Raw genomic sequence first — 56480 nt, 5'->3', positions numbered from 1 at the left:
GCTGGTCGCGGGGCTGTTCACGCCGCCCCTGGAGGGCGGGCTGCGGGCGTTGTGGCCGGGGGTGCTGAAGCGGGCGGACCGTGTCCACGCCGCGTACGCCCTGGACGCCGCCGCGCAGGAGGTCATGTTCGCCGTCGGGCCGCTGCTGGTGACCCTGCTGGTGGCCGCGTTCTCCGAGGCGGCGGCACTGCTGTGCATCGCGGCGGTCGGGGTGGCCGGCGCGCTGTCGGTGGTGACCTCGCCGCCGTCCCGCGCCTGGCGGGCGGCGCCCCGGGTGGCGGACTGGCTCGGCCCGCTCCGCGCGCCCGGCCTGGTGGCGCTGATCGGCTCGTTCTTCTTCGTCGGGCTCGCGCTCGGCTCGATAGCGGTCGCCTCGGTGTCGTACGCCGACGTCCACGGCGGCGGCATGGTGTCCAGCTACCTGCTGTCCGCGCTCGGCTTCGGCGCGCTTGTGGGCGGCGTGGTCTACGGCGCGCGGCACTGGCCCGGGATCCCCGAGCGGCGGCTGCGGCTGCTCATGGTGGGCCTGGCGGTCTGCTACCTGCCGCTGGCGCTGGTGCCCGGCGTCGCCGCGATGACGGTCCTGGCGGGCCTGTCCGGTTTGTTCCTGGCGCCGGTGCTGGCCTGTGCCTTTGTGGTCGTCGACCGGCACGCACCCGCCGGCACCGTCACCGAGGCCTTCTCCTGGATCGTCACCGCCTTCGGCGTCGGCGCGGCCGTCGGTACGGCCGCCGCGGGGCCCGCCGCGCAGTACGGGGGCGCCACCGCGGCGTTCGCCGTAGCGGGGGCCGGAGGCCTGGTGGCGCTGGTGGTCCTGCTGGCCTGTGGCCGTTTCCTGGTGCTCTCAAACCTGGCGAGCCGGATCGAAAAAGATCGAATCGCCGCGCCTGAACCCGGTTTCAGCACCACGCATCAGGCGTAATGTTCAGTCATGGACCGCCGCATTTTCGGGCTGGAGAACGAGTACGGCGTCACATGTACGTTTCGAGGGCAGCGGCGTCTGTCCCCGGACGAGGTGGCGCGGTACCTCTTCCGCCGTGTCGTGTCATGGGGCCGCAGCAGCAATGTCTTCCTCCGCAACGGCGCCCGCCTCTACCTCGATGTCGGCTCACACCCGGAGTACGCCACTCCGGAGTGTGACAATGTGACGGAGCTGGTCACTCACGACAAAGCCGGCGAGCGCATCCTCGAAGGCCTTCTCGTCGACGCCGAACGGCGGCTGCACGAAGAGGGCATCGCGGGTGACGTCTACCTGTTCAAGAACAACACCGACTCCGCCGGAAACTCGTACGGCTGCCACGAGAACTATCTGGTCGCCCGCCACGGGGAGTTCTCACGCCTCGCGGACATCCTCATCCCCTTCCTGGTCACCCGGCAGCTGCTCTGCGGCGCGGGCAAGGTGCTGCAGACCCCCAGAGGCGCGGTCTACTGCGTCAGCCAGCGGGCCGAGCACATCTGGGAGGGCGTCAGCTCCGCGACCACCCGTTCCCGCCCGATCATCAACACCCGCGACGAGCCGCACGCCGACGCCGAGCGCTACCGGCGCCTGCACGTCATCGTCGGCGACTCCAACATGTCCGAGACGACCATGCTGCTCAAGGTCGGCGCCACCGACCTCGTCCTGCGCATGATCGAGGCGGGCACCGTCATGCGCGACCTCACGTTGGAGAACCCGATCCGGGCCATCCGCGAGGTGAGCCACGACATCACCGGTTCGCGCAAGGTCCGCCTGGCCTCCGGCCGCGAGGCCTCCGCCCTGGAAATCCAGGAGGAGTACTACTCCAAGGCGGTGGACTTTTGCGAGCGTCGCGGCATCCGCAGCGGCGTCATCGAGCAGGTCCTCGAACTGTGGGGCCGCACCCTCGAATCCATCGGCAGCGGTGACCTCGCCCGGATCGGCACCGAGATCGACTGGGTCATGAAGTACCAGCTGATCGAGCGTTACCGGGCCCGTGACAACCTCACCATGTCGCACCCGCGTATCGCGCAGATAGACCTCGCCTACCACGACATCCACCGTCGCCGAGGTCTGTACTACCTGCTCGAGAAGCGCGGCCAGGCCAAGCGGATCTGCAACGACCTCAAGATCTTCGAGGCCAAGTCGGTGCCCCCGCAGACCACCCGGGCCCGGCTGCGCGGCGACTTCATCCGCCGTGCGCAGGAGCAGCGCAGGGACTTCACCGTCGACTGGGTGCACCTCAAGCTCAACGACCAGGCGCAGCGCACCGTGCTGTGCAAGGACCCCTTCCGGTCGGTGGACGACCGGGTGGAGAAGCTCATCGCCGGCATGTGACACGAGATGTAGCAGTTGGCGTCAATGCGACGCAGGGCCCCGTACGTTACTCGTACGGGGCCCTGCGCGCGTCGTAGAGTGGCGCGCACTGAACTGACCGTCAAGATCCATCGATGAGCTGAGGCATTAATCGTGCGCCGACAACTGGCCGCCCTTCTGATCGTCCCCGCCTTGCTGCTGACGGCGGCCTGCGGCAGCGACAGCAAGGGCTCTTCCGACTCCGCCAGCGGGGGAGTGCCCAAGATCACCGCCGGTACGAAGTTCGGCGAGAAGCCGACCGTCGCCAAGGGAACGGGTAGCAAGCCGACGAAGCTGGTCACCGCGACCCCGATCCAGGGCAACGGGGCCACCGTCAAAAAGGGTGACTTCATCAAGGCGAACTACCTGGGCCAGATCTGGGGGACCGGAAAGGTCTTCGACAACAGCTACGACCAGAAGAAGCCGATCACCACCGCGATCGGCACCGGCTCGGTCATCAAGGGCTGGGACCAGGCCCTGGTCGGCAAGAAGGCCGGCAGCCGGGTCGAGATGGTCATCCCGCCGTCCCTGGGCTACGGCAGCCAGGCGGCCGGCACCATCCCGGCCAACTCCACCCTCGTCTTCGTCGTGGACATCATCTCCACCACCACCGTCCCGACCACGGTCACGGGCGGCACGGTCGTCCCGCAGACCGACGCGAACCTGCCCAAGGTCGGCGTCAACACCGACGGCAAGGCCCCGTCCGTCACCGTCCCGACCTCGAAGCCCGCGCCGACGAAGCTGGTCTCGAACTACGTCATCGAGGGCAACGGCCCGACGCTCAAGGGCACCGACACCGTCGTCGTCCAGTACAACGGTGTCCTCTGGAAGACCGGCAAGCAGTTCCAGAGCAGCTGGGCCACCTCGCCGACCTCGCTGACCCTCGACCAGGTCATCAAGGGCTGGTCGCAGGGCCTGACCGGCAAGAAGGTCGGCAGCCGGCTGCTGCTGGTCATCCCGCCGTCCCTGGGCTACGGATCCACCGCGCAGTCCAGCATCCCGGCCAACTCGACGCTGGTCTTCTCGGTGGACATTCTCGCGGTCGTGTAGGCGGCCCGACAGCCGACGACTGCAAGAATGATCAGGTTGCCCGCAATCCAACGAGGAGCAAGCACGTGAGCATCGAAAAGCCCGAGATCGACTTCCCCGGTGGCAACCCCCCGGCGGAGCTCGAGATCAAGGACATCTGGGAGGGCGACGGCCCCGAGGCCAAGGCGGGCCAGAACGTCACCGTCCACTACGTCGGCGTCTCCTTCAGCACCGGCGAGGAGTTCGACGCCAGCTGGAACCGCAACTCCCCCTTCAAGTTCCCGCTCGGCGGCGGCCGCGTCATCAAGGGCTGGGACCAGGGCGTGCAGGGCATGAAGGTCGGCGGGCGGCGCCAGCTGACCATCCCCGCGCACCTCGCCTACGGCAACCAGAGCCCCACCCCGGCCATCAAGCCCGGCGAGACCCTGATCTTCGTCGTGGACCTGCTGTCCGTCTGACGACCGGCTGACCGCGAGCCCCCGCCGGGCCAGGCCATCGGCCGGCCCGGCGGGGGCTTCGCTTTTGCCGCGCGGCGTCATGGCGGTACGGTCTGCAACGAGAGCTGAAGAAGGAAGGTTGCGCGAGTGGCCATTGCCAAGGCCGAGCGGCTGATGAACCTGGCGCTGTGCCTGATGAACACCCGGCGCCCGGTCAGCAAGCGCGAGTTGCGCACCTCCATCGAGGCCTACCACGAGGGCTCCGACGACGCCTTCAACCGGATGTTCGAGCGGGACAAGGACGATCTCCGCGAGCTCGGCATGGTCATCGACACCATCGAGAGCCTGGACGGCGAGATCGGCTACCTCGCCCGCCGCGACCGCAACCGCCTCCCCGAGATCGCCCTCGACGCCGAAGAGGCCGCCGCCCTCACCCTGGCCGCCAAGGTCTGGCAGCAGGCCCGCTTCGCCGAGGCCGCCAGCGGAGCCCTGCAGAAGCTGCGCGCCGCCGGCGTCCCCTTCGACGACACGGACGACCTCCCGGCCGGCGCCCACAGCGCCCTCGAGCCCCGCATCCCCGCACCCGAGCCCGCCTTCGAGCCGCTGATGACCGCCGCCCGCGAGCGCCGCGCGGTCGCCTTCGACTACCGCAAGGCCAACGCCGTGCGCCCCGAGTCCCGCCAGGTCGAGCCCTGGGCCCTGGAATGCTGGCGCGGCCACTGGTACCTCGCAGGGCTGGACCGCGACCGCTCCGACGTCCGCGTCTTCCGGCTCTCCCGCATCACCGGCCGGGTCCGGCTGCGCGGCGGCGGCTTCACCGCACCGGTCCCCGACCACGTCGACGTACGCGCCACCGTGGCGAGCTGGGCCGGCGACGGCTCCACCGGCAGCACCGCCCGCATCAGGCTGCGCCGCGACTCCGGGTATCCGCTGCGCGCCCGGGCGGTGGAGATACTGCCCGTCGACGCCGACTGGGACGAGCTGGAGATCCCGTACGGGCACGGGCTGGACGCCTGGCTCGCGGAGTTCGGGCCCGATGTGGTGGTCCTGGAACCCGCCGAGCTGCGGGCCGACGTCATCGACCGGCTGCGCGCCGTCGCCAAGGGCTGAGGGGGGTCACGGACACATGGCCAACGCGATCGACCAGACCCGCCGGATGCTGTCCCTGGTGACATATCTGCGCGAGCGCCCCGGCGCCCGGGTCACCGACGTCGCCCGGGCCTTCGGGGTGACCGAGGCCGAGCTGATCGGCGACCTCAATGTGCTGCCGCTGTGCGGCACCAGCTTCCGGGGCGGCGACCTGCTCGACATCGACACCGACGGCGAGCGGATCTGGTGGCACAACGAAGGCGCCCTCGCGGAAGCCGCCCACCCGCTGCGGCTGGCCGCCGACGAGGCCGCCGCCCTGCTGGTCGCCGCACGGGCCGTGGCCAATCTGCCGGGGCTGCGCGACAGCGACCGGCAGGCACTGCTGCGCGCCACCGCCAAGGTGGAGGCGGCGGCCGGCGAGGCGGCCGGGGCCAGCGCCGGGCTGTCGGTGACCTTCGAGTCCGAGGGCAGTGTCTTCGCCGACGTCGACCGGGCGATCACCGAGGGCCGGCGGCTGTGGATCCGCTACTACTCGCCGTCCCGTGACGCCCTCACCGAGCGCGAGGTCGACCCGATCCGGCTGTTCGCCGTCGGCCACACCTACTTCGAGGGCTGGTGCTACCTGTCGGAGGACCGGCGCACCTTCCGGCTCGACCGGGTCGCCGAGATCAAGCTCCTCGACACGCCCTCCGACCCGCCGCGCATCGAGCCCCGGGACCTGTCCCAGGGCCTGGTCCAGCCGGCCGGCGACGACCCCGAGGTCGTCGTCGAGGTCGGCCCCGGCGGCCGCTGGGTCGCCGAGTACTACCCGCACGACATCGCCGAGGAGCTCCCCGACGGCGCCCTGCGGATCACCCTGCGCACCCCCGACCCGGGCTCCCTGCGCAGGCTCGCCCTGCGGCTGGGCCGCGACGGCCGGATCGTCTCCCCCCGGGATCTCGCGGACAGCGCCCAGAAGGCCGCCGCCGAGGCCCTGGCGGCGTACGGGGAGTAAGGGGAGAATCCGGTGATGGTCCCGAGCGTCGTGTTCAAGGCGGCCTGCCCCGACTGCCGGGGCTGCTTCGAGCTGTCCGCCAGCGCCCTGCGGCTGGCCATAGGCGGCAGCCGAAGGACCACCTTCTACTCCTTCACCTGCCCCGACTGCGGCACTTTCGTACGCAAACCGGCCGGCGACCGCATCATCGAGCTGCTCACCGGCGGCGGGGTCAACACGATGCGCCTGCACGTCGGCTGATCCACACCGGCCGACCCACTAGGCTCATCCGTCATGTGGCTGCTCTACTTCTACGTGGGCCTGGCGACCGCCGGCATCCTCGTCCTCGGCGTTCTCGGCATCCGGGTCTTCGCCGAGGTCCAGGGGCTGGCCCGGCAGCTCGGCCGCAGCACCGACGAGATCTCGCGTGCCTCGGACGACCTGCGGCGGGCCGCGGAGCCCCTGGCGCGCAGGACCGGGGACGCCGTCCGGCGCTGAGCCGGCCCGGATCGCGGCGAGCTCGTAGAAAGCGCTGTCACGCCAGACCCTCGTTCTTCACAAGCTCGGGGGGTACGCTGGCCAACGCGGCCCCGAAGGAGTGCGGCGGGGGCAGCGGAGCCAGGTGGATGCCGGGGGATTGCCAGACGTTTACCCCTGCAGGTTACGATCGCTGGCAGAACGAAGGTCGGACGTCCGTCCGAAGGCTTCGGCAGACATGGACCCACGCCGCCTCGGTGAGAAGGTATTCGCTTATGTTCGGCAAGCTCGGCGCCCCTGAGATCATCCTCATCCTTGTCGTCGTCCTGTTGCTGTTCGGGGCGAAGCGGCTCCCGGACATGGCACGCGGCCTCGGCAAGTCGATGCGCATCCTCAAGAGCGAGGCCAAGGCGATGAAGAACGACGATGCGTCGGCCCCGGCCGGCCCGCCCGCCGACAACACCACCGCTGAGCAGCAGGCCGCGCCCAAGACCATCCAGGCCTCTCCCGGTGATGTGACCAGCGCCCGCCCGGTCAACGAGACCCCGCAGCCGCAGCAGACCACCCAGAGCTGACCGGCTCTTCCCAGGCCCCCAGGCCCAGGCCCCCAGGACAGACACACCAAGCCGACGGCGACGACGGCTGCCGCACGAGATGAGGACGTGGGTTGCTCAAGTCTGCCCGCCAGCAGGAGAAGGACCCGGAGGGGCGCATGCCCCTCGCGGAGCACCTGCGTGAGCTGCGCAACCGGCTCGGCAAAGCGCTGCTCGCGATCATCGCGATCACGATCGTCGCCGCCTTCTTCTACAACGACCTGATCGCCTTCCTGGTGAAGCCGGTCCTGACGTCGATCGGCTGCAAGGCGTCGCTCTCCGACATCGCCAACCAGTCCACCTCCGTCAAGTCGGACACCCACTGCGCGCACCTGGTCATGGACGGCCTGCTGACGCCGTTCACCCTCGCGCTGAAGGTCTCCCTCATGGCGGGCGTGGTGCTGTCCACCCCGGTCTGGCTGTACCAGCTGTGGGCCTTCCTCGCCCCCGGCCTGCACAAGAACGAGAAGCGGTACGCGCTCAGCTTCGTCGGCGTCGGCTTCCCGCTCTTCCTGGCCGGCGCCTTCTTCGCGTACAAGATCCTGCCGACCACCGCCACGGTCCTCATCGACTTCACCCCCAAGGGCGTCGACAACCTCCTGCATCTCGACGACTACCTCGACCTCGTCACGCGCATGGTCGTGGTCTTCGGTCTCTCCTTCGAGATGCCCCTGCTGCTGGTCCTGCTGAACTTCGCCGGAATCCTCTCCGGCAAGCGGATGCTCGGCTGGTGGCGCGGCATGATCATGGGCATCACCGTCTTCGCCGCCGTCGCGACCCCGAGCACCGACCCGCTCAGCATGCTCGCGCTGGCCGGACCCATCTGGGTCCTGTACTTCATCGCCGTCGCGGTCTCGCTGCTCAACGACAAGCGCCGCCGCCGGTCGAACCCCGATTCCGATCTGGACGACGACGAGGCCTCCGACCTCGACCTCACCCCCGAGCCGGTCGGCGCGGCCCTGCCCGAGCAGCCCAGCGGGCGCGAGCAGATCGAGCACAGCGGCTCCGGCGACGGCTTCGACGACGCCACCTGACGCCGCCCGGCGGCGCCGACAACGCTGCTCAGAAGGTATGCGAAAAGAAAAGATCACGTCCTCTGTCAGTGGCTGCCGGTACTCTCGGTGTCAAGATGAGTGACGAGATGTCCCCCGCAGAGCGCTACGCCGCCGCCAAGCTCCGGGCGGTCGAGCAGGCCACCGCCCTCGCGCCTTTCCGCGAGCTGTACGACTTCGAGCTGGATCCGTTCCAGATCGAGGCATGCCAGGCCCTGGAAGCCGGAAAGGGCGTCCTGGTCGCCGCGCCCACCGGGTCCGGCAAGACGATCGTCGGTGAGTTCGCCGTCCACCTGGCCCTCGCCGAGGGCCGCAAATGCTTCTACACCACGCCGATCAAGGCGCTGTCCAACCAGAAGTTCACCGACCTCGTCAAGCGCTACGGCGCCGAGAAGGTCGGCCTGCTCACCGGCGACAACAGCGTCAACGGCGACGCCCCGGTGATCGTCATGACCACCGAGGTCCTGCGCAACATGCTCTACGCGGGATCCCAGGCCCTCGACGGCCTCGGGTACGTGGTGATGGACGAGGTGCACTACCTCTCCGACCGCTTCCGCGGCGCGGTCTGGGAAGAGGTCATCATCCACCTCCCGCAGTCCGTGACCCTCGTGTCACTGTCCGCGACCGTCTCCAACGCCGAGGAGTTCGGCGACTGGCTCGACACCGTCCGCGGCGACACCGAGGTCATCGTCTCCGAGCACCGCCCGGTCCCGCTCTGGCAGCACGTCCTGGCCGGCCGAAAGATGTACGACCTGTACGAGGAGAAGAGCGGCGCCCCCGGATCCGCCGACCGCACCCGGCGCGAGGTCAACCCCGACCTCGTACGCCTGGCCCGGATGGAGAGCCAGGCCGGCTTCGGACGCGGCCGCGGCAAGGTCCGCGAGGCCGACCGCGAGCGCGACCGGCGGCAGCGCAGCCGGGTCTGGACCCCCAGCCGCGTCGAGGTCATCGACCGGCTGGACGCGGAGGGGCTGCTGCCCGCCATCACCTTCATCTTCAGCCGGGCCGGCTGCGAGTCCGCCGTCCAGCAGTGCCTCGCCGCCGGGCTGCGCCTCAACAACGAGGAGGCCCGCATCAAGGTCCGGGCCATCGTCGAGGAGCGGACCAAGTCCATCCCCGACGAAGACCTGCACGTCCTGGGCTACTTCGAGTGGCTGGAAGGCCTGGAGCGCGGCGTCGCCGCCCACCACGCCGGCATGCTCCCGACCTTCAAGGAGGTCGTCGAGGAGCTGTTCGTACGCGGCCTGGTCAAGGCGGTGTTCGCCACGGAGACGCTGGCGCTCGGTATCAACATGCCGGCCCGGTCCGTCGTCCTGGAAAAGCTCGTCAAGTGGAACGGCGAGACCCACGCCGACATCACGCCAGGGGAGTTCACCCAGCTCACCGGCCGCGCCGGGCGCCGCGGCATCGACGTCGAGGGCCACGCGGTGGTGCTCTGGCAGCGCGGCTTCGACCCGGCCGCACTGGCGGGTCTGGCCGGTACGCGGACGTATCCGCTGCGGTCCTCCTTCAAGCCGTCCTACAACATGGCGGTCAACCTGGTCGGGCAGTTCGGCCGGCACCGGTCGAGGGAGCTGCTGGAGACCTCCTTCGCCCAGTTCCAGGCCGACCGGTCGGTGGTCGGCATCTCGCGGCAGGTGCAGCGCAACGAGGAGGGCCTGGACGGCTACAAGGAGTCCATGACCTGCCACCTCGGCGACTTCGACCAGTACATGAGCCTGCGACGGCAGTTGAAGGACCGCGAGGCCGAACTCTCCCGCGAGGGCACGGCGCAGCGGCGGGCCGCCGCCGCTGACGCGCTGGAGAAGCTCAAGCCGGGCGACATCATCCATGTCCCGGCCGGCAAGTTCGCCGGCCTCGCGCTCGTTCTGGACCCCGGCGTCCCGGCGGGCCGGTCAACCGGATACCACCCCCGGCACGAGCAGTTCCAGCACGACGGGCCGCGCCCGCTCGTCCTCACCGCCGAGCGGCAGGTCAAGCGGCTCGCGCCGATCGACTTCCCGGTGCCGGTCGAAGCCCTTGACCGTATGCGCATCCCCAAGTCGTTCAACCCGCGCAGCCCGCAGTCCCGGCGCGACCTCGCGACCGCGATGCGGTCCAAGGCCGGCACCGCCGGGGTCGTCGCGCCGCCGCGCCACCGCAAGGAGCGGGCGGCCGCCGCCGACGACCGCGAGATCTCCCGCCTGCGCACCGAGATCCGCGCCCACCCCTGCCACGGCTGCGACGAGCGGGAGGACCACGCCCGCTGGTCCGAGCGCTACCACCGACTGCTCCGCGACACCCGGCAGTTGGAGCGCCGCATCGAAGGCCGTACGAACACCATCGCCCGCACCTTCGACCGCATCTGCGCGCTCCTGACCGACCTCGACTACCTGGAGGCCGACAAGGTCACCCCGGAGGGCCGCCGCCTCGCCCGGCTCTACGGCGAACTCGACCTGCTGGCCAGCGAGTGCCTCCGCGAAGGCGTCTGGGATGCCCTCGGCCCCGCCGAACTCGCCGCCTGCGCCTCGGCTCTCGTCTACGAGGCCCGCTCGGCGGACGACGCGATGCCGCCGCGCCTGCCCAGCGGCAACGCACGCGACGCGCTCGCCGAGATGGTCCGCATCTGGGGCCGCCTCGACGCGCTCGAAGAACAGCACCGCATCAACCAGGCCGAAGGCGTCGGCCAGCGCGAGCCCGACCTCGGCTTCGCCTGGCCCGCGTACCGCTGGGCGTCCGGCCACGGCCTCGACGCGGTGCTGCGCGACGCGGACATGCCGGCCGGCGACTTCGTCCGCTGGACGAAGCAGCTGATCGATGTGCTCGGCCAGATCGCGGCTGCGGCGCCCGACGCCAGCCCGGTGCGGCGCAATGCCCGCAAGGCGGTCGATGCGCTGCTCCGGGGCGTGGTGGCGTACTCGTCTGTCGGCTGACCCTCCGGCTCCGCCGGGTTGGGGGTAGGCCGTCCTCCCCCAGCTAGACGCTGGGAGGTGCCCCCAAGGCGAGCGAAGCGAGATGGGGGCACCTCCCAGACGGAGTCTGGGGGAGGGCTGGCCCAACCCGGCCACGGGCGGTCGGCCGCCGACGCACCCCGGCCACGCTCCGTCGTGGTGCGCGCCCGTTGCCGGGTGCGCCCGGGTTGGGCCAGCCCGCTCCGCCTCAGGCGGGCGGCCTACCCCCAACCCGGTCAGGCCCGCGCGGCTGAGCGCTCCGCGTCTCGCTTGGCTACTTCCTCGCGCACGATCGGGATGACGTACCGCCCGAAGTCGATGGCGTCGTCGAGCAGGTCGTAGCCGCGGGCCGAGAGGATGTCGACGCCGAGGTCGTAGTAGTCCAGGAGGGCCTGGGCGACGGTTTCGGGAGTGCCGACGAGGGCGTTGGAGTTGCCGGCGCCGCCGGTGGCGACGGCGGTGGGGGTCCAGAGGGCGCGGTCGTGGAGCTCGCCCTTGGCGGCGACGGCAAGGAGGCGCTGGGAGCCGGTGTTCTCGGGGTTCTTGAGGGGGTGCCGGCGGCTGAGCGGCCCCGCCGCCTTGCGGGCGTGGATGCGGTCGAGGGTGCGGTGGGCCTTTTCCCAGGCCAGTTCCTCGGTCGGGGCGATGATGGGCCGGAAGGCGGCCTGGATCTTCGGAACGTCCGTCCGTCCTGCGGCCTTCGCGGCGGCCTTGACGGACTCGATCTGCTGCGCGGTCTCGGCCAGCGGCTCGCCCCACAGGCAGTAGATGTCCGCCTCGGCGCCCCCGGCCTCGTACGCCGCCGCCGAGGAGCCGCCGAAGGAGACGCGGGGGCGGGGCTGCTGGACGGGGAAGGTGTCGGAGACGAAGTCGTTGAAGCGGTAGTGGACGCCCTCGTGGTCGAAGGGCTCGTGCGTGGTCCAGATCTTCTTGACGATCCGGATGTACTCGCGGGTGCGCGCGTACCGCTCGTCCTTGGTGAGGAAGTCGCCCTCGCGCTGCTGCTCGTGGTCGTTCCCGCCGGTGATGAAGTGCACCGCCAGGCGCCCGTCGCTGATCCGGTCCAGGGTCGCGAAGGTCTTCGCGGCGAAGGTCGGGTACGAGACGTTGGGCCGGTGGGCCAGCAGGATCTGGATGCGCTCGGTCTTCGCGGCGATGTACGCGGCCGCAGGTGCCGGGTCGGGGGACCCGGAACCGTACGCGAAGAGGATCCGGTCCCAGCCGTTGTCCTCGTGGGCGCGGGCGAGGCGGAGGGTGTAGTCCTTGTCGAAGGACGCGCCGGAACGCGGGGTGACTTCGGAGCCTTCGTTGGTCGCGGCGATGCCGAGGAACTCTACGGGCATGGGTGTGAGGCCTCTTCTTGTCGTCTGGTCGTCGATGCGTCGGGATCGTGACTACGGCAGGCGCGGACACGACGCCGACCACACGCGACCGAAGTCGATGTAGTCGCGCGTGACGAGCCGCTGCGAAGAAGGCATGCACCTAGTGGAACAGCCAGGTCCATGCACAGTCAACCAATTCGGTCGGTGAATCGCCGCACCACGAGCGCCGCGTTGAAGCCGCCGTACCCCCGCGCGACCACCAGCGCGTTACGCAGCCGGGCCTCCCTCGGCTGCCCGGTGACCAGGTCGACCGGGCAGTCGGGCGCGGCCCGGGCGACCCCGGTGGTCGGCGGGATGACCTGGTCGCGCAGGGCGAGCAGGGCGGTGGCGGTGTCGAGGGCGGCGCCGCCCGCGTAGAGGCGGCCGGTCATGGACTTGGGCGCGGTGACGGGCACGCCGTACGGGCCGAAGACCTCGGCCAGGGCCTCCGCCTCGGCCCGGTCATCCGTACGGGTGCCGGCCGCGTCGGCGAAGACCACGTCGACCTCGCCGGGGTCCAGGCCCGCGTCGTCGAGGGCGAGGTGGATGGCCCGGCGCAGGGTGGGAGGCCGCCCGAGTCCCTGCACCGGGTCGAAGGTGGCCGCGTGCCCGGCGATGGTGCCGTGCACGCGGGCGCCGCGCTCGTACGCGGCCTGTCCGTTCTCGACGACCAGGATGGCGCCGCCCTCGCCGGGGACGTGGCCTGCCGCGGTCGCGGCGAAGGGCGCGTACGCCGTCTCCGGGTCGTCGCCCAGGTTCAGCCGGCCGTTCGGCAACTGCCCGACCAGCGCGCCCGGATCGAGCGGCGCCTCGGTCCCCCCGGTGATGGCCGCCCGCGCCCCGCCGCGCAGGGCGCGCCGCGCCTGGGCGATCGCCTCCAGCCCGCCCGCCTGCTCGGCGGCATGAACGCTGCCGGGGCCCTTCATGTCGTGCAGGATCGCGATCTGGCCGGTCGTCGCCGCGTAGAACCACGCGATGGCCTGAAACGCCCCGATCTTGCGCGGCCCCTCGCTCCACAGCCGCTCGATCGCCCGGTGCCCGAACTCCGCCCCGCCGATGGAGCTGGCGGTGGCCACCGCGAAGCCGTACTCCGGGACGTCGGCCGGCTCGAGCCCGGCGTCCTCCAGGGCCATCGCGGTGGCGGCCACGGCGAAATGGGTCATCCGGTCGGTCTGGCTGACGCGGTACTGGCGCAGGTAGTCCGTCGCCGTGAAGCCGTCGATCTCGCCGACCAGGCGCAGCGGGAAGCCGTCGGTGTCGAAGCGGCTGATCGGCCCGATGCCGCTCCGTCCGGCCAGTGTGGCCTGCCAGTACGCCTCCGTGCCCAGGCCGTTGGGGGCGACGACGCCGATGCCGGTGACGACGGCGGTCATGCGGCCTCCGCCTTCGTCAGCACCATGGCGCACTGGAAGCCGCCGAAGCCACTGGCGACCGTGAGGACGGTGTCGGTACGCCGCTCGCGGGCGGTGAGCGGGATATAGTCGAGGTCGCAGTCCGGGTCCGGCGTGTGGAGGTTGGCGGTGGGCGGCAGCACGCCCTCCTCGATCGCCATCGCGCAGGCGGCGATCTCCATCGAGCCGATGGCACCCAGCGGATGACCGATCACCGACTTGACGGAGCTGATCGGCGTGACCCGGGCATGCTCTCCCAGGGCGGCCTTGAAGGCATTCGTCTCATGCCGGTCGTTCTGCGGGGTGCTGGAGCCGTGGGCGTTGATGTAGTCCAGGTCCTGCGGGGCGACCCGGGCCCGGTCGAGGGCCACCCGGATCGCCTCGGCCAGGTCCAGGCCGTCGTCCTTGAGGGCGGCCATGTGGAAGGCGTTGCTGCGGGCCGCGTAGCCGGAGATCTCGCAGTAGATGTGCGCGCCCCTGCGCAGGGCGTGGCCCAGCTCCTCGACGATGACGGTGGCGGCGCCCTCGGCCAGCACGAATCCGTCCCGTTCGAGGTCGAAGGGGCGGGAGGCGCGGGCCGGGTCGTCGTTGTTGGGCGAGGTGGCCTTGATGACGTCGAAGGCGGCCACGGCGGTCGGCGTGATCGGGGCGTCCGAGGACCCGGCGACGACGACATCGGCCGAGCCCTCCTCGATCAGCGCGGCCGCGTGACCTATCGCGTCCAGGCCCGTCGTGCAGCCGTTGGACACCACCCCGACCGGCCCCTCCGCCCCGGCCAGCCGGGCCGCCTCGACGGCGAGGCTGCTGGGCACCAGCGACTCGTACGCGTACGGCATGACGTAGGTGTGGTCGACCACCCACAGCCTGCCGCGGTCGCTGAGCACCACGTACTCGCTCTCCATGCGGGAGGCCGGGCCGATGGCCGTGCCCATGCTCACCGCGACGCGCTCCGGGTTCTCCTTGCCGGTCAGTGTGTCGAGGCCGCTGTCCTCCAGGGCCTCGCGGGTGGCGGCGACCCCCAGCTGCACGCAGCGGTCCATGCGGCGGAGGTCGCGCGGGCCGAGGCCGTGGGCCTCGGGGTTGAAGTCGCATTCGCCGGCGATACGGGAGCGCAGTCCGGTCGGATCGAAAAGGGTGATGCCGCGGATGGCGCTCACGCCCGAAGTGACGCGTTCCCAGAAGGCCTTGCGGCCGTTTCCGCCCGGCGCGATGACGCCGAGTCCGGTCACGACGGCGCGGCGGTGTATTGCCGTTGCCATGATGTGCCCCCCTGTGTTGGCTAAAGCCGCCTGAACGGTGACAGGGACACGCGGAAACGGTCAAGGGTGGTCGCCCGCGCGGTGACACGGGATGGACCCGAGGGAAATTCGTGACCCACGACGGCAATGGAGGGCGTCCGGAATTCCCCTGTCGGAGTGGGGGCGTGCGGGGCCCCGGGAAATGCGCCGGTGGCAGACCGGCACCACGTTCCCTGACCCCCGGGCATTTAGCTCGAACTCCAGTCCAGGAATGCCCGGCAGGCCACTCGATTCATTAACGATGCGGAAATGCGGCGTTCGAAAGGATCACGCCGACTCACGAATGGGCGAGAAATGCCCGCCATCCGCCGTACGTCGTGATGTCCACGGCCTTGCCGACCGCCTCCGGCTCGCACAGGAATCCGGGGGCCGTCGTGCCGTCCGCGAGCCCGACCCGGCCCAGCGCCATGGGGCGCGGCAGCGCGGCCAGCAACGCCCCCAGCCCTTCGGTCGGCAGCTCCCAGACCTCGGCCTCGACGGCGGCACCGCCGTCCGCGACCCGGACCAGGCCCGGCTTCGGCGGCTCCGTGTCGAGCGCGTACAGCCGGTACTCGGGCGCGGTGGTGGTCGTCGCCACCAGCCGGGCACCCAGGGCGAGCAGCTGGTGGTTGAGGGGCTGCCCCGACAGGTGGGCGCCGACGACCACGAGTTTCGCGGTCGGCCTGAGCAGCCGGGCGATCGCCGCCGTACGGTCGTCCGTGAAGCCCCGGCCGAGCACCATCACCCCGAAGGGCAGCCCGTCCACCTCACCGGCCGGGACGGCGATCCCGCACATGCCCAGCAGATTGGTGGAGTTGGTGAACCTGCCGAGGCGTGCGTTCGCACCCAGCGGGTCGGCCGCCACCTCGGCCAGCGTGGGGTGGCCGGGGGTCGTGGGCAGCAGCAGCGCGTCCGCGTCGCCCAGCTCCGCCATGGCCTGGGTGCGCAGTGCGGCCAGCTTGTCCATGTCGGCGAACAGACGGTGCGCCGGGAGATCCCGGGCGGCCGTGATGATGCGGGCGACGGTGGGGTCGAGGGCCGGGTCGTCGGCATGCTTGTCGATAAAGCCACCAACAGCGGTGTACCGCTCCGCCACGAACGCGCCCTCATACAGCAGTTCGGCCGCCGCCGTGAACGCCGTGAGCTCAACACTCCGCAACTCCGCGCCCGCCTCGGCCAGTCGCTGCGCAGCTCCTTCGAAAGCTTCCGCCCACCCCTTGTCCAGCTCGCCGAGCTGATCCGTGGACGGCACCGCGACCCGCCACGGCCCGGGCCGGCGGGCCGGCGGCTCCCCGGTTCGCCCGGGGGGCGAGGCGAGAACGCCGAAGGCGCGTTCCGCCTCCCGGATCGTACGGGCGAACACCGTCACGCAGTCCACACTCGCGCAGGCCGGCACCACCCCGGTCGTCGGTACCAGCCCGTACGTCGGCTTGATGCCGACGATCCCGTTGAACGCCGCCGGCACGCGCCCCGAGCCCGCGGTGTCCGTCCCCAGCGCGATATCGGCGATCCCGAGCGCCACGGCAACGGCCGACCCGCTGCTGCTGCCCCCGCTCACCCGCGCCGGGTCGTACGCGTTGCGCACGGCACCGTAGGGGCTCCGCGTGCCGACCAGCCCCGTGGCGAACTGGTCCAGGTTCGTGCTCCCGAGGACGACCGCGCCCGCCTGTTTCAGCCGCGCCACGGCCGGGGCGTCCCGCTCCGGCTCGTACGCGTACGCAGGGCACCCGGCGGTCGTCGGCAGCCCGGCGATGTCGATGTTCCCCTTCACCGCCGCGACGGTCCCGGCCAGCGGGAGGTGTTCCCCCGCCGCCAGGCGCGCGTCGATCGCCCGGGCCTCGGTCTCCACCTCGGCCTGCGGCCTGAGCCCGATCCAGATGTCGGGCCGGTCCACCTCGGCGATCCGTGTGTACGCGGCGCGTACGCGGCTGAGTGCGGGTCCGGTCATCGCGTGCGACTCCTTGTCGTTGTGGGGGCTGCCGGTCGGTGCCGGTCCGGGGCCTCCGGGGCTGGGGGTCCTGGATCGACATATTTACGTGCGTGACGGGCCCTTCGCTGCCTCACCCCGCGCGATGCACACAAATATGCGGAGCATCCAGGACCCCCACCCCTACGACCCCGGCCCTCCCCGCCGTAGTTGGTTCTCGGGCCTCCATGATCAGGTCCACCGGCTCGCAGCGCGTACGAGACGGGAGGTGCGGGATCGCAGGGGTGGGGTCCTGGACGCCTGCGTATATTTGTGTGGGTTCTCCGGGGTATCGGGACAAAGTGCCCGTCACGTACGTAAATATGTCGGTCCAGGACCCCGCCCCGGAGGCCTCGGACCGGCACCGACTCCCCGGGCACTCCCACCGGGGGAGCCGCTCACGCCGGCCCCAGCGTGAGCAACGCCGTTCCGGCGGACACCTGATCGCCGGGGGCGACAAGAACCTCGGCGACGACACCGTCAGCGGGGGCGGATACGGCGGACTCCATCTTCATGGCCTCGAGGGCGAGCAGCTTCTGCCCGGCCCGCACCCGCTCACCCGGACGCACGGCGACCTGCCACACGCTGGCGGCGAATTCGGCCTCCACGGCGCACCCACCCTCCGGCACAGCCACGTCGACCGTGGCCGGCGCGGGAGCAACCGCCGCCTCGGCGCGGGCGAACTCGCCCGCCGCCTCCCACGCGTCGCGCTCGGCGCCGAACGCGGCACCCTGCCTGGCCCGAAACGCGGCAATCGAGTCCGCGTTGTCGGTAAGGAAGCGCTGGTGCTCGGCGAGCGAGAACTCGCCGTCCTCGACCCGCAGACGCAGCCGGCCCGCAGCCATGTCGGCCCGCATGTCGAGGAGTTCGTCGGCCTCCACGGGATACCACTTGATGCGGTCGAAGAACCGCAGCAGCCACGGCTGGTCGCCCGGGAAGCCCTTACGGCTCGACCAGACCTGCACCGTGCGGCCCACGAACTGGTAGCCCCCGGGACCCTCCATCCCGTAAATGCAGAGGTAGGCACCCCCGATGCCCACTGAGTTCTCGGCGGTCCAGGTCCGCGCCGGGTTGTACTTGGTCGTGACGAGCCGGTGCCGGGGATCGAGCGGCGTCGCGACCGGCGCGCCCAAATACACGTCACCGAGCCCCAGCACCAGATACTCCGCGTCGAAGACCGTCCGGTAGACGTCGTCCACGGACTCGAGACCGTTGACGCGGCGGATGAACTCGATGTTCCACGGGCACCACGGCGCGTCGTCCCGCACACCCGCCATGTACCGGGCGATGGCCTCGCGCGTGGCGGGGTCGTCCCAGGAGAGCGGCAGGTGGACGGTGCGGCTGGGCACGCGGAGCGCATCGGTGGGCGGGAGTTGGGCTTCGGCCTCCTGGACGAGGGCGAGGAGCTTGGCGGTGGGGAGGATGTCGGGGTCGGCGTGGACCTGCAGGGAGCGTATGCCGGGGGTGAGGTCGACGACGCCGGGGAGGGCGTCGGCGGTGAGGCGTTCGGCGAGGGCGTGCACCCGCATGCGCAGGGCGAGGTCGAGCTGCATGGGGCCGTACTCGATGAGGAGGTTGTCGTCGCCGCTGCGGCGATACGTGACCGCGGGGCGGCCGTCGGTCTCGGGGAGGCGCCCGAGGACGCCGCCGTCCCGGAGAGCCGGGCGCGAGGGCACCGGCCGCACGGCGGGCGCGAGGCGGAGCGCCGCCGCAGCGTCCTCCGTGACAGGGACGAAGCGCACTGTGTCGCCGGGCCGGAACTGGCCGAGCTTCCAGCGCTGGCCGGTGACGATCGTCGCCGGACAGACGAAACCGCCGAGCGAGGGCCCGTCCGGCCCGAGCAGCACCGGCATGTCGCCGGTGTAGTCGACGGCGCCCACCGAATACGGCGTGTCGTGGATGTTGGAGGGGTGAAGTCCCGCCTCCCCGCCGTCCGTTCGCGCCCAGCGCGGCTTGGGGCCGACGAGCCGCACCCCCGTCCGGGCCGAGTTGAAGTGGACCTTCCATTCGGCGGCGTAGAAGTCGTGGATGTCGTCCTCGGTGAAGAACTCCGGTGCGGCGTGCGGCCCTTCGACCGCCCCGACCAGCCACTCGGCGCCGAAGGAGGGCCGCCGGCCCTCGGGCACCGGCGTGCCCACCACCGCGGAGCCGCCGTGCAGCACGTCCCCCGCCCGCAGCGTCCGCCCGCCGTGCCCCCCGAAGCGCCCCAGCGTGAACGTGGCGGCGCTGCCGAGGAAGTCCGGCACATCCAGGCCGCCGCCCCCGAAGAGGACGTACGTACGCAGGCCGTGGCCGCCGGGCGCCGGAACGTCGAGCACCGCGCCCGCCGGGACGGTGAACGGCTCCCACTGGGGGACCGGTACTCCGTCGACCGTGACGGCGACGGGGGCGCCGGTGACGCAGACCGTCGTCGCATGGCTGAAGCGCAACTGCGGGCCCTGGAGGGTGCATTCGAGCCCGGGGGCGCCCTCGTCGTTGCCCAGGGCCTCGTTGCCGAGGCGGAAGGACAGGTCGTCCATCGGGCCGCAGGGCGGCACGCCGACGTGCCAGAGGCCGGTGCGGCCGGGCCAGTCCTGGACGGTGGTCAGGGTGCCCGCGCGGACGACCTCGATGCGCGGGGTGGGGTCGGTGATCGTGTCGAGGGACGCGGTGGTGTGGCCGGCGGCACGGAGCGCGGGCGAGGCGGCGGCCGCGCGCAGCAGGCCGAGGTTGGTCTCGATGCCGTCGACGCGGGTCTCGGTCAGGGCCCGGGCCAGCCGGTCGAGGGCGTCGGCGCGGTCGGCGCCGTGCGCGATGATCTTGGCCAGCATCGGGTCGTACGAGGTCGTCACCTCCGTGCCGCTCTCGATCCAGGCGTCGACGCGTACGTCCTCCGGGAAGCTGACTCGCGTCAGCAGCCCCGCGCTGGGCCGGTGGCCCCGGCTGGGGTCCTCGGCGTAGACGCGGGCCTCGACGGCGTGGCCGTGCGGGGTGCCCGGTGTCATGTCGAAGTCCTCGCCGCGCGCGAGCCGCAGCATCCACTCGACCAGGTCGACGCCGTACGTCTCCTCCGTGACCGGATGCTCCACCTGGAGGCGGGTGTTGACCTCCAGGAAGTACGCCTCGCCGCGCGCGGCGTCGTAGACGTACTCGACCGTGCCCGCCGAGCGGTAGCCGACCGAGGCGCACAACGAGCGGGCGGTGTCTGCCAGTTGGCGGCGTACGGAGTCGGGGAGGCCGGGGGCGGGTGCTTCCTCCAGGACCTTCTGGTTGCGGCGCTGGAGGGAGCAGTCGCGGTCGCCGAGGGTGACGACGCGGCCGTGGCCGTCGCCGAAGACCTGGACCTCGACATGACGGGCGTGTTCCACCAGCCGTTCCAGGAACACCCCGGCGGAGGAGAACGAGGCGGCGGCGACCCGCTGCACCCGGTCCCAGGCCTCGGCGAGGTCGGCGGGGGAGTGGCAGGCCTGCATGCCGATGCCGCCGCCACCGCCGGTGGCCTTGAGCATGACGGGGTAGCCGAGCGCGTCCGCTGCCGCGCGCGCCGCCTCGAGGCCGTCCAGCAGCCCGGTGCCGGGCAGCAGCGGCACCCCGGCGGCCTCGGCGGCGGCGCGGGCGGTGTGCTTGGCGCCGAAGAGTTCGAGCTGCTGCGGGGTCGGGCCGACGAAGACCAGCCCCGCGGCCTCGCAGCGGCGCGCGAAGTCCGCGTCCTCGGACAGGAATCCGTACCCCGGGTGGATGGCGCCGGCGCCGCTGCGGCGGGCGGCCTCCAGTACGGCGTCGACGTCCAGGTAGCTGGCCTTGGCCGGGGCCGGACCGAGCCGTACGGCCTCGTCGGCGAGGCGGACGTGCGGCGCGGAGCGGTCCGGGTCGGAGTAGACCGCGACGGTACGCAGGCCGAGGTGGCGGGCGGTGCGGATGATGCGGGCGGCGATCTCGCCGCGGTTGGCGACCAGGAGGGTGTCGAAGGGCTGAGCGTCCAGGGCCGTGCTCATGCGGCGCCCTCGGTGATCGTCATCTCCACGGGTGTGGGGTCGAAGCCGTTGCAGGGGTTGTTGATCTGCGGGCAGTTGGAGACCAGGACGAGGACGTCGGTCTCGGCGCGCAGCACGACCTTCAGGCCGGGGGAGGAGATGCCGTCGACGATGCCGAGGGTGCCGTCCTCCTCAATGGGGACGTTCATGTACCAGTTGATGTTGCTGACCAGGTCGCGCTTGCCGAGGCCGTGCTTGGCGCCCTCGGCGAGGAAGTTCTCCACGCAGGCGTGCTGGGACCAGGTGTGGTGGCCGTAGCGCAGGGTGTTGGACTCCTTGGAGCAGGCGCCGCCGACCGTGTCGTGGCGTCCGCAGGTGTCCTCGACGACGGTCATGAGCGGGGTGTGCTCGTTGGAGAGCAGGACGCTGCCGGTGGTGAGGAAGATGTTGCCCTGTGCGTGGATGGTGTCCGGCGCGCTGTAGCGGACGGCGGTGTCGTGGGCGTCGTACAGCAGGCAGTCCACGGCCTGGTTGCCGCCGAGGTCGGTGATGGTGAGGTGCTCACCCTTGCTGACGACCGCGGACCACGGCGCGCGGGCCGGAACGACGGTGCTGGTCACCTTCACTGGATCCCCCTGGCGGCGAGGTGGTCAATGGTGTTCAGGTAGGCGCGGCGGCCCTCGGGGGTGGCGTCCCAGAGCCGGTCGCCGGGCGCGGTGGGCGCGGCCCGCCAGGCCAGGACCTCCAGCGGCGTGCACACGTAGTCGGGGCGCGGGTCCACCGGGTGCGGGACGTTGGCGATCAGTACGGTCAGCGGCTGTTCGGCCCGCAGGGTCACCGAGGCCCCCGGCCCGGCGGAGCCGGTGAACTCGAGCTTGCCGTCGGCCACGACCCGTACGCCCTGGAAGAAGGACAGGGACGGCGGCAGATCGCGAGGCTCCAGCCCGTTCTTCAGCGCGGCCAGTTTCAGCAGCTCGCGCCCGGCGGGGGAGGGGCCCTGCGGCGAACCGTCGCCGTAGCGCTGGGTGTTGCGTACGGCCGTGGAGGTGCCGCACAGCGCGTCGTGGCGGGAGCTGGTGTCGGCGACGACGGAGGCGAGGACGCGGCCCTGGTCGGACAGGAGCAGGTGGCCTTCGCCGACGTACGCGTTCCAGAGGACCTTGACGGTGTCGGCGGCGTTGAGCCGCTCCCAGGGACGGCCGTCCGCGTAGAGCAACACGTGGGCGCAGGCGTCTCCGGCCAGGTCGGTGAGGCGCAGCTCGGTACCCCGGGCGATGACCTTGTGCGTGTAGTCGCCGCCGGCCACGGTCTCCGCCCAGACGATGCGGTCCGGCGCGACGCCGGCCGGGGGGTTGGGCCAGGCGCCGGCGGGGAGGGTGGGCATGGTGTCGACCCGTGTGCCCTCCTGGGCGCGGGCATGGTCGCGGGCCCCATACGTCGAGCCAGTGCCTGTCCCTGTCGCCACGGCTTCCACCTCCGGTTCGGCCGTCAATTTCTGTCGCACGACAGAAATTAAGCGGGCGTGGCTTCGGCCCGATTGCCCGGCTGTTTCGGGGGAGTTACCGACCGCTCACGCCGAGGCCGCCCGCGCGCGTGTGCGACGATCGTCCGGTGAGCACCTCGGGACGGCGCGTCGGACGGCCGCGCGCGCAGACGCGACCGGACAGCGGCCTGTCGGCCCGCGACGAACTCCTCGCCGCCGCGGCCGAACTCTTCACCGAGCGCGGATACGCCGCCACCACGACCCGCGCCGTCGCCGAGCGGGCAGGCATGCGCCAGGCCTCGATGTACCACTACTTCGGCGGCAAGGAAGACCTCCTGGCCGCCCTCCTCGAAAGCACCGTACGGCCCTCCCTCGACCTCGCCCTCGGCCTCGCCGCCCGCCACGAGGTCCCCGCCGAGGCCCGCCTCTGGGCCCTCTGCCGCGCCGACGCCGCCCTCCTGTGCGGCGGCCCCCACAACCTCGGTGCGCTCTATCTGCTCCCCGAGGTCCGCGCCGACCGCTTCGCCGCCTTCCGCGCCGTCCGCGACGACCTCAAGGCCGCCTACGCAGGCCTCCTCGCCGCCACCACCGCGGGCGCCGACCTCCCGCCCGCGGATCTGGCACTGCGCGCCGACCTCGTCTTCGGCCTCATCGAGAGCGTCATCCTCATCCGGCGCGCCTCCCCGGACCACGACCACGGCCACGCCGCCTTCGCCTCCGCCACAGCCGACGCCGCCCTCCGGGTCGCCGGCTGCGCCGAGCACGTACTCCCCAAGCTCCGCCGCGAGGGCGAGGCCCTGCTGGCCTCGCCCTGACGGTGGTCGGCTTCCGGCGTTCGCCCGCGGGTCACTCCTTCCCGTTGAACCGGTGGTCGACCGCCGAGGACGAGTCGGCGTGCCCACCGGGGCCGTCGGAGACGCCGTTCTCCGGAGCGTCGCCCTTGTTCTCCTGCTCCCGACCGGGCTGCTGGTATCGGACACGACGGACGCCGGTGCGACGTCGGCCGGACGGTTGGACGTGGGCGCGGCGGGGGACTGCGCCATCGCGGCACCGGTCCCGGCGCCGACCCCGGCCTCGCCTTAGACCCGGCCGCTGCGGATGACGGACCGCCCCGCCGTGCGCGGACCGATGGGCGGGTCGAGACTGGAGGAGACGGACATCCCGGGATTCCCGGATCCGGGGCCCGGCAGCAGTCCGTCCGTGGAGGAGCCATGACGGCGACCACGCGTGACGACGCTCCCGTGGTGATAGAAGGCGGCGGCATCGAGTTGCGCCTGCAGGAGGTCGGGGGAGACATGAGCGCGGCGTTCGTACGCTTCCCCAAGGGCACCGACATGGGCCCGGCGCTCAAGGGACTGCCCGGTGACTTGTGCCAGGCCCCCACTGGGGATACCTGTTCAAGGGCCGGCTGAGGATGCGGACCGAGGACGGCGAAGAGGTCTACGAGGCGGGGCAGGCCTTCTACTGGCCCCCGGGGCATGCCCCGGAGGCGATCGAGGACTGCGAGTACGTGGACTTCTCACCGACCAAGGAGTTCGGCGAGGTGATCGACCACCTCCGGTCACAAGCCGGTTGACCCCCTAGGCCACCGACTTCGCCGGCTCGGCGGCGGGCGACGGCCTGCGCCCGTACGCCCGGTACGCGGCACCGGCTGCCACCGTGACGGCGACGAAGAGCACCGTGAACCACTGGAAAAGTGTGCGCATCGCTGCAACTTGACTTGCGCTGGGCCTCGCTAACGGCCTGTCATCCTGTGGTGCCGACCGATCAGCGGTCGGCACTTTGCCCTTGTTCGGTGGCCAGTAGCCGCGCCAGGCCGGGAGTGCTGAAGATGTCCCTGGTGGCGAGTGCGATACCGCCGTGGATGCCGGCGCTCGTGCCGAGCTGGGTGGTGGTGATGGTGAGTTTGCGGGTGGCCAGCGGCAGCGCGCGCTGGTAGACCACGGCGCGGACCCCGGAGAGCAGGTCGTCCCGCAGCTCGCTGAGCGGGCCGCCGAGCACAAGGGTGCGGGGGTTGAACATGTGGACCAGCATCGCCACCACCTCACCGATCTCGGTTGCGGCCTGGCGCAGGGCGTGCAGCGCGCGCGGATCGCTGTTGGCGACAAGCTGCGCGAGAGAGTGGGCGCCGTGCAGCGCGTCCTCGGCTGTCGCCTCCGGAATGCCGAGGCTGCGCAGGAGCGCCCGGTGGGAGGCGACCGCTCCCACACAGCCGACATTGCCGCAGCTGCACAACACCTCGCCGCCCCCGATCGCCCGGATGTGGCCGATGTCGCCGGCCGCTCCGTCGGCCCCCCGGTAGACGTCGCCGTCGGCGGTGATTATCCCGGCCCCGATGCCGCTGGCGATCTTGATGCACAGCAGCGGCGTGTCGACGGTGTCCTGGCTGGCCTCTCCGAGCGCCATGAGGTTCACGTCGTTGTCCACCACGACCGGGGCCAGGAACCGCTCCCGCAGGCGCTCGGCCACCGGGTAGCCGTCCCAGCCGGGCATACCCGTGGGACGTACCGCGCAGCCCTGCTGGAAATCGACCGGCCCGGGGAGGCCGACCACCACTTCCCGTATCCGGGCCGGATCGCGGCCGTGTTCCGCCAGCAGCTCCAGCAGCCGCTCGGTCACCGCGTCCAGTACCGCCTCGGGCCCGGAGTCGACCTGGATGTCCAGGGTCTCGTGGGCGAGCACACGGTGTGTGAGGTCGGCGATCGCGACCTCGGTCGACAGGGTGTCGATATCGGCGACGGCGATGGTTCCGGCCCGGGGGCTGATCGTCAGGATCCGGGGCGGGCGTCCCCGGACCGACTCCCTGGCCTCGAGCTCCTGGAGGATGCCGCGGTGGAGAAGATGGTCCACCTGCTGCCCCACGGTCGAGCGCGCGAGGCCGCTGCGCCGGGCGATCTCCGCGCGGCTGGTCGCCTCGCCGGAGACGACGAGGTCCAGCACCTTGCGCAACGCCACGGGCACCGCTGGGGATGGCGCAGTTCCCCCGGCAACATATCCAGCACTTTTATGCATTCCAAAGACCCTAATGCTGCGCTCTTCTGTCCGTCAACCATCCCATAGGTCGATCGCCCCAGCGGGTCCGAGAGCTATGAGTTGTCCGTGGTCAGCGGTCTTCCCATGGGGGAAGCCGGTTCTCGCAGTGGTTGCGGACCGGGTGAGGAACCCAAGATTCCGTCGGTTTTATGCCGGAAAGAAAACTAAATTTGTCCTCTTGTGCCATTTGCTCGAACTAAACGATGGTGGTTCGTAACGCGGCGTTCAGGCCGTAGCCGGACTGATGAGGCGGAGGTGTGCTCGTGAGTCGCTCGCCACAAGCGGTGGTGGTCGGGGCCGGAATGATCGGTGCCGTACACGCCGCAGCGGTCCGTGCCGCCGGAGGGACGCTGTGCGGGGTGGTGGCCTCGACCCCGGAGCGCAGCGCTCGGGTGGCCAAGGAGTGGGACGTTCCCACCCGCTATCCGGACTTCGAGGCGGTCCTCGCCGACGACACCGTCGAGGTGGTGCACATCTGCACGCCCAACGCGCACCACGTCCGGCAGACCGAGGCCGCGCTGGCAGCCGGCAAGCACGTGATCTGTGAGAAGCCGCTGGCCACGTCCGCGGCCGACGCCGAACGGCTGCACCGGCTGGCCGACCGGGCCGGACTGCTGCTGGCGGTCCCGTTCGTCTACCGCTACCACCCGCTGGTGCGCGAGATCCGCGACCGCCGCCTCAACGGCGAGTTCGGAGCCTGGCAGCTCATCCACGGCAGCTACCTCCAGGACTGGATGCTCTCCGAGAGCACCGTCTCGTGGCGGGTGGACCCGGATGCGGGCGGACCTTCGCGGGCCTTCGCGGACATCGGGTCGCACTGGTGCGATCTGGTCGAATGGGTCGCCGGAGTCCGGTTCACCGAAGTGACGGCCCGGGTCGGTACCACCATCGCGACCCGGCCCGCAGGCACCGGGGCCAGCTTCGGGGCGGCCGGCCAGGGCGCCCCCGACGGTGAGGGCCCGGTGCCGCGCGTTCCGGTCCGGACCGAGGACGTGGCCACGGTGCTGCTGCGCACCGCCGACGGCGTACTCGGCACCCTGACCGTCTCGCAGGTGTCCGCGGGCCGGAAGAACCGGCTGTGGTTCGAACTCGACGGTGCCTCCGGCAGCGCGGTGTTCGACCAGGAGAACCCCGAGACCGCGTGGCTGGGCGCCCAGGACGGAGCACGCGTGCTCGTACGCGATCCGAATCACGGCTCGCCCGAGCAACGGCGGCTGTCCCGGCTGCCCGCCGGGCACGCCCAGGGCTACGCCGACTGCTTCAACGCCTTCGTCGCCGACACCTATGCCGCCATCGACGGCGGTGCTCCGGAGGGACTGCCCACGGGCGCCGACGGTGCCCGCTCGGCCGGGCTCGTCGAAGCGGTACTGCGGTCGGCCGCATCGCTCACATGGACGAACGTGGAAACTGCCACCTCTCAGGAGACCATCGTATGAAGCTGGGAATGCTCACCGCCTGCCTGCCGGATCTCTCCCTGGAGCAGATCGCCGCATGGGCCGGCGACGCGGGCTACGAGGCCCTGGAGGTCGCGGCCTGGCCGAGGACCGGAGGCCGTGACTTCGAGGCCGCGCACCTTCCGATCGGCGAGTTCAACGGCCAGGTGGCCGACGAGACCAGAGCCCTGTTCGAGCGCCACCGCCTCGAGCTCTCGGCGCTGGCGTACTACGAGAACAACCTGCACCCCGACCCCCGGCGCCGGGCGGAGATCCACGCGCACCTCAGGGCGGTCATCGACGCCGCCGCCGCACTGGACGTCCGCTATGTCGGCACCTTTGTCGGCCGGGACTGGAACCGCACGGTGGCCGACAATCTCGCCGAGGGCGAGAAGGTGTTTCCCGAGATCGTCGAGTACGCCGGAGAGCGCGGCGTGTCCGTCATCATCGAGAACTGCGTGATGGAGGGCTGGCACCCGGACGGCTACCCCGGCAACCTCGCCTACTCGCCCGAGCTGTGGGAGTGGATGTTCTCGCTCGGGCTCTACCTCAACTGGGACCCCTCCCACCTCACCTGGATCGGCATCGACCCGGTCAAGACCATCGCGCCGTACGCCGACCGCATCGTGCACGCCCAGGCCAAGGACATGGAGATCCAGTCCGGCGCGATCGACCGGTACGGCTTCTTCGGCAAGGCGGCACGGCGGACCGACCCGTGGGACATGGGCTGGTGGCGCTACCGCGTACCCGGCCGCGGCCAGGTCGACTGGAACGCGGTCGTGGACGCGCTCTACGAGAACGGCTTCACCGGAACGCTCTCCGTCGAGCACGAGGACCCGGTGTGGAGCGGCACCGAACAGAAGGTCAAGACGGGTCTGGAGATCGCTCACCGGACGCTGCGACCGCTGATCGTGGCCTGACGTCCGTCGCCTGACGTCCGAGCAGAGACGTCCGAGCAGAGACGTCCAAGCAAACAAGCAAGAGAGTGCAGGAGATCAATGGGTCAGGACCAAACGCGGCACCGCATCGGAATCCTTGGGGCGGGCAACATCTTCGGCCGCTACGTCGAGGGCCTTCGCAACTTCCCCGAACTGGAACTGGTCCGGGTCGCCGACGTGGACCCGGCCAGGGCCAAGCAGGCGGCGGCCGACCACTCCATCCCGGCCTGGGGGGACGACACCGAACTGCTCGGCGACGACAGCGTCGAGGTGATCATCAACATCACCCCCCCGCAGTTCCACGCGCCGACGATCATCGCCGCGCTGGAGGCCGGCAAGCACGTGTACGCGGAGAAGCCGCTCGCGACCACCATCGAGGACGGCAAGGCCGTCCTGGAAGCCGCGCGGCGTACCGGGCGCCTGCTGGGATCGGCTCCTGACACCTTCCTGGGAAGCGCCATCCAGACCGCGCGGCACGCGCTCGACGCCGGGCTGATCGGGGTACCCGTCGGCGCTTCGGCGTTCGTCCGGCACACCCGGGCCGAGACCTGGCACCCGGACCCCCGGGCCCTCTTCCAGCCGGGCGCCGGACCGGTGCTGGACATGGGCCCCTACTACGTGGCCGCACTCGTCAACTGCCTCGGTCCGGTCCGCAGCGTCGCCGCCGCCACCAGCATCGGCGCCCCCAAGCGCACGGTCACCAGCCCGAACCGCGTGGTGGACGAGATCGACGTCGAGGTCTCCACCCATGCCTCGGCGGTGCTGACCTTCGCCTCCGGTGCGATCGGCACCGTCCTCATGAGCGCCGAAGTGTGGGACACCGAGCTGCCCCGGATCGAGATCTACGGCACGGAAGGCACGCTCGCCCTGCCGAACCCGAACTTCTTCGACGGGAACGTGCGGGTCAAGCGCCACAACGACAGCGAGTGGGAGGTGCTCTCCCCGGTGGTCGGCCTGTTCGGCGCCGTGGACTCGCCGGAGCAGCACCGCCGGGGCCTGGGAGTGCAGGACCTCGTCGGCGCGATCGGCGGCGGCCCGCACCGCGCCAATCCCGAGTTCGCCTTCCACACCCTCGAGGTGCTGACCAGCTTCGACACCTCCCAGGAGGAAGGCCGTTTCATCCAGCTGGAGAGCACCTGTGAACGCCCCCAGCCGCGCAACTCCCTCTGACTTCCCCGGAAAGGACCAGACGTGAAGATCAGGCAGGACCGCGTCGCCATCAACCCCCTCCAGTGGGTCGCGAGTGCCGAGGGGTGGATCGATCCCTCCCTCGCCCCGCCCCTGGCGCAGCAGTTCGCCGCCATCCGTGCCGCAGGTATCGGCGCTGTGCACAGCGCCGTCCCGGCCGGCATGGCGGCGCAGGACTACGCCGCGCTGCTGACCGAGCATGACCTGCGCCCCGCACCGGGCTACATGCCCGTTCGGCTCACCGCCGACGAGGCCGAGAACCGGCAGTTCAGGGAGGTCGCGGCCCGCATCGCCGAGGAGCACGCGGTGCTCGGGGTGCCCACTGCCTTCCTCGCCATGGGCATGGCCAAGGACGCGACCCGCGTGACCCACCCCGGAGTCGGCCACGACGCCCGGCCGGACCGGCTGGAGCAGGTACGCGACCTGCTGGCGGAGATCGCCGGGATCTTCCGGGCCGGAGGCATCACCCCCGCGTTCCACCCGCATGTGGGCACCTGGGCCGAGACGGAGGAGGAGACCCGCTTCGTCCTGGACACCGTCGACGCCTCGGTCCTCGGCTTCGGACCGGACATGGGACACCTGGCCTGGGCCGGCGCCGACGCCGTACAGCTCGTCCGCGACTACGCCGACCGGGTGGCCGGCGTCCACATCAAGGACCTCGACCTCGGGATCGCCGCACAGGCCAAGCGCGAGGACTGGGACTACCGCAAGACCGTCCGGGCCGGACTGTGGGCGGAGCCGGGCCACGGAAACGCCGACGTCGATGCCTTCGTCGGGGCGCTTCCGGACGATTTCGACGGCTGGTTGATCATAGAGGTGGACCGGGGAGCGCAGGAGACACCGGAAGAGAGCGTACGACAGTGCGGGGAGTGGGCCGCCAAGTATGCGTAGAAACGGCCGTATGCGGCCGTAGTGGGACAACAGGGGGATGCAGAAGGAGAAACGGCGAATTGAACATTTGGAGACATAATGCGCAAGACGGTGGCGCTCGTGGGCGCCGGAATTATGACGCTCGGTATTGCGGGCTGCGGCGGCGGGGGGACATCGACCGGGGCCAGTAACAAGACCCTGACCCTCGGGACATCGGTCGTGTCCCTGCCGTGGGACCTCTCGAAGCTCGGCATAGGAAACGAGGCGACGTACGACCAGCCGGTGTACGACACCCTTGTACGGGTGAACCCACAGGGCAAGGTCACCCCGAACCTGGCGACGTCGTGGAAGTACGACTCCGCCCAGACCACGTTGACCCTGAAGCTCCGCACCGGAGTGAAGTTCACCGACGGCACCCCGGTCGACGCGGCGGCGGTCAAGGCGAGCCTGCTGCGCGTCAAGGGTGGCTCCAACACGGCGGCCACCGAACTCGTCGACGTCAAGAGCGTCGAGGCCGTGGACACCAGCACGGTCGCGCTCAAGCTCGACGGCCCCAGTTCGTCCCTGCTCCCGGCACTGGGCCAGGCCTCCGGCATGATCGCCAGCCTCAAGGCGCTGAACAACCCGAAGACGCCGGTGGGCTCGGGCCCGTACAAGCTCGACACCGCGGGCACCACAGCGGGCACGCAGTACACCTACACCCGCAACGCCGACTACTGGAATTCCAAGGCCTTCCCGTACGACAAGATCGTCATCAAGTACCTGCCCGATCCCACGGCACGCACCAACGCCCTGCTCTCGGGGCAGATCAACGGCTCGACGGTGGACGCCTCGCGGATGAGCACGGTCAAGTCGCGTGGCATGAACGTCATCACCTACCAGCCCGGTGACATCGAGGGTCTCTACATCTGGGACCGCGGCGGCACCAAGGTCCCCGCGCTGGGGAAGCTCAAGGTCCGTCAAGCGCTCAACTACGCCATCGACCGGCAGGCGATCATCAAGACGGCGAAGCTCGGGCTCGGCGGCGCGACGACCCAGCTCTTCGGCACCAGCGACGAGGGCTATGACAAGTCGCTCGACAGCAAGTACCCCTACGACCCCGCGAAGGCCAAGCAGTTGCTGGCCGAGGCCGGCTACCCGAACGGCTTCTCGGTCACCATGCCGGACTTCTCCTCGCTCTTCCCGAAGGAACAGGCCGCCATCGACCAGTCACTGGCGGACATCGGGATCAAGGTCAAGCTCCAGAACCTCCCCAGCGACCAGATCTTCACCAGCCTGCTGGCCGGCAAGTACGCCATGTCCTACTTCAAGCTGGGAGCGCCCTCGGGCTGGGACAAGGTCTCGATCGAGATGCTCAAGAACTCGACGTGGAATCCCTTCAAGTACGACGATCCCAAGGTCGACTCCCTGGTCTCGCAGATCAAGTCGGCGAGCGTGTCCAAGCAGCCCGCGCTGCTCAAGCAGCTCAACACCTACATCGTCGACCAGGCCTGGAACGCCCCGCTGAACCTCATCGCGAACGCCTACGCGTCCAGCAGTGACGTCAAGGTGACGGCGCAGCCCGGCTTCGGATACCCGCCGATCTACAACTACAAGCCGGCGCAGTAGCGACCGGAGGTGGGGCCGGCCCGCCCGCCACCGGGCCGGCCCCACCCCGTGACCGCGTTAGGACGCGGCGAAGGAGGAACCAATGGTTGTGTTCTTGTTGCGGCGCCTCGTCGCCGGTGTCGTGCTGGTCTTCGTGGTGGCCACCGGTGTGTTCGGGCTACTGAGCCTGACCGGCACCGACGTGGCACGGAACATCGTCGGACAAACCGCCACCCAGGCGCAGGTGGCCGCCAAGACGCACGAGCTCGGACTCGATGAGCCTGCCGCGGTGAGATACGGGCACTGGCTCGGCCACGCTGTGCAGGGCGACTTCGGGCAGTCCTGGTTCACCGGCAATTCGGTGGGCCAGTCCCTGTCGCAGACCCTTCCGGTCACGCTGTCCGTCGTACTCGCCGGGCTGGTGATCTCCGTGATCCTCAGCGTCGCGCTCGGCGCCGCCGCCGCGCTGCGGGGCGGCTGGCTCGACCGCGTCGTCCAGTTCGCCGCGGTGCTCGGCACCGCGGTCCCCAGCTTCCTGATCGCCCTGCTGCTCGCGGTGACCCTGGCGGTGCAACTGCGGCTGCTGCCCGCGACCGGGTACGTCGCGCTCGGTGACTCCGGCACCGGATGGCTGCGCTCGATCATCCTGCCCGCGGCGTCGCTGGCGATCGCGGCCACCGCGGCGACGACCATGCAGGTTCGGGGCGCGCTGATCGACGTGCTCCGGGCCGACTTCGTCCGCACGCTGCGCAGCAGGGGCCTCAGCCGGCGCAGTGTGGTCTTCAAGCACGCGCTGCGCAACGCCGCGCCGCCCGCTCTGACCGTGCTCGCCCTGCAGTTCATCGGACTGATCGGCGGGGCCGTGATCGTGGAGAAGGTGTTCGGGCTGCCGGGCATCGGCACACTCGCGAACTCGGCGGCCGTCCAGGGTGACGAGCCCGTCCTGCTCGGCACGGTCGTCGTGACGGTCGTTGTCGTCGTAACAGTCAATCTCCTGCTGGACATCGCGTACGGCTGGCTCAACCCGAAGGTGCGTGTCTCATGACCGAGACGCTTCCCAGCGACCCCGCCGCCGGGGCGGCCGCATCCGCGCTGCCGCACAAGCGTGAACATCTCCTGCGCCGGACGCTGCACGATCCGGTCGCCCTCGGATGTCTCGTGGCCCTGGCACTGGTGATCGTCGCGAGCCTGGCCGCGCCGCTGCTCACCAGCTACTCGCCGGGCAGGAGCTCGCTGAACGACACCCTGGCGCCCATGTCGTCGGCCCATCCCCTCGGCGGCGACGGGGTGGGACGTGACGTACTGTCCCGGCTGCTGTACGGCGGCCGGACCAGCCTGCTCGGCGGGACGATCGCGATGCTGGTCGCCTTGGCGGTCGGCGGCCCCCTCGGGCTGATCAGCGGCTTCTACCGCGGCTGGTTCGACTCGGTGGCCGGCTGGGTGATCGACGTGATCATGGCCGTTCCCGCCATCCTCGTGATGCTGGTCGTCATGGCCGTCGTCTCCCAGGACCTCAATGTCGCCATGGCGGTGCTCGGCGTCGTCATGGCGCCCATGGTGTTCCGCCTCATCCGCGCGTCGGTGCTGGCGGTGCGCGAGGAACTCTACGTCGACGCGGCACGGGTCTCCGGGCTCGGTGACCCGCGCATCATGCGCAGGCACGTCCTGCCCGTGGTCGTCGCGCCGTCGATCATCCAGGCCACCCAGATGTTCGCGGTGGCGATCGGCATCCAGGCCGGTCTCGCGTTCCTGGGCCTCGGGAAGTCCTCCCAGGCCAGCTGGGGCGCGATGCTCAACGATGCCTTCGCCAACGTCTACACGGCGCCGAGCCTGCTGGTGTGGCCGGGGCTCGCGATGATCGTGACGATCCTGGCGTCGAGCCTGCTCGGCAACTCGCTGCGTGACGCACTGGGCCCGAACGACACGCGCCGGCCGGCACGTAAGAAGCGGCAGGTCCGCCCGCTCGCCACAAGCCCGCTCGCCACAAGCCCGGCCGCCACCGCCCTGGACGCGGAGGACGGACAGTTCCTGCTGGTGCTGGAGGACCTCAGGGTCTCCTACCCCCGGCCCGAAGGCGACCGTACCGTGGTGGACGGAGTCAACCTCGGTGTGCGGCGCGGTGAGGTGCTCGGCCTGGTCGGCGAGTCCGGGTCCGGCAAGAGCCAGACGGCGTTCTCCCTCCTCGGGCTGCTCCCGGCGGACGCCAACGTCGGCGCCCGCAGGCTGGTCTTCGACGGACGGGACCTGACGGAGATGAACCAGGACGCCTGGAACAAACTCCGTGGCAGGCGGATCGGTTACATCCCGCAGGAACCCCTGTCCAACCTGGACCCCTGCTTCCTCATCGGCTCCCAGCTCGTGGAGCCCATGCGCCGCTGTCTGGGGCTGTCGAAGGCGGAGGCCAAAGCGAAAGCGCTCGGGCTGCTGGAGCGGGTGGGCATCCCCGACCCGGAACGGGTCTTCCGGTCGTACCCCCACCAGATCTCGGGCGGTATGGCGCAGCGCGTCCTCATCGCCGGCGCCGTCTCGTGCGACCCGCAACTGCTGATCGCCGACGAGCCGACCACCGCCCTGGACGTCACGGTCCAGGCCGAGGTGCTCGACCTGATGCGCTCGCTCCAGCAGGAGCGCGAGATGGGAATGATCCTGGTGACCCACAACTTCGGCGTCGTCGCGGACATCTGCGACCGGGTCGCGGTCATGCAGACCGGACGCATAGTGGAGGTGGCGCCCGTGCGGCAGATCTTCACCGCCCCCGAACACCCCTACACCCGGATGCTGCTGGGCTCGACGCTCGAGGGCGGGAAGGCACGTGGCCCGCTGAAGACGGCCTGCGCGATGACCCCCGCCGGGACTGCCCTCAGGGAGGGAATGTGATGACCCCGCCGACCCGACCTCTGCTCGAACTTGACGAAGTCGTCGTGGAGTATCCCGGCAAGGGCCGAGGTAAGAAGCCCTTCCGGGTACTGCACGGAGTGTCGCTGTCCATCGCCCCCGGAGAGACGCTGGGACTGGTGGGGGAGTCCGGCTCCGGCAAGACGACCCTCGGACGTGCTGTCCTCGGCCTCGCCCCGGTCACCGGCGGCGAGATCCGCTACCAGGGCAGGACCGTCTCCGGACTCGGCAAGCGGGAGCGGCGTGCCCTCAGCAAGGACATCCAGGTCGTCTTCCAGGACCCCTTCACCTCACTGAACCCGGCCATGACGGTCATGGACATCCTGACCGAGCCGCTGCTGGTCACCGGAGTCTCCCGCGCGGACGCCGAGCGCCGGGTCCAGGGCCTGCTCGACCAGGTGTACCTCCCGCTCGACGCGGCGCGACGGCTGCCGAGGGAGTTCTCCGGCGGCCAGCGGCAGCGCATCGCCATCGCCCGAGCCCTGTGCCGTGACCCCAAGGTCATCGTCTGCGACGAGCCGGTGAGCGCCCTCGACCTGTCCACCCAGGCCCGCGTGCTCGACCTGTTCGTGGAGATCCAGGAAGCGACCGGAGTGGCGTATCTGTTCGTCACCCACGACCTTTCCGTCGTACGGCACATCAGCCACCGCGTCGCGGTGCTCTACCGGGGCGAGATCGTGGAGACGGGCGACGCCGCCAAGGTCACCGAGAACCCCGATCACCCCTACACCAAGCGGCTGCTCCTCGCGGCGCCGGTGCCCGACCCCGACCGCCAGGCGGAGCGCCGGGCGGAGCGCCGGGCACTCCAGCGCGCCCAGGCCGAGGCAGGATGACCACAGTGCCGGATTCAACGGATTCACGCCGCCGCGCCGAGCAGACCCTGACCCGCTATCTGCGCCTGTGCGACGTCCCGGTGCCCCCGGACGTGCAGGGCGCGGTGGCCGATGTGTTCACCGAGGACGCGGTCTGGGAAGGGCTCGGCCAGGACTACACCGCGAAGTTCGGCCGTACCGAGGGGCGGGCGGCGATCGCCGGGATGCTGGCGGAGTACCTGCCGCCGAACCCCCACTTCCGGACCAACGTTCACCTGCTCTTCCCCGGAACGGTCGACGTCACGGACGGCACCGCGCAGGGCAGTTGGCTGATGCAGCAGCTGTCGCGGTACGAGTCGGGCGCCGAGGAGATCATGGTGGCCCGACTGGACGTCACCTTCCGGCTCGGACCGGAGGAAGCACGGATATCGACATTCCGCACGCAGCGGCTGTTCTGCGCGCCGCTCGGGCCGGCCGCGATGGGAGAGCGATGAGCGACACGGACGGTAGGACGATGTTCCTCACCTGCTACGCCGACACCCACAACTACGGCTGGCACCATGTGGACCTCTTCGTTCACGACAGTGGCGGAAAAGAAGTCAACTGGGTCCACTGGCAGGTGGCGGAGGACGGTCCGGACGGCGCCGACGCGGCGACAGCGCAGGCCGAACCGAAGCTGCGGCGGACAGGTACGTGGCAACACGGGATCAGCGCCGACGGCAGCGAGTACTGGACCGCCGACGCTGCCTGGGACGGCTGAGATGGAGAGCGGCACCGTCGTCTATATCCTGGACGACGACCGGGAGCTGTGCGAATCCCTCGCCTGGCTGCTGGAGTCGGTGAACATCCGCTCGCGCTGCTTCTCCGACGCCACATCCTTTCTGGAGTCCTACGACCAGTCGCAGCCCGCCTGCCTCGTGCTGGACGTGCGGATGGCCGAGATCAGCGGCTTCGGTGTGCAGGAGAAGCTGAACCGGGCCGGATCGGCCATGCCGGTCGTGTTCGTCTCCGCCCATGGCGACATCCGGATGTCGGTACGGGCCCTGCAGAACGGGGCCGTGGACTTCCTGGAGAAGCCGTACGACCCCCAACACATGCTCGACGTCGTCCAGGCGGCGATGCTGACCGCGCGGGAACGATTCGCCCTGGCAGGCCGGCAGCGCGAGCTGCTCGCCCGTCTGGACAGCCTGACCTCCCGCGAGTTGGAGGTCCTGCGCCTGGTCCTGGACGGTGTGCCCAGCAAACAGATCGCCGGCCGGCTCGGCATCAGCGTGAAGACCGTCGACGTACACCGCACCCGCATCCGGGAGAAGACCGGGGCGGACAGCATCGCCACCCTGGTCCGCGACGTACTCCAACTGGGCCTGCGGCTGCCGGCTGCCCGATGAGAGCGGAGGAACTCCGTTGGCGGATCTCGAATTGACGGACTACAAGGCGCTGGTGCAGGCCCTGAAATACTGTGTCCTGCTGCACGACGCCAAAACCTACGACATCATCTGGGCCAACAGAGCGGCCTGCGAAGTGCTGGAGTGGACGGTCGACGAGCTGAAACCGCTCAAGGCGCCGGACATGAGCAAGAACGCCCAGCAGTACAGCCGTGAATTCGGCCAGCGTTGGCTGCGGCGGGCAGTGGATCACGGAGTGAATGCCACCGAATGGTGCTACCGGTCGAAAAGTGGTGAGGAGATCCTGACCGAGGCCATCGCGATCCGGGTGGATCTGCCCTCCCGCCCGATCATCATGGTCCAGTTCCGGGATATCGCGGAGGAGAAGGCCGTCCAGCGCGACCTCGTCCGCACCGAGGGCAGACTGAGCACCTTCCTGAGTAATCTGGCCGAGGGCATCGTCGTCCTGGATGAGCAGGGCGGGGTGGACTTCGCCAGCGAGTCCGCCGCCAAGCTGCTCGGCGTTCCCGTGTCCGAACTGCAGGGAGCCGACTTCGCGGACTACTGCGGTGACGCGGTCATCCCCGCCGAGGAGGGCAGATACCGGCTGGGCGCGCCCGGCAACGTACCCCGCTGGTACGCCCTCACCTGCCAGTACATCGAGATCGAGAGCGACCTGCGCGGCCATCTGCTGCTGTTCTACGACATCACCGACCGGGTGCGTGCCGAGGAGGAGCACCGCAGGGACACCGAGCACCTCAACCACCTGGCGAGATACAACGCCATGGGGGACATGGCGATGGCCATCGCGCACGAGGTCAGCCAGCCGCTGGCCGCCGCCAACAACTTCGTCGAGGGCGCACGGAGCCGGCTCGGAACCGGCACGGCCGACAGCGAGTCGGTGGCCTGGGGACTGGACAACGCCAAGCGCCAGATCGACCGGGCGGCCCGGATTCTCACGAGCCTGCGGCAGTACGTGGGGCGGCTCGAGCACTCCGAGCAGCTGACCGACCTCAACACCATCGTCGCGGACTGCGCGTACTTCGTCGAACTTCGGGCCAACCAGCTCTCCGTGGGCCTGTCGTTCGCACTGTCCGGCGAGGCGCTGCCGGTGCGCTGCGAGAATGTCCTCATCGGCCAGGTCGTCATGAATCTCGCCTTCAACGCGATCGACGAGATGTCCCGCTGGCCGCAGCCGCAGCGCAGGATCGAGCTGATCACGCGGCGGTCGGAGGACGGATATGCCGAACTCACCGTCCGCGACCACGGCCAGGGCCTGAGCGCGATGCCCGGCGACCGGATCTTCGACGGTGTGTTCACCTCGAAGGAGAACGGCAGCGGTATCGGCCTGGCGCTCAGTCACCGCATCATCACCCGGCACCAGGGCCGCATCAGCGCAGCCGAGAACGAACCGCAGGGTGCCGTCTTCTCCTTCGCCCTCCCGATCGTCTCCGACGACGAACCGAGGCCGTAAAGGATTCCTTACGCCGGTAGGTATTTACCGGAGAGGAGTTCCCCTGAATCCCAATTGCGGGTGGTTCGGAACGAAGAATAGCGTTGACGTGGAGTAACCAACAAGGAGATGCCCCATGACGCGAACGCTCGAACCATCTGCGGACACTGAGGGATCGTTCGAGGACGTGCTCGCGAACGTGGCCCGGCGGCGCGCGGAATTCACCGCGAAACGCCATGTGCCGCGCGACATGATCGATGAATTCCGGCAGATCGGCGTCTACCGCGCCACGACCCCGAAGCGGTTCGGCGGGGACGCCCTTCCGCCCGGCGCCTTCCTGCGGATGATCGAGCGGATCTCCGAAGTCGACGGGTCCGCCGGCTGGGTCGCCAGCTTCGGCTTCTCCGGGATCTACCTCTCGGCCCTGCCACTGGACACCCAGAAGAAGCTGTACGCCGACGGGCCCGATGTGGTCTTCGCAGGCGGCCTGTTCCCGCTCCAGCCCGCCGAGCGGGTGGACGGCGGCTTCAAGGTGACGGGGCACTGGAAGTTCTCCAGCGGCTGCAGGGGCGCCGACGTGCTCGGCGTGGGCATCGGCGTGGGTGACGCGTCATCAGGCAAGCCGCGCACCGCCGTACTCCGCCCCGACCAGGTCGAGATCGTCGAGAACTGGGACGTGGTCGGCATGCAGGGCACCGGCAGCCACGACCTGAAGGTGGACGGCGCCGTCGTCCCCGAGGAGTGGACGTTCGTACGCGGCGGCGCCCCGCTCGTGGACGAGCCGCTCTACCGCTACCCGGGCATCGCCTACGCCGCACAGGTACTGGCCGTGGTCAACCTGGGCATCGCCCGTGCGGCGCTCGACCACGTCATCGGCGTCGGCAGCGGCCGGGCCGGAATCACCGGCGCGCCCAAGCTCGCCGACCGCGCCTACTACCGGATCGCCGTCGCCAAGGCGGAGGCCGAACTGCGTTCCGCCCGCGCCTTCTTCTACGAGGCGACCGACGAGGTGTACGAGGCGGTGTCCGGCGGCGAGCCCGCCACCGCCGAGCAGACCAGCCTCCTGCGGCTGGCCGCCACCCACGTGGCGAAGGTTGGCTTCGAGGTTGTCCGCACCGCCTACAACCTCTCCGGCACCGCCGCCATCCACACGGACCACCCCCTGCAGCGCTACCTGCGGGACGCGTCCGTGGTCCCGCAGCACGCCTTCCTCACCGAGGGCATGTACGACGGCGCCGGGTCGGTCCTGATGGGCGTGAAGCCCTTCCCCGGCTACGTGTAAGCCCAGGCCGTGGGCAGCTGTTCCGCACCCGCACCCCCCGACCACCGACCGAAGGGAACGACATGTCCGAGCCCACAACGCCGCTGCGCGTCCTGTTCTGCATAGGCATCAACCAGAACTTCTTCGACCTCCCCACCGGCCAGGGCGGCGCGGTGTGGAAAGCCTTCTCCGGCATGATGGACGAGCTCGCCGCGCTCCCCGGCGTCAACGTCCTCGGCGACATCGACGACGACCAGCACATGGTCGGCCCCTCCGCCTCCTGGCCCTGGACGTGCTACATCCTGGCCGACGTCGCCGACCAGCAGACGGTCGCCGCGGCCTGCAACCTCTTCCGTACGACATCCGTCGGCGAGTACTCGCTGTGGCGTTACGCCGCGATCGAGGCCCGCGTCGGCCGCCCGCTGACCACCCCGGTGAGCGTAGGGGGGTCCGCACAGTGACCGGCAACACCATCGAGGGCCTCGCCCAAGGCGACCGGGTCTCGTCCGCCCTGTACACCGATCCGGCCCTGTTCGAGCTGGAGATGGACCGGATCTTCAACAGCACCTGGGTGTGGGTGGCGCACGAGAGCGAACTGCGCTCCGCGGGCGACTTCCGGACCGCGTACGTCGGCCGGCAGCCGGTCATCGTCACCCGGGACCGCCGCGGCGGCATCAACGTGATGCTGAACCGCTGCCGCCACCGGGGCGCGAGCCTCTGCGAGACCCCGAAGGGCAACGGCAACGGCTTCACCTGCCCGTACCACGCCTGGTCCTACGCACTGGACGGCAAGCTGCGCGGCATCCCGTACCCCGACGGCTACGAGGACGTGCTGGAGAAGAAGGATCTCGGCCTCCAGCGCCTCAAGGTGGGCGTCTACGGCGGCATGATCTTCGCCAGCTTCAACCCGGACGTCGAGCCTCTGGAGGACTTCCTCGGCGGGGCGCGGGTGTGGATCGACCGCTTCATGAAGCAGGGCGCGGGCTACCCGATCAAGGTCCAGGGCGAGCACAAGTTCCGGTTCAGGGGCAACTGGAAGATTCAGCTGGAGAACACCACCGACGGCTACCACTTCCCGATCGTGCACCGGTCGTGGATGTCCTCGGTCGACGCCGAGACGGCGGGCATGCTCTCCTTCATGACCGACGAGAAGGCGGTCACCCATTCTCTGGGCAACGGCCACAGCGTCATGATCATGACGCCCGCGCACGTTGATCTGGACGAGGACGACGGCACGGAGCCGCTGCAGGAACGGTTCAGCCACATCATCGACGAGCTGTCCCGCGAGTTCGACCCCGCGAAGGTACGGCGCATCGTCCGGGCCATGCACGGCACCGGGTTCAACCTGAACCTGTTCCCGAACGTCGCGATGTCCAGCTCCTTCTTCCGCGTCCTGCGCCCGCTCTCGGTCACCGAGACGGAAGTCCGGCACCTGGCGCTCGGGCTCGAGGGCGGCCCGGAGATCGTCAACCGCGAGCGCCTGCGCATCCACGAGCACTTCCAGGGCCCCTTCGGCTTCGGCAGCCCCGACGACTCGGAGGCCTGGGACCGGGTGCAGCGCGGCGCCACCGGCGGCCCGGACCTCCCCATCCTGGTCAACCGTGGCCTCGGGCGCGAGGTTGAGGCCGACAACGGCGACCGGACCGCCCACTCGACCGACGAGACCGGCATGCGCGAGGCGTACGCGATGTGGAAGAGGATGATGACCGATGCTGAGTGAGCAGACCGTACTGAACCTCGGCGACCCCCGCGCGAGCGCTGCCGTCGAACTGGTGTGGCGCGAGGCCCGGCTCCTGGACAACAAGGAGTACCAGGAGTGGGACCGCCTGTGGGCCCCCGACGGCAGGTACGTGATCCCGATCGACCCCGAGGCAAAGGACTTCGAGGCCGGCCTGAACATGGTCTACGACGACGACCGGATGCGCCGGATGCGGATCGAGCGGCTGGTCACCGGCTACTCGATCTCCGCGGTGGCGGCGGCCCGGACGGTGCGGACCGTCTCCCGGTTCGTGGTCGTCCATGCCGACGAGCAGTCCGTCGAGCTGAGCTCCGCGCAGGTACTGGTCGGCCACAAGCGCGAGCAGACCTTCGTCCTCGGGGCGGACCTGACCCACCGGATCGTCTTCGACGGTGACGAGCCGCGGATCGCCCTCAAGGTCGTCCGCCTCGTCAACTCCGACGAATCGGTCAGCGCGTCGGGGTTCCTGCTGTGAGCGGGCGGAGAAGCGAACCAGAAGATGCTGTGACCAGGGTCGCGGTGGTGACGGGCGCGGCGCAGGGCATCGGCCGACTCATCGCCGCCCGGCTGCACGAGACCGGATACCGGGTGGCCCTCGCCGACATCGACGGCGAGCGGGCGCAGAAGGCCGCCGCGGCACTCGACCCGCGTCACGAGACCGCCGTCGGCGTGTTCATGGACGTACGGGACAAGTCCTCCTTCGAGCAGGTCCGCAATGAGGTCACCGCCCGCTGGGGCCAGGCGCACGTCCTGGTGAACAACGCGGGGCAGTCAAAGGTCGAGGCGCTGATGGACATCACCCCGGAGAGCTTCTCCTCCGTGGTGGCGACCAATCTCGACGGCGTCTTCTTCGGCAGCCAGGTCTTCGGCGGGTACTTCGCCGACCAGGGACACGGCCGCATCGTCAACATGGCCTCACTCGCCGCACAGAACGGCGGCACCGCCACCGGCGGCCACTACGCGGCGTCCAAGGGCGGAGTCGTGACCCTGACCAAGGTGTTCGCCCGCGAACTGGCTGGGCGGGGCGTGACCGTGAATGCGGTCTCGCCCGGGCCGCTCGACCTCCCCGTCACGTACGACCTCATCGGGTCGGAGACGGCCGAGGCGCTCAGGAAGAACATCCCGGTGGGCGGCCTGATCTCGCCCCGGTTCGTCGCCGACGCCGTCGCGCTGCTCGCCGCCGAGCACGCGGGCTCGGTGACGGGCGCCTGCTGGGACGTCAACGGCGGCCTGTACATGCGCTGACGCGCCATCAGAGTAGGCAGGAAGATGATCACAGTCCGAGTCGTCGAGGTCGTCGACGAGACCGAAGCCGTCAAGTGCTTCCGTCTGGCCCGGTGCGACGGCGAGCCGCTGGGGCCGTACGCGGCCGGTGCGCACATCGATGTCACCGGCCCGACCGGCACCACCCGGCAGTACTCACTGTGCGGGCCGCCCCACGAGGGGGACTCCTACCTCGTGGCGGTCAAACGCGAGAGCGCCTCCCGGGGAGGCTCCGCCGCACTGCACCAGCAGGTCGCGGTGGGCAGCGAACTCGTCATCAGCGAGCCGCGCAACCTGTTCGGCCTCGCGCCGGACGCCGGGACGCACGTCCTGGTGGCGGCCGGTATCGGCGTAACCCCGCTGCTGAGCATGGCCCACCACCTGCACCGGGAGGGGCAGGACTTCCGGCTGCACTACTTCGCCAGGTCGCGTGAGCAGGCGGCGTTCACCGCCCTGCTGGAGCGGGCCGGATTCGCCGACCGGGTCCGGCTCCACTTCGGCGTGCCGCGCCATGAACAGGCGGACGCGCTCGCCGGGATCCTGTCCGGCCTGGACCACCGGACCCACGTCTACACCTGCGGACCCAAGGAGTTCATGGAGCGGGTCTCGGAGGCGGCGACCGGCCTCCTGCCGGAGGAGCAGGTACACGTCGAGCACTTCCAGGCGCTCGAACCTCCCGGCGAACCGGGGGAGGAGTTCGAGCTGGAAATCGACACCGGCGAGGTCTTCACCGTCCCCGCCGACCGCAGCATCGTCGACGTGCTGCAGGAGAACGGCTATCCCATCGACACCTCCTGCCGGGAAGGAATCTGCGGGACCTGTGTTCTCCCCGTCCTCGAAGGCGAGCCCGACCACCGCGACAACGTCCTGACCCGCAAGGAGAAAGCGGCGGGCGACCAGATCGCGGCCTGCGTCTCCCGCGCCCGCAGCCGGCGCCTCGTCATCGAGCTGTGACGGCACTGACGGCACCTGTCGGATTGAGGAAAACACCTACCCGTGCGGCCGGTTTCCTCAACAGAATCAGAACCGGCCGCAATTACCAAGTGGCCGGGATATCAATAGAGTTGATTCTCGGAAAGAGAGTAATTACATGCGGAAACCCAGAGATATCCATAACGGGCTCTGAGAACTGAGGAGACGAGAATGGTGACGATGACCGCCAACCCCGACCGGACGGACTTCCGCGAGGCAATGGCGCACCTGCCGGCGGCCGTCAACATCCTCACCACCGACGGTCCCGGCGGCCGGTGCGGAATCACGGTGAGCGCCGTCTGCTCGGTCACCGACGATCCGCCCACGGTGCTGGTCTGCGTGAACCGGAGCAGCGCCTCGCACGACATCTTCAACGGCAACCGCAGGGTGTGCGTCAACGTCCTCGGCGGCGGCCACGAGGAGTTGGCGATGCACTTCGCCGGTGCCACAAAGGTGCCGATGGTCGAGCGCTTCGCCTGGGACATCTGGGACCCGGAGGAGGAAACAGTCCCGGTTCTGCGGGACGCACTGGTCAACATCGTCGGCACGATCCGCGACCGCAAGTCGATGGGCTCGCACAGCGTGATGTTCGTGGAGGTCGAGCGAGTGCACGTCCGCACCGGCGACAGCCTCGTCTATTTCAACCGCCGGTTCCACCGCCTGGAGTCACAATGACGACGCTTTCCGAGACGATACGCGGTACCAGCACCGGAGCGCTGCGCCCCAGCGAAGTGGTCGCCGCAGCGCTGGACCGCCTGGACGCCACCGAAACGGACATCCGCGCCTGGGTCCGGGTGGACAGGGCCGGCGCGCTGAGCGCGGCCCGGGAACTCGACAGCCGCGGCGGCCGTGGCGACCTGTCGGCCGAGGACCTGCCGCTGCGCGGCATCCCGTTCGGTGTGAAGGACATCATCGACGTCTCCGCCCAGCCGACCGAGTGCGGCTCTCCGCTGCGCCGGGGCCGGATCGCCGCAGCCGACGCCTGGATCGTCGACCGGCTCCGGCAGGCGGGCGCGATTCCGCTCGGAAAGACGGTGACCACCGAGTTCGCGTACTTCGCCCCCGGGCCGACCCGCAATCCGCACAACCTGACCCACACCCCCGGCGGTTCGTCCAGCGGTTCGGCCGCCGCGGTCGCGGCAGGGGTGGTGCCGCTCGCTCTCGGCAGCCAGACCGCCGGGTCGCTGACCCGCCCGGCCTCCTTCTGCGGTGTGGCCGGATACGTGGCCCCGGTCGGCCACTGGCCCACCACCGGGATCACCGGCCTGAGTCACCGCCTCGACGCGCCCGGCCTGATCGCCGCGACAGTGGACGACCTCCGCCTCGTACAGGCGGTGCTGTCCGGGACGACGACCTCTCCGGACGCTCCGGGCCGCGCCCGGCTGCGCGTGTGGACGGCGACCGAACTGGGCGACGTCGAGCAGCCGATGCGGGACGCCGTGGTCCGGGCGGCAGCAGGCGCCGGGGCTGCCGAGGCCGACGAGCTGGGCTGGGCCGGGCGCACACCCGCTCTGGTGGAGGCGCACGCCATCGTCATGGCGTACGACAGCGCCCGCGCGCTGGCCGAGGAGGCGAAGAAACCCGGCCAACTGAGCGAGCCGCTGAACGAGTTGCTCGAGCGCGGCCGGCGTACCACGGACGACGACTACCGTGACGCCCTCTCGCTCGCCGCCGGGGCCCGCGCCGATCTGCTCGCGGTCCTGGCCGACGCCGACGTGATCCTGGGCCCCGCCGCCCTCGGGCCCGCCCCGCGCGGGCTCGCCGCGACCGGTACGCCGGTGCTGAGCCGCCCGTGGCAGCTCCTGGGCCTGCCCGTGCTCACGGTGCCGGGATACCGCGACGCCGCCGGTATGCCGCTCGGCCTGCAGCTGATCGGCCACCCGGACCGTGTGGACCGGCTCTTCACCATCGGGCAGCGGATCGAGCGCCACGCCCGCGAAACGGCTTCGCCCGCCGGGACGACCGCCCGATGAAGATCACCGCCGTAGAGGCCATCCCGTTCGCCATCCCCTACGCCAAGCCGCTGCGGTTCGCCAGCGGCGAGGTGCACACGGCCGAGCATGTGCTGGTGCGCGTCCACACCGACGAGGGTGTGGCCGGCGTCGCCGAAGCGCCGCCGAGGCCGTTCACGTACGGGGAGACCCAGGAGTCGATCATCGCCGTGATCGACAAGGTCTTCGCGCCGCAGATCACCGGCATGTCCCCGCTGGAGCGCGAGGCCATCCACGCCAAGTTGGACCGTACCGTCGCGAACCCGACCGCGAAGTCGGCGCTCGACATGGCCCTCTGGGACATCATCGGCACATCACTCGGCCTGCCCGTCACCACCCTGTTCGGCGGCTACACCGACCGGATGCGGGTGTCCCACATGCTCGGCTTCGCGGCCCCGGAAGCGATGGTCGCCGAGGCGCACCGGATGCGCGACGAGTACGGCATCACGGTGTTCAAGGTGAAGGTCGGACGTAGGCCGTTCACGCTGGACGTCGGGGTGTGCAGGGCGCTGCGCGAGGAGTTCGGCGACGGCATCGAGCTCTACGTCGACGGCAACCGGGGCTGGAGCGCCTCGGAGTCCGCACGGGCCCTGCGTGCCATGGACGACCTGGACCTCACCCTGGCCGAGGAGCTGTGTCCGGCCGACGATGTCCTCGGCCGGCGCCGGCTGGTCGCACAGACCCGGATCCCGTTCGTCGCCGACGAGAGCGCCACCACACCGGCCGAGGTGACCCGGGAGGTGCTCGCGGGCTCGGCAACCGCAGTGAGCATCAAGACCGCCCGCACCGGCTTCACCTACTCCCAGCGGGTCCTCTTCCAGTGCGAGGGCCTCGGCGTGGAAGTGGTGATGGGCAACCAGATCGACGGCCAGATCGGCACCACCTGCGCGGTCGCCTTCGGATCGGCGTACCGCCTCACCTCCCGGCGGGCCGGCGAGCTGTCCAACTTCCTGGACATGACCGACGACCTGCTCACGGAGCCGCCACGGATCGAGAACGGGACTCTGGCCGTCCGCCCGGGACCAGGACTCGGCATCGAGATCGACGCCGGGAAGCTGGCGCGCTACCGGCAGGACCGCTGAGGCCTTTCAACAACCAAGCCTTTCAACAACCAAGCCTTTCAACGGCGCCTTTCAACGACGCAAGGAGCAACACCACCATGACAGAGCAGCAGAGCGCGGAGGCCAAGGCGACCGCCGCCGCTTCCGGAAGCTCGGCGACCATCCGCTTCCTGGCGGACAAGCAGAGCGCCGGGACGACGAGCAAGGAACGGGTCAACACCCTGGCCACCGAGGTGATCAACGCCGTCCACGACGTGATCCGCCGCCACAAGGTCAGCTACGACGAGTACAACGCCCTCAAGGCCTGGATGATCCAGGTCGGTCAGGACGGCGAGTGGCCGCTCTTCCTGGACGTCTGGGTCGAGCACGTCGTCGAGGAGGTCGCCTCCGAGCAGCTCAAGGGCACCAAGGGCACCATCGAGGGGCCGTACTACGTGCCGGACTCCCCGGTTCTCGACGCCCAGGCCACCCTGCCGATGCGGGACGGCGAGCCCGGCACACCCCTGCTGTTCCAGGGCCAGGTCACCGACGTCGGCGGCAAGGTGCTGCCGGGCGCGGTGCTGGAGATCTGGCACGCCGACGACGAGGGCTACTACTCCCAGTTCGCCCCCGCCATCCCTGAATGGAACCTGCGCGGCGCGGTGGTCGCGGACGCCGACGGCCGGTTCGCGATCCGCACCATCCAGCCCGCGCCGTATCAGATCCCCACGGACGGGTCCTGCGGAGCGCTCATCCGGGCGGCCGGTTGGCACGCCTGGCGCCCCGCCCACCTGCACCTGAAGGTGTCGGCCCCCGGCTGCCTGCCGGTCACCAGCCAGCTGTACTTCACCGGCGACGAGCACATCGAGGACGACGTGGCCACGGCGGTCAAGCCCGAACTGATCCTCGCCCCCGTCCCGGCCGCGGACGGCCACGGCAAGCACGTCACGTACAACTTCGTCCTCGACCCGGCGGAGTGAGCACATGCTGTACGCGGTCACGATGGACGTGCGGCTGCCGGACGGCATGGACCCCGACATCAGGGCGGACACGCTGGCCCGCGAGAAGGCCTACTCGCAGGAACTCCAGCACGCCGGAGTGTGGCTGCACATATGGAGGTGCGCGGGCCAGTACGCGAACCTGAGCGTCTTCGACGCCCGGGACAACGACCACCTCCACGAGATCCTGTGGCGGCTCCCGCTGTTCCCGTACATGACCATCGAAGTCACCCCCCTCGCTGCGCACCCCTCCGCCATCCCGGTACCACCCGGGACAAGATGAGCCCCGGGGGCCGCTTCGACACCTTCCGCAGAACGGATCCGTATGCACGTCACAGATGTCCGCGTCGAGCACCACCTCGAGCCGCTCGGGATCGGCGAAGCCCGCCCCCGGCTGTCCTGGCGGACCGCCACCGACCGGCACGGCTGGACGCAGTCCGCGTACGAGATCCGGATCACGGACGGGGAGCACGAACTGTGCCGGGTCCGCGAGGACTCCGCCGAGTCCGTCCTCGTGCCGTGGCCGGCACCCGACCCGCTGCGGTCCCGGCAGCGGGTCGGCGTGTCGGTCCGGGTGTGGGGAGCGGGGGAGGGGGACCCCTCGCCATGGTCCGAACCGGTCGCCGTGGAGACCGGGCTGCTGGAACCGGCGGACTGGACGGCCGGCCTGGTCTCCCCGGCCTGGGAGGAGGACACCGACCGGCAGGTCCCCCCGCCGCTGCTGCGCGGCGCGTTCCGGCTGCGCGGCCCGGTCGCGTCCGCCCGGCTGTACGCCACCGCGCACGGCCTGTACGAGGCCGAGATCAACGGCGAACGCGTCGGCGACCACGTACTCGCCCCCGGCTGGACCCACTACACGGAGCGGCTGCGCTACCAGACGTACGACGTCACCGCCCTGCTGCGCGCCGGGGACAACGCGGTCGGCGTGCTGCTCGCCGACGGCTGGTACCGCGGCCGGCTCGGCTTCAACGGCGGGCGCCGCAACATCTGGGGCGACCGGCTGGCCGCCCTGGTCCAGATCGAGGTGCGGTACGCCGACGGCACCGCCGAGACCTTCGGCAGCGGCGAGGGCTGGCGGGCCGCGCACGGCCCGGTCCTGGCCTCCGGCATCTACGAGGGCGAGGAGTACGACGCGCGACGCGAGCTGCCCGGCTGGTCCTCGCCCGGCTTCGACGACTCCGGCTGGAGCCCCGTCGACGTCCTGCCGCAGGACCCGTCCCGGCTGGTCGCCCCGGACGGGCCGCCCGTGCGCCGCACACAGACCCTGGACCCGGTCGCCGTACTCACCTCACCGTCCGGTCGCACCATCCTCGACTTCGGCCAGAACCTCGTCGGCCGCCTCCGCATCCGCGTCACCGGCGAGGCCGGGCACACCGTCACCCTGCGCCACGCCGAGGTGCTGGAGGACGGCGAGCTCTCGGTGCGCCCGCTGCGCGGGGCCCGCGCCACCGACACGTACACCCTGCGCGGCGCCGACGGCGGCGAGGAGTGGGAGCCGCGCTTCACCTTTCACGGCTTCCGCTACGCCGAGGTCACCGGCTGGCCCGGCGAGCTCGCGCCGGGTGAGGTGCGGGCGGTGGTCTGCCACACCGACATGCGACGCACCGGCTGGTTCAGCTCCTCCGACCCGCTGCTCGACCGGCTGCACGAGAACGCCGTGTGGAGCATGCGCGGCAACTTCGTGGACATCCCCACCGACTGCCCGCAGCGCGACGAACGCCTGGGCTGGACCGGCGACCTCCAGGTCTTCGCCCGCACCGCGACCTTCCTCCACGACTGTGCCGGCTTCCTGCGCTCGTGGCTGACCGGCCTCGCCCTCCAGCAGTACCCGGACGGCAATGTGCCGCTGTGGATACCCCATTACACGGGACCCTTCCCCAAACTGCGGGCCGCCGTCTGGGGCGACGCGGCGGTGATCGTGCCCTGGGTGCTGTACGAACGGTACGGCGACCTCGGCGTGCTCCGGGCGCAGTACGGCAGCATGAAGGCATGGATCGACGGCATCACGGCGGTCACCGGCGACCGGCACCTGTGGGACCAGGACCGCCAGCTCGGCGACTGGCTCGACCCCACCGCCCCGCCGGATCGCCCGGGCGAAGCCCGCACCGACAGTCATCTGGTCGCCACCGCCTACTACGCCCACTCGGCGAGGCTGCTGAGCCTGGCCGCCGCGCTGCTGGGCAGGGACGACGACCACGCCCACTACGCCAATCTCGCCGAGGCCGTGCGCGCCGCCTTCCAGCACGAATACGTCACGCCCGCCGGCCGGGTCGCCTCCGACTCCCAGACCGCGTACGCCCTGGCCCTGCGCTTCGACCTGCTCGACACCGCCGAGCAGCGGCAGCGGGCCGGCCGGCGGCTGGCCGAACTGGTCCGCGACGGCGACTTCCGCATCGCCACCGGCTTCGCCGGTACGTCGCTGATCTGCGACGCGCTCTGGGACGCGGAGGAGTACGACACGGCCTACCGGCTGCTGCTGGGGAAGGCCTGCCCCTCCTGGCTCTACCCCGTCACCATGGGTGCCACCACCATCTGGGAACGCTGGGACAGCATGCTCCCCGACGGCTCCGTCAACCCCGGTGAGATGACCTCCTTCAACCACTACGCCCTCGGCGCCGTCGCCGACTGGCTGCACCGCGCGGTCGCCGGCCTGGCCCCGGCTGCCCCCGGCTACCGCCGCCTGCTGGTGAGGCCCCGCCCCGGCGGCGGCCTCACCCACGCCACCGCCGTGCACGACACGCCGTACGGCAGGGCAGAGGTGGCCTGGACCCTCGACGACGCCGAACTCCATGTGGCCGTCACCGTCCCGCCCAACACCACCGCGATCATCGACCTGCCCGGCACCGACCGCACCGAAGTCGGCTCCGGCGAGCACCACTTCCGTAAGGCAACGGCATGAGCACCCGGTACGAACACGCCCTCCTCATCGACGGAACGGGCGCCGACCCCGTCCCGGACGCGGTGCTCGTCGTCGACGACGAAGGGCTGATCGCCTACGCCGGCCCGGCCGCCACGGCGCCCGCGAGCCCCGGAGCCGCCACCGTCGATCTGCGCGGACGGACCCTTCTCCCGGGCTTCTTCGACTGCCATACGCATATGTGCATGGTCCCTGGCCGCGGGCTCGCCGCCGGTCTGTCCGCCGACCCGACGGTGGAGACGTTCGAAATCGCCCAGCGGCTGCGCGAGACCCTGCACGCGGGAGTCACGACCGTACGCGACCTCGGCGGCATCCCCGCCGGGTACCGCACCGCCATCGACCGCGGGCTCATCGAGGGCCCCCGGCTCCAGGTCGCCGTGAAGGTCATCGGACACACCGGCGGTCACGCCGACTGCTCCCTGCCCAGCGGCGTCAACGCCGCCCCGCACCTGGCCGAAATCGCCGACACCGTCGACGAGGTGCGCATCGCCGCCCGGCGCATGCTCCGCGACGGCGCGGACGTCATCAAGGTCTGCGCCACCGGCGGCATGGGCAGCCCCCACGACGACCCCGACGACGAGGGACTGACGCCCGAGGAACTGCGCGCCGTCGTCGACGAGGCACGCCGCCATCGCGGACGCATCGTCGCCGCCCACGCCCAGGGCAGCGCGGGCATCCGTAATGCCCTCCTCGCGGGCGTCACCAGCATCGAGCACGGTTATGGCATGACCGACGAGCTGTGCGACCTGGCCCTGGCACGCGGAGCCTTCCTCGTCCCCACCCTGGCCACCGTCTTCGCCCCGCTCGACAAGGCGGCCATGCCCGACCACCACTACCGCAAGAAGAGCCGCTGGGCGGGCATCACCAAGGAGAACATCGCGCACGCCATCTCCCGAGGCGTCCCCATCGCCCTCGGCACCGACGCCGGAGTCAGCCCGCACGCCCGTAACCTCTGCGAGCTCTCCCACCTGGTGAACCTCGGCATGGACCCGATGGATGCCATCACCTCCGGTACTCTGACCACCGCCCGGCTCCTCGGCGTCGAAGACCGCGTGGGCTCCCTGGAGAGGGGGAAGGCAGCCGATTTCGTCGCCGTCGGCGGAAACCCCTTGAGTGACATGGGTGTTCTCGGCCGGCCGGACAACGTCCTTCTCGTCGCGCAGTCGGGAAACGTGCGCAAGAATCTCCTGTGACAGACCGTCGATCACCCCTCTGCCAGGCCAGAAACAGCGCAGCCCGTGCCCGAAATGTTGCGGCGCTGCAGGATGCGCACGATCGACTGAGCCTTGCCCTCAGCCTCTCCTTCGGCTGGGACGAGCCCTGTTGGCGCGCGGACAGCGCCGCGAGGGCGTCGTCGCGGTGGTGACAACATGTCTGCCCATCGAGCGCGGCCCGGCCAGGGCAAGCGCCTGGTGGCCTTCTACTCAGGCCCGCAGGCGGTGGAGGCCGGCTGGCGGGAGAGCCCGCCGCTGACCGCCAACAGCAAGACCGACATGAAGACACCGGCAGCGCTCGCCGAAGAACTCGACGGCGGTGACGGCGGCAGGCGCAGCGGCGGCAGCAGTTGCAGCGCCTTCGATGAATCGGCCCACCAAGCCCCCGGTACGCCCACCGAGGAGCGGCTGGCGGCCGCGTGGGCGAAGGTGCTCGGCATTCCGCAGGACCGGATCGACCGGCGGGACCACTTCTTCGACCGGGGCGGCACCTCACTGTCGACGGTGAAGCCGGCGATCGCCCTGAACCGTGCGGTGTCCCTCAAGGGCGTCACCCGTCACCGGGTCCCCGCCGATCAGGCCCGGCTGGTGGACGGCAGGTCCGAGCGCTCCCGCGGGCTGCTGCAGCCACTGATCCCGTTGACCCCCTAGGCCACCGACTCCGCCGGCTCGGCGGCCGGCGACGGCCTGCGCCCGTACGCCCGGTACGCGGCACCGGCGGCCACCGTGACGGCGACGAAGAGCACCGTGAACCACTGGAAGTACCAGTGCCCGCCGGCCGGGTCGTAGACGGCGGCGCGGGGCCAGGCGAGGTTGACGGTCATGACGAGGCCGTAGGCGAGGGCGAGGGCGTTGACGGGGACGCCCCAGCGGCCGAGGGAGAAGAGCGGGCGGCCGGACTCGTCGGTGCCGCCGGTGGGGAGTCCGCCGCGCAGGCGGCGCAGCAGCAGGGGGCCGGTGACCATGGCGTACGCCAGGTAGAGCATGGCGATGCAGGTGGTGCCGATGGCCAGGAAGGCGTCCGGGGAGAGGAAGTTGAGCAGGCAGATCGCGGCCGCGCCGCCGCCCACGACGAGGGCGGGACCGGCGGGCACGCCGGTGCGGGTGGAGACCTTCGAGAGCCCGGCGGAGAAGGGGAGGACGCCGTCGCGGGCCATGGAGAAGAGCATGCGGGAGCCGGCGGTCTGGATGGCCAGGGTGGCGACCGCGATGGCGATGGTCACGTCGACCAGCAGGGCCTTGCCGACCCCGTTGCCGAGGCTGCTGGTCAGGACGTAGCTCAGGCCCTCGGTCGCCAGCCGCCCGTCGGTGAGGCTGGGCGCGGCGAGCAGGCCGGCGAGCAGCAGCAGCCCGCCCAGTACGCCGGCCGCGGCGAGCGCGGTGAGGATGGTGCGGGGCGCGGTCCGGCGCGGGGCGTGGGTCTCCTCGCTCATCTCGCCGGCGCTGTCGAAGCCGATGAGAACGTACGCGGCGGTGAAGGAGCCGACGAGCAGCGCGCCGATCGCGCCACCCTGGCCGCCGGTGTGGAGGGTGACGCCGGGGCCGTGCTCGACGTGGGTGAAGAGCAGCACGACGATGAGGGAGGCGCCGATGATCTCGGCGGTGACGCCGACGCGGTTGATCGCCGACATGATGCGGTTGTCGAGCATGTTCACGATGGTGGTCAGGACCAGCAGGATCACGCCCAGCAGCGCTGCGTTGGCGGCCCCGGTCGAGGTCGTGGGCGCGGGGTCGCCGCCGACGATCTGGAAGCCGGACCAGATCGCCGGGAGTACGACCTGGAGGGCCAGCGCCGCCGCCGCGACCACGACGACCTGGCCGATGACCATGATCCAGCCCGCGAACCAGCCGAAGGCCGGTGTGCTGAGCCGCGTCGACCACTGGTAGATCGCGCCGGAGATCGGGTAGCGGGCGGCCAGTTCGGCGAAGCAGGCGGCCACGAGGAGCTGGCCGACGAGCACGGCGGGCCAGGTCCAGAAGAAGGCGCCGCCGCCGAAGGAGTAGCCGAAGGCGAAGAACTGGAACACCGTCGTGAGCACCGAGATGAAGGAGAAGCCCGCGGCGAAGGAGGCGTAGCGCCCCAGGCTGCGGTGCAGTTCCTGCCGGTAGCCGAACCCGGCGAGGGCAGCGGCGTCCTCGGTGTCGCCGGCCGGACCGGGGGTCATGTCGGGCGGTGCGGTGGCGGTCATGTCGGACCCCTGTCGCTGGATTCCTACTGATTCCTGTCGGGCGACAGAAATTAGAGGCGTGGCGTTTCGGCCGCGTGACGCATCCATGTCGGCCAGGCTCCGAAGTCCTCACCGTGCGATGCGCTTGCGCCGGGCGGAAAATTCGCGATGTATCGCGGTTGTCAGACCGGGGTTACTCGCGATATGTTCGGCCACGGATATACGGAAGCGAGGTGTGGTGGCGATGGCGAAACGGCGCAAGCTCGGCAATCCTCTGGCGCTGGCGGTGATGGCGACGCTCGCGGAGCGCCCCATGCACCCGTACGAGATCGCGCAAGTGCTCCGCCAGCGAGGCAAGGAGCAGAGCATCAAGATCAATTACGGCTCGCTCTACACCGTCGTCCAGAACCTGGAAAAGCACGGCTTCGTCGAGGTCACCGGCGTCCAGCGGCAGGGCAACCGCCCCGAGCGGACGCTGTACGGCCTCACCGAGACCGGCGCGGTCGAGATGCACGACTGGCTCGCCGACCTCATCTCCGCACCGCAGCGCGAATACCCGGCCTTCGAGGCGGCGCTCGCGCTGATCCTGATCCTGCCCGTCGAAGAGGCCGTCGGGCTTCTGGACGAGCGCGTCACCAAGCTCGAACTCCAGGTCGCCGGACTGCGCGGGGTGCTGGCGAAGCTCCGCGACGACCTGCCCCGCGTCTTCATCATCGAGACCGAGTACCAGGTGCACATGCTGGACGCCGAGGCCCAGTGGGTGCGCGGCGTGATCGGGGAGATCAGGAACGGCACCCTGTCCGGCACCGCCGAGTGGCGGCAGTGGCACCAGACCCGGGAAATCCCGCAGGAGTGGGCCGACATCGAGGAGCGGACCAAGGACGCGCCGGCCACCGAGCAGTTCACGGAGGAGCTGGCGAGGATCAACCAACCCGATTGACAATCAACCCGAGTGACAACGAAACCGGCGCCCGCTGCGGGAACAGCGGACGCCGGATCGTGAACCCCGGACCGGACCTGCGGGAACAGGCCAGGCGATCGAGGTGCGGCACACCCAGGATAGCCCGGCTCACTCCCCGTAGATCGGTTCGGCCCACCGACCGACCCATCCCACGGAGGAATCCGCCATGACCACCCGCGCGCCCGCCATCGAGGCGCACGACCTGATCAAGACCTATCCCGGCGACGTGAAAGCCCTGGACGGCATGGGCATCACCGTCGGGGCCGGCACCGTCTTCGGACTGCTCGGCCCCAACGGCGCCGGCAAGTCCACCACCGTCAAGATCCTCACCACCCTCGCCCGCCCCGACTCCGGCAGCGCCGTCGTCGCCGGCCACGACGCCCTGCGCCACCCCGACCGGGTACGCCGCGCCATCGGCGTCGTCGCCCAGAAATCCGGCGCCGACCCCGTCGCCACCGGCCGGGACAACCTGCTGCTGCAGGGCCGCCTTTACGGGGTCCGGGGCGCCGCCCTCACCCGGCGCGTGGACGAACTGCTCGACCGCTTCGACCTGGCCGACGCGGCCAAGCGGACGGTCAGGACGTACTCCGGCGGCATGCAGCGGCGCCTGGACGTCGCCCTCGGCCTGGTCCACCGGCCCGAGGTGCTCTTCCTCGACGAACCGACCACCGGGCTCGACCCGGAGGCCCGCAGCGCGATGTGGGAGGAGATCGCCCGGCTCAAGGGCGACGAGGGCCTGACGATCCTGCTCACCACGCACTACCTCGAGGAGGCCGACCGCCTCGCCGAGCACATCGCCATCGTCGACCGGGGCCGCGTCGTCGCCGAGGGCACCCCGGACGAACTCAAGGGCCAACTGCGTGGCGACGCCGTCCAGGTGGAGCTGCGTGCGCCCCTCGGCCCGGTCGAGGCCCAGCTCCTGGAGACCGCGCTGGCCGAGTTCGCCGGCGTACGCGAAGCCGTGCTCGACGGCGTCCGGCTCAGTGCCCGGGCAGACGACGGGCCGGCGGCGGTGCCGCACGTACTGGCCGTACTGGAGCGGGAGGGTGCCGCCGTGGCGTCCGTGACCGTGGCCCGACCGTCGCTCGACGACGTGTATCTGCGGCACGCGGGCCGCCGCTTCGCCGAGGCCGACACGACTCTCGTCACCGCCGGAGGTGCCCGATGAGCACGAACGTGAATGTGAGGACCAGCACGGGCAACACCCTCACCGACACCTGGTACATGACGCAGCGTCAGCTCATGGCGATCCTGCGGCAGCCGATCTTCCTGGTGATCACCCTCATCCAGCCGATCATCTGGCTGTTCCTCTTCGGCTCCCTCTTCCGCAAGGTCGTCGAGCTGCCCGGCTTCGGCGCCACCTCCTACCTGGACTACCTCGTCCCCGGCATCGTCGTGATGAGCGCGCTCGGCTCCAGCATGTGGGCCGGCATGGGCACCCTGGAGGAGATCGAGCGGGGCACCCTCAACCGCTTCCTGGTCACCCCGGTCAGCCGCAGTGCCATCATCAACGCCAACGTCGTGCAACTCGGCCTGTCGACCGCCTTCCAGTCGGTCTGCATCGTGCTGCTCGGCAAGGCGGGCGGCGCCGACTATCCCGGCGGTATCGGCGGCATCCTCATCCTGATCGTCGCCTCGATCCTGCTCGGCACGGTCTTCGGGGCGCTGTCCAACGCCATCGGCATGCTGGTGCGGCAGCGCGAGAGCATCATCGGCATCAACACCTTCCTGCTGCTGCCGCTGACCTTCCTGTCCTCGGCCTTCATGGCGCCGGCGCTGATGCCGTCCTGGATGCGGCACATCGCGGACTTCAACCCGGTCAACTGGGCGATGGTCGCGGGCCGTTCGGCGATGTCCGACAACCCTGACTGGGGTGTGGTGCTCAGCCGTGGCGGTGCGCTGCTCGCGGTGGCGGTCGCCGCGGTGTGGCTGTCGACGCGCACCTTCCGTACGTACCAGAAGTCGGTCTGAGCACAACAGGGCCGCGGCGCCCCCCCCCGCGGCGGGCCCCCGCCCGCCGGGGGGAAACCCCCGGGGGCGA

At 70.5% G+C, this 56480-nt stretch carries 53 protein-coding genes (1 of these 53 running past the window's edge); 43 read left to right on the top strand and 10 right to left on the bottom strand.

Annotation, left to right across the window (positions count from 1 at the left end; translation table 11 throughout):
* The 11 genes from ACFXJ5_RS24160 to ACFXJ5_RS24110 all read left to right on the top strand — a co-directional run.
* A protein-coding gene (locus tag ACFXJ5_RS24160; protein WP_384634640.1) for an MFS transporter crosses the window boundary here: on the top strand, positions 1-922 show its 3' portion. The gene continues 326 nt to the left of window position 1, outside the view; the window shows 922 of its 1248 coding nt (coding positions 327-1248); its start codon lies beyond the left edge, outside the window; the stop codon is at positions 920-922.
* A gap of 9 nt (positions 923-931) precedes the next feature.
* Positions 932-2293, top strand: a complete 1362-nt coding sequence (gene pafA / locus ACFXJ5_RS24155; RefSeq protein WP_384634637.1) for a Pup--protein ligase — start codon at positions 932-934, stop codon at positions 2291-2293.
* Positions 2294-2425: 132 nt separating this feature from the next.
* The gene (locus ACFXJ5_RS24150) at positions 2426-3361 is read left to right on the top strand and encodes an FKBP-type peptidyl-prolyl cis-trans isomerase (RefSeq protein ID WP_384634634.1); all 936 of its coding nucleotides are present in this window, start codon (positions 2426-2428) and stop codon (positions 3359-3361) included.
* Between the two features lie 65 nt (positions 3362-3426).
* Positions 3427-3798 carry an FKBP-type peptidyl-prolyl cis-trans isomerase gene (locus ACFXJ5_RS24145; protein ID WP_384634631.1) on the top strand — a complete coding sequence of 124 codons (372 nt, stop codon included), beginning with the start codon at positions 3427-3429 and terminating at the stop codon, positions 3796-3798.
* A 126-nt stretch (positions 3799-3924) separates the two neighbouring features.
* Positions 3925-4887, top strand: a complete 963-nt coding sequence (locus tag ACFXJ5_RS24140; RefSeq protein WP_384634628.1) for a helix-turn-helix transcriptional regulator — start codon at positions 3925-3927, stop codon at positions 4885-4887.
* 16 nt (positions 4888-4903) lie between these two features.
* The gene (locus ACFXJ5_RS24135; protein WP_384634625.1) at positions 4904-5860 is read left to right on the top strand and encodes a helix-turn-helix transcriptional regulator; all 957 of its coding nucleotides are present in this window, start codon (positions 4904-4906) and stop codon (positions 5858-5860) included.
* A gap of 15 nt (positions 5861-5875) precedes the next feature.
* Entirely contained in the window at positions 5876-6100 is a 225-nt protein-coding gene (locus ACFXJ5_RS24130; protein ID WP_384634622.1) for a hypothetical protein, read from the top strand.
* Between the two features lie 33 nt (positions 6101-6133).
* Positions 6134-6337, top strand: coding sequence for a hypothetical protein (locus tag ACFXJ5_RS24125; RefSeq protein WP_384634619.1), 204 nt, complete (start codon positions 6134-6136; stop codon positions 6335-6337).
* 254 nt (positions 6338-6591) lie between these two features.
* Positions 6592-6891 (top strand): Sec-independent protein translocase subunit TatA, encoded by a 300-nt coding sequence (tatA, locus tag ACFXJ5_RS24120; RefSeq protein WP_384634616.1) that lies wholly within the window; start codon positions 6592-6594, stop codon positions 6889-6891.
* Between the two features lie 92 nt (positions 6892-6983).
* Positions 6984-7943 carry a twin-arginine translocase subunit TatC gene (tatC, locus tag ACFXJ5_RS24115; protein ID WP_384634613.1) on the top strand — a complete coding sequence of 320 codons (960 nt, stop codon included), beginning with the start codon at positions 6984-6986 and terminating at the stop codon, positions 7941-7943.
* 95 nt (positions 7944-8038) lie between these two features.
* Complete coding sequence (locus tag ACFXJ5_RS24110; protein ID WP_384634610.1) at positions 8039-10873, top strand: DEAD/DEAH box helicase; 2835 nt, start codon at positions 8039-8041, stop codon at positions 10871-10873.
* A gap of 254 nt (positions 10874-11127) precedes the next feature.
* Here ACFXJ5_RS24110 and ACFXJ5_RS24105 read toward each other — a convergent pair whose 3' ends face one another.
* The 7 genes from ACFXJ5_RS24105 to ACFXJ5_RS24075 form a co-directional block, all read right to left on the bottom strand.
* On the bottom strand, positions 11128-12234 hold the full coding sequence (locus ACFXJ5_RS24105) for an LLM class flavin-dependent oxidoreductase (RefSeq protein WP_384634608.1): 1107 nt from the start codon (positions 12232-12234) through the stop codon (positions 11128-11130).
* A 167-nt stretch (positions 12235-12401) separates the two neighbouring features.
* Positions 12402-13625, bottom strand: coding sequence for a ketosynthase chain-length factor (locus ACFXJ5_RS24100; RefSeq protein WP_384634605.1), 1224 nt, complete (start codon positions 13623-13625; stop codon positions 12402-12404).
* The gene (locus tag ACFXJ5_RS24095) at positions 13622-14902 is read right to left on the bottom strand and encodes a beta-ketoacyl-[acyl-carrier-protein] synthase family protein (RefSeq protein ID WP_384634602.1); all 1281 of its coding nucleotides are present in this window, start codon (positions 14900-14902) and stop codon (positions 13622-13624) included. The genes ACFXJ5_RS24100 and ACFXJ5_RS24095 overlap by 4 nt, the downstream gene beginning before the upstream one ends.
* 316 nt (positions 14903-15218) lie before the next feature.
* Positions 15219-16868, bottom strand: coding sequence for an allophanate hydrolase (gene atzF, locus ACFXJ5_RS24090; RefSeq protein WP_384634599.1), 1650 nt, complete (start codon positions 16866-16868; stop codon positions 15219-15221).
* A 416-nt stretch (positions 16869-17284) separates the two neighbouring features.
* A complete protein-coding gene (gene uca / locus ACFXJ5_RS24085) occupies positions 17285-20860 on the bottom strand; it encodes an urea carboxylase (RefSeq protein WP_384634596.1) in 3576 nt (1191 codons plus the stop codon).
* Positions 20857-21459 carry an urea amidolyase associated protein UAAP2 gene (locus tag ACFXJ5_RS24080; protein ID WP_384634593.1) on the bottom strand — a complete coding sequence of 201 codons (603 nt, stop codon included), beginning with the start codon at positions 21457-21459 and terminating at the stop codon, positions 20857-20859. The genes uca and ACFXJ5_RS24080 overlap by 4 nt, the downstream gene beginning before the upstream one ends.
* 2 nt (positions 21460-21461) lie before the next feature.
* Complete coding sequence (locus ACFXJ5_RS24075) at positions 21462-22304, bottom strand: urea amidolyase associated protein UAAP1 (protein ID WP_384634590.1); 843 nt, start codon at positions 22302-22304, stop codon at positions 21462-21464.
* A 146-nt stretch (positions 22305-22450) separates the two neighbouring features.
* Between ACFXJ5_RS24075 and ACFXJ5_RS24070 the strand changes: the two genes are divergently transcribed.
* From ACFXJ5_RS24070 to ACFXJ5_RS24060, 3 genes are all read left to right on the top strand, one after another.
* Positions 22451-23137, top strand: a complete 687-nt coding sequence (locus tag ACFXJ5_RS24070) for a TetR/AcrR family transcriptional regulator (protein ID WP_384634587.1) — start codon at positions 22451-22453, stop codon at positions 23135-23137.
* Between the two features lie 396 nt (positions 23138-23533).
* Complete coding sequence (locus tag ACFXJ5_RS24065) at positions 23534-23734, top strand: hypothetical protein (RefSeq protein WP_384634585.1); 201 nt, start codon at positions 23534-23536, stop codon at positions 23732-23734.
* Positions 23735-23736: 2 nt separating this feature from the next.
* Complete coding sequence (locus ACFXJ5_RS24060) at positions 23737-23898, top strand: hypothetical protein (protein WP_384634584.1); 162 nt, start codon at positions 23737-23739, stop codon at positions 23896-23898.
* Positions 23899-23902: 4 nt separating this feature from the next.
* On the opposite strand, the gene ACFXJ5_RS24055 is transcribed toward ACFXJ5_RS24060, so the two are convergent.
* Together ACFXJ5_RS24055 and ACFXJ5_RS24050 are read right to left on the bottom strand one after the other, a co-directional pair.
* Positions 23903-24028 carry a hypothetical protein gene (locus ACFXJ5_RS24055; protein WP_384634581.1) on the bottom strand — a complete coding sequence of 42 codons (126 nt, stop codon included), beginning with the start codon at positions 24026-24028 and terminating at the stop codon, positions 23903-23905.
* A 61-nt stretch (positions 24029-24089) separates the two neighbouring features.
* Entirely contained in the window at positions 24090-25283 is a 1194-nt protein-coding gene (locus ACFXJ5_RS24050) for an ROK family protein (protein WP_384634578.1), read from the bottom strand.
* 335 nt (positions 25284-25618) lie between these two features.
* Here ACFXJ5_RS24050 and ACFXJ5_RS24045 point away from each other — a divergent pair, with 335 nt between their 5' ends.
* The 26 genes from ACFXJ5_RS24045 to ACFXJ5_RS23920 all read left to right on the top strand — a co-directional run bounded on the left by ACFXJ5_RS24045 (position 25619) and on the right by ACFXJ5_RS23920 (position 51961).
* Positions 25619-26791, top strand: a complete 1173-nt coding sequence (locus ACFXJ5_RS24045) for a Gfo/Idh/MocA family protein (RefSeq protein WP_384634575.1) — start codon at positions 25619-25621, stop codon at positions 26789-26791.
* Entirely contained in the window at positions 26788-27708 is a 921-nt protein-coding gene (locus ACFXJ5_RS24040) for a sugar phosphate isomerase/epimerase family protein (protein WP_384634572.1), read from the top strand. The genes ACFXJ5_RS24045 and ACFXJ5_RS24040 overlap by 4 nt, the downstream gene beginning before the upstream one ends.
* 78 nt (positions 27709-27786) lie before the next feature.
* Positions 27787-28896, top strand: a complete 1110-nt coding sequence (locus tag ACFXJ5_RS24035) for a Gfo/Idh/MocA family protein (RefSeq protein ID WP_384634569.1) — start codon at positions 27787-27789, stop codon at positions 28894-28896.
* 21 nt (positions 28897-28917) lie between these two features.
* The gene (locus ACFXJ5_RS24030; protein WP_384634566.1) at positions 28918-29805 is read left to right on the top strand and encodes a sugar phosphate isomerase/epimerase family protein; all 888 of its coding nucleotides are present in this window, start codon (positions 28918-28920) and stop codon (positions 29803-29805) included.
* 78 nt (positions 29806-29883) lie between these two features.
* On the top strand, positions 29884-31392 hold the full coding sequence (locus tag ACFXJ5_RS24025; RefSeq protein WP_384634563.1) for an ABC transporter substrate-binding protein: 1509 nt from the start codon (positions 29884-29886) through the stop codon (positions 31390-31392).
* 82 nt (positions 31393-31474) lie between these two features.
* Positions 31475-32416, top strand: coding sequence for an ABC transporter permease (locus tag ACFXJ5_RS24020; protein ID WP_384634560.1), 942 nt, complete (start codon positions 31475-31477; stop codon positions 32414-32416).
* Positions 32413-34248: a dipeptide/oligopeptide/nickel ABC transporter permease/ATP-binding protein gene (locus ACFXJ5_RS24015; RefSeq protein ID WP_384634558.1), complete on the top strand. Its 1836-nt coding sequence runs from the start codon at positions 32413-32415 to the stop codon at positions 34246-34248. The genes ACFXJ5_RS24020 and ACFXJ5_RS24015 overlap by 4 nt, the downstream gene beginning before the upstream one ends.
* Positions 34248-35099 (top strand): ATP-binding cassette domain-containing protein, encoded by an 852-nt coding sequence (locus ACFXJ5_RS24010; RefSeq protein WP_384634555.1) that lies wholly within the window; start codon positions 34248-34250, stop codon positions 35097-35099. The genes ACFXJ5_RS24015 and ACFXJ5_RS24010 overlap by 1 nt, the downstream gene beginning before the upstream one ends.
* 5 nt (positions 35100-35104) lie before the next feature.
* On the top strand, positions 35105-35572 hold the full coding sequence (locus ACFXJ5_RS24005; protein ID WP_384634553.1) for a nuclear transport factor 2 family protein: 468 nt from the start codon (positions 35105-35107) through the stop codon (positions 35570-35572).
* Entirely contained in the window at positions 35569-35838 is a 270-nt protein-coding gene (locus ACFXJ5_RS24000) for a hypothetical protein (protein WP_384634550.1), read from the top strand. The genes ACFXJ5_RS24005 and ACFXJ5_RS24000 overlap by 4 nt, the downstream gene beginning before the upstream one ends.
* 1 nt (position 35839) lies before the next feature.
* Positions 35840-36466, top strand: coding sequence for a response regulator transcription factor (locus ACFXJ5_RS23995; RefSeq protein ID WP_384634547.1), 627 nt, complete (start codon positions 35840-35842; stop codon positions 36464-36466).
* Positions 36467-36482: 16 nt separating this feature from the next.
* On the top strand, positions 36483-37937 hold the full coding sequence (locus tag ACFXJ5_RS23990) for an ATP-binding protein (protein ID WP_384634544.1): 1455 nt from the start codon (positions 36483-36485) through the stop codon (positions 37935-37937).
* A gap of 115 nt (positions 37938-38052) precedes the next feature.
* Positions 38053-39198, top strand: a complete 1146-nt coding sequence (locus ACFXJ5_RS23985; RefSeq protein WP_384634541.1) for an acyl-CoA dehydrogenase family protein — start codon at positions 38053-38055, stop codon at positions 39196-39198.
* Positions 39199-39260: 62 nt separating this feature from the next.
* A complete protein-coding gene (locus ACFXJ5_RS23980) occupies positions 39261-39638 on the top strand; it encodes a hypothetical protein (RefSeq protein WP_384634539.1) in 378 nt (125 codons plus the stop codon).
* Positions 39635-40897: a Rieske 2Fe-2S domain-containing protein gene (locus ACFXJ5_RS23975; RefSeq protein ID WP_384634536.1), complete on the top strand. Its 1263-nt coding sequence runs from the start codon at positions 39635-39637 to the stop codon at positions 40895-40897. The genes ACFXJ5_RS23980 and ACFXJ5_RS23975 overlap by 4 nt, the downstream gene beginning before the upstream one ends.
* Entirely contained in the window at positions 40887-41390 is a 504-nt protein-coding gene (locus ACFXJ5_RS23970) for an aromatic-ring-hydroxylating dioxygenase subunit beta (RefSeq protein WP_384634533.1), read from the top strand. Before ACFXJ5_RS23975 ends, ACFXJ5_RS23970 begins: the two co-directional genes overlap by 11 nt.
* A gap of 29 nt (positions 41391-41419) precedes the next feature.
* Complete coding sequence (locus ACFXJ5_RS23965) at positions 41420-42160, top strand: SDR family NAD(P)-dependent oxidoreductase (protein ID WP_384634530.1); 741 nt, start codon at positions 41420-41422, stop codon at positions 42158-42160.
* A 24-nt stretch (positions 42161-42184) separates the two neighbouring features.
* Positions 42185-43132 carry a PDR/VanB family oxidoreductase gene (locus tag ACFXJ5_RS23960; RefSeq protein WP_384634528.1) on the top strand — a complete coding sequence of 316 codons (948 nt, stop codon included), beginning with the start codon at positions 42185-42187 and terminating at the stop codon, positions 43130-43132.
* 189 nt (positions 43133-43321) lie between these two features.
* Positions 43322-43825: a 4-hydroxyphenylacetate 3-monooxygenase, reductase component gene (gene hpaC, locus ACFXJ5_RS23955; protein WP_384634525.1), complete on the top strand. Its 504-nt coding sequence runs from the start codon at positions 43322-43324 to the stop codon at positions 43823-43825.
* The gene (locus ACFXJ5_RS23950) at positions 43822-45123 is read left to right on the top strand and encodes an amidase (RefSeq protein WP_384634522.1); all 1302 of its coding nucleotides are present in this window, start codon (positions 43822-43824) and stop codon (positions 45121-45123) included. Before hpaC ends, ACFXJ5_RS23950 begins: the two co-directional genes overlap by 4 nt.
* Positions 45120-46223: a mandelate racemase/muconate lactonizing enzyme family protein gene (locus ACFXJ5_RS23945; protein WP_384634519.1), complete on the top strand. Its 1104-nt coding sequence runs from the start codon at positions 45120-45122 to the stop codon at positions 46221-46223. The genes ACFXJ5_RS23950 and ACFXJ5_RS23945 overlap by 4 nt, the downstream gene beginning before the upstream one ends.
* A 77-nt stretch (positions 46224-46300) precedes the next feature.
* The gene (gene catA, locus ACFXJ5_RS23940) at positions 46301-47161 is read left to right on the top strand and encodes a catechol 1,2-dioxygenase (RefSeq protein ID WP_384634516.1); all 861 of its coding nucleotides are present in this window, start codon (positions 46301-46303) and stop codon (positions 47159-47161) included.
* 4 nt (positions 47162-47165) lie between these two features.
* A complete protein-coding gene (gene catC / locus ACFXJ5_RS23935; RefSeq protein ID WP_384634513.1) occupies positions 47166-47462 on the top strand; it encodes a muconolactone Delta-isomerase in 297 nt (98 codons plus the stop codon).
* 42 nt (positions 47463-47504) lie between these two features.
* Entirely contained in the window at positions 47505-50078 is a 2574-nt protein-coding gene (locus ACFXJ5_RS23930) for a family 78 glycoside hydrolase catalytic domain (RefSeq protein WP_384634510.1), read from the top strand.
* Entirely contained in the window at positions 50075-51289 is a 1215-nt protein-coding gene (locus ACFXJ5_RS23925) for an amidohydrolase family protein (RefSeq protein ID WP_384634508.1), read from the top strand. The genes ACFXJ5_RS23930 and ACFXJ5_RS23925 overlap by 4 nt, the downstream gene beginning before the upstream one ends.
* A gap of 177 nt (positions 51290-51466) precedes the next feature.
* Positions 51467-51961, top strand: coding sequence for a phosphopantetheine-binding protein (locus ACFXJ5_RS23920; protein WP_384634505.1), 495 nt, complete (start codon positions 51467-51469; stop codon positions 51959-51961).
* On the opposite strand, the gene ACFXJ5_RS23915 is transcribed toward ACFXJ5_RS23920, so the two are convergent.
* Positions 51958-53499, bottom strand: coding sequence for an amino acid permease (locus ACFXJ5_RS23915; protein WP_384634502.1), 1542 nt, complete (start codon positions 53497-53499; stop codon positions 51958-51960). The two genes, ACFXJ5_RS23920 and ACFXJ5_RS23915, sit on opposite strands and share 4 nt — an antisense overlap.
* Before the next feature lie 223 nt (positions 53500-53722).
* Here ACFXJ5_RS23915 and ACFXJ5_RS23910 point away from each other — a divergent pair, with 223 nt between their 5' ends.
* The 3 genes from ACFXJ5_RS23910 to ACFXJ5_RS23900 all read left to right on the top strand — a co-directional run bounded on the left by ACFXJ5_RS23910 (position 53723) and on the right by ACFXJ5_RS23900 (position 56410).
* The gene (locus ACFXJ5_RS23910; protein ID WP_384634500.1) at positions 53723-54418 is read left to right on the top strand and encodes a PadR family transcriptional regulator; all 696 of its coding nucleotides are present in this window, start codon (positions 53723-53725) and stop codon (positions 54416-54418) included.
* 187 nt (positions 54419-54605) lie between these two features.
* Positions 54606-55607 carry an ATP-binding cassette domain-containing protein gene (locus ACFXJ5_RS23905; protein ID WP_384634497.1) on the top strand — a complete coding sequence of 334 codons (1002 nt, stop codon included), beginning with the start codon at positions 54606-54608 and terminating at the stop codon, positions 55605-55607.
* Positions 55604-56410 carry an ABC transporter permease gene (locus ACFXJ5_RS23900; protein WP_384634494.1) on the top strand — a complete coding sequence of 269 codons (807 nt, stop codon included), beginning with the start codon at positions 55604-55606 and terminating at the stop codon, positions 56408-56410. The genes ACFXJ5_RS23905 and ACFXJ5_RS23900 overlap by 4 nt, the downstream gene beginning before the upstream one ends.
* Positions 56411-56480 lie beyond the last annotated feature (70 nt).

Origin of the sequence: Streptomyces sp. NPDC059373 (assembly GCF_042751495.1) — a bacterium.
Classification (GTDB): Bacteria; Actinomycetota; Actinomycetes; order Streptomycetales; family Streptomycetaceae; genus Actinacidiphila.
This window is presented reverse-complemented; position numbering and strand designations above follow the sequence as displayed.

Coding starts and splice junctions, on each gene's coding strand:
- ACFXJ5_RS24025 (WP_384634563.1), top strand. CDS start 29,884: ATGCGCAAGACGGTGGCGCTCGTGGGCGCCGGAATTATGACGCTCGGT.
- ACFXJ5_RS23920 (WP_384634505.1), top strand. CDS start 51,467: ATGTCTGCCCATCGAGCGCGGCCCGGCCAGGGCAAGCGCCTGGTGGCC.
- atzF (WP_384634599.1), bottom strand. CDS start 16,868: ATGACCGGACCCGCACTCAGCCGCGTACGCGCCGCGTACACACGGATC.
- catC (WP_384634513.1), top strand. CDS start 47,166: ATGCTGTACGCGGTCACGATGGACGTGCGGCTGCCGGACGGCATGGAC.
- ACFXJ5_RS24135 (WP_384634625.1), top strand. CDS start 4,904: ATGGCCAACGCGATCGACCAGACCCGCCGGATGCTGTCCCTGGTGACA.
- ACFXJ5_RS24105 (WP_384634608.1), bottom strand. CDS start 12,234: ATGCCCGTAGAGTTCCTCGGCATCGCCGCGACCAACGAAGGCTCCGAA.
- ACFXJ5_RS24065 (WP_384634585.1), top strand. CDS start 23,534: ATGACGGCGACCACGCGTGACGACGCTCCCGTGGTGATAGAAGGCGGC.
- ACFXJ5_RS24035 (WP_384634569.1), top strand. CDS start 27,787: ATGGGTCAGGACCAAACGCGGCACCGCATCGGAATCCTTGGGGCGGGC.
- ACFXJ5_RS24000 (WP_384634550.1), top strand. CDS start 35,569: ATGAGCGACACGGACGGTAGGACGATGTTCCTCACCTGCTACGCCGAC.
- ACFXJ5_RS24060 (WP_384634584.1), top strand. CDS start 23,737: ATGCGGACCGAGGACGGCGAAGAGGTCTACGAGGCGGGGCAGGCCTTC.
- pafA (WP_384634637.1), top strand. CDS start 932: ATGGACCGCCGCATTTTCGGGCTGGAGAACGAGTACGGCGTCACATGT.
- ACFXJ5_RS24015 (WP_384634558.1), top strand. CDS start 32,413: ATGACCGAGACGCTTCCCAGCGACCCCGCCGCCGGGGCGGCCGCATCC.
- ACFXJ5_RS23915 (WP_384634502.1), bottom strand. CDS start 53,499: ATGACCGCCACCGCACCGCCCGACATGACCCCCGGTCCGGCCGGCGAC.
- uca (WP_384634596.1), bottom strand. CDS start 20,860: ATGAGCACGGCCCTGGACGCTCAGCCCTTCGACACCCTCCTGGTCGCC.
- ACFXJ5_RS23925 (WP_384634508.1), top strand. CDS start 50,075: ATGAGCACCCGGTACGAACACGCCCTCCTCATCGACGGAACGGGCGCC.
- ACFXJ5_RS24100 (WP_384634605.1), bottom strand. CDS start 13,625: ATGACCGCCGTCGTCACCGGCATCGGCGTCGTCGCCCCCAACGGCCTG.
- ACFXJ5_RS23960 (WP_384634528.1), top strand. CDS start 42,185: ATGATCACAGTCCGAGTCGTCGAGGTCGTCGACGAGACCGAAGCCGTC.
- catA (WP_384634516.1), top strand. CDS start 46,301: ATGACAGAGCAGCAGAGCGCGGAGGCCAAGGCGACCGCCGCCGCTTCC.
- tatA (WP_384634616.1), top strand. CDS start 6,592: ATGTTCGGCAAGCTCGGCGCCCCTGAGATCATCCTCATCCTTGTCGTC.
- hpaC (WP_384634525.1), top strand. CDS start 43,322: ATGGTGACGATGACCGCCAACCCCGACCGGACGGACTTCCGCGAGGCA.
- ACFXJ5_RS23930 (WP_384634510.1), top strand. CDS start 47,505: ATGCACGTCACAGATGTCCGCGTCGAGCACCACCTCGAGCCGCTCGGG.
- ACFXJ5_RS23905 (WP_384634497.1), top strand. CDS start 54,606: ATGACCACCCGCGCGCCCGCCATCGAGGCGCACGACCTGATCAAGACC.
- ACFXJ5_RS24125 (WP_384634619.1), top strand. CDS start 6,134: ATGTGGCTGCTCTACTTCTACGTGGGCCTGGCGACCGCCGGCATCCTC.
- ACFXJ5_RS24110 (WP_384634610.1), top strand. CDS start 8,039: ATGAGTGACGAGATGTCCCCCGCAGAGCGCTACGCCGCCGCCAAGCTC.
- ACFXJ5_RS24055 (WP_384634581.1), bottom strand. CDS start 24,028: ATGCGCACACTTTTCCAGTGGTTCACGGTGCTCTTCGTCGCCGTCACG.
- ACFXJ5_RS23980 (WP_384634539.1), top strand. CDS start 39,261: ATGTCCGAGCCCACAACGCCGCTGCGCGTCCTGTTCTGCATAGGCATC.
- ACFXJ5_RS23970 (WP_384634533.1), top strand. CDS start 40,887: ATGCTGAGTGAGCAGACCGTACTGAACCTCGGCGACCCCCGCGCGAGC.
- ACFXJ5_RS23985 (WP_384634541.1), top strand. CDS start 38,053: ATGACGCGAACGCTCGAACCATCTGCGGACACTGAGGGATCGTTCGAG.
- ACFXJ5_RS23900 (WP_384634494.1), top strand. CDS start 55,604: ATGAGCACGAACGTGAATGTGAGGACCAGCACGGGCAACACCCTCACC.
- ACFXJ5_RS24010 (WP_384634555.1), top strand. CDS start 34,248: ATGACCCCGCCGACCCGACCTCTGCTCGAACTTGACGAAGTCGTCGTG.
- ACFXJ5_RS24095 (WP_384634602.1), bottom strand. CDS start 14,902: ATGGCAACGGCAATACACCGCCGCGCCGTCGTGACCGGACTCGGCGTC.
- ACFXJ5_RS24020 (WP_384634560.1), top strand. CDS start 31,475: ATGGTTGTGTTCTTGTTGCGGCGCCTCGTCGCCGGTGTCGTGCTGGTC.
- ACFXJ5_RS24040 (WP_384634572.1), top strand. CDS start 26,788: ATGAAGCTGGGAATGCTCACCGCCTGCCTGCCGGATCTCTCCCTGGAG.
- ACFXJ5_RS23910 (WP_384634500.1), top strand. CDS start 53,723: ATGGCGAAACGGCGCAAGCTCGGCAATCCTCTGGCGCTGGCGGTGATG.
- ACFXJ5_RS23945 (WP_384634519.1), top strand. CDS start 45,120: ATGAAGATCACCGCCGTAGAGGCCATCCCGTTCGCCATCCCCTACGCC.
- ACFXJ5_RS23995 (WP_384634547.1), top strand. CDS start 35,840: ATGGAGAGCGGCACCGTCGTCTATATCCTGGACGACGACCGGGAGCTG.
- ACFXJ5_RS24130 (WP_384634622.1), top strand. CDS start 5,876: ATGGTCCCGAGCGTCGTGTTCAAGGCGGCCTGCCCCGACTGCCGGGGC.
- ACFXJ5_RS23950 (WP_384634522.1), top strand. CDS start 43,822: ATGACGACGCTTTCCGAGACGATACGCGGTACCAGCACCGGAGCGCTG.